Source organism: Mycobacterium sp. MAA66 (assembly GCF_041261665.1).
Classification (GTDB): Bacteria; Actinomycetota; Actinomycetes; order Mycobacteriales; family Mycobacteriaceae; genus Mycobacterium.
The window spans coordinates 334,985-391,776 of sequence record NZ_JBGCCC010000003.1; the positions used below are offsets into that span (position 1 = coordinate 334,985).

The 56,792-nt window shown below is 66.4% G+C and carries 54 protein-coding genes and 1 tRNA gene (2 of these 55 running past the window's edge); 36 read left to right on the forward strand and 19 right to left on the reverse strand.

Annotated elements, in window-relative coordinates:
* Nucleotides 1-219, forward strand: the 3' portion of a protein-coding gene (locus ABIA30_RS13890) for a DUF3887 domain-containing protein (RefSeq protein ID WP_370066175.1). 195 nt of this gene lie to the left of the window's left edge; the window shows 219 of its 414 coding nt (coding positions 196-414); its start codon lies off the left edge, out of view; its stop codon occupies nt 217-219.
* Between the two features lie 4 nt (nt 220-223).
* Here the strand turns inward: ABIA30_RS13890 and ABIA30_RS13895 are convergent, their stop codons facing one another.
* Nucleotides 224-724 (reverse strand): histidine phosphatase family protein, encoded by a 501-nt coding sequence (locus ABIA30_RS13895; RefSeq protein ID WP_370066177.1) that lies wholly within the window; start codon nt 722-724, stop codon nt 224-226.
* Nucleotides 725-830: 106 nt separating this feature from the next.
* Between ABIA30_RS13895 and ABIA30_RS13900 the strand changes: the two genes are divergently transcribed.
* Genes ABIA30_RS13900 through ABIA30_RS13910 form a run of 3 tightly spaced genes read left to right on the forward strand, consistent with a single transcriptional unit; the run spans nt 831 to nt 6,119 of the window.
* Nucleotides 831-1,970, forward strand: coding sequence for an exonuclease SbcCD subunit D (locus ABIA30_RS13900; protein ID WP_370066179.1), 1,140 nt, complete (start codon nt 831-833; stop codon nt 1,968-1,970).
* A complete protein-coding gene (locus tag ABIA30_RS13905) occupies nt 1,967-4,591 on the forward strand; it encodes an AAA family ATPase (protein WP_370066181.1) in 2,625 nt (874 codons plus the stop codon). The genes ABIA30_RS13900 and ABIA30_RS13905 overlap by 4 nt, the downstream gene beginning before the upstream one ends.
* A gap of 22 nt (nt 4,592-4,613) precedes the next feature.
* Nucleotides 4,614-6,119: a GMC family oxidoreductase gene (locus ABIA30_RS13910; protein WP_370066183.1), complete on the forward strand. Its 1,506-nt coding sequence runs from the start codon at nt 4,614-4,616 to the stop codon at nt 6,117-6,119.
* On the opposite strand, the gene ABIA30_RS13915 is transcribed toward ABIA30_RS13910, so the two are convergent.
* Nucleotides 6,116-7,333, reverse strand: coding sequence for an acyl-CoA dehydrogenase family protein (locus tag ABIA30_RS13915; RefSeq protein ID WP_370066185.1), 1,218 nt, complete (start codon nt 7,331-7,333; stop codon nt 6,116-6,118). The genes ABIA30_RS13910 and ABIA30_RS13915 overlap by 4 nt on opposite strands.
* 102 nt (nt 7,334-7,435) lie before the next feature.
* Between ABIA30_RS13915 and ABIA30_RS13920 the strand changes: the two genes are divergently transcribed.
* On the forward strand, nt 7,436-8,692 hold the full coding sequence (locus ABIA30_RS13920; RefSeq protein ID WP_370066187.1) for an alpha/beta fold hydrolase: 1,257 nt from the start codon (nt 7,436-7,438) through the stop codon (nt 8,690-8,692).
* Here ABIA30_RS13920 and ABIA30_RS13925 read toward each other — a convergent pair.
* Genes ABIA30_RS13925 through ABIA30_RS13940 form a run of 4 tightly spaced genes read right to left on the reverse strand, consistent with a single transcriptional unit; the run spans nt 8,682 to nt 14,060 of the window.
* Entirely contained in the window at nt 8,682-10,376 is a 1,695-nt protein-coding gene (locus tag ABIA30_RS13925) for an ABC transporter family substrate-binding protein (protein ID WP_370066189.1), read from the reverse strand. The genes ABIA30_RS13920 and ABIA30_RS13925 overlap by 11 nt on opposite strands.
* The gene (locus tag ABIA30_RS13930; protein ID WP_370066191.1) at nt 10,373-12,196 is read right to left on the reverse strand and encodes a dipeptide ABC transporter ATP-binding protein; all 1,824 of its coding nucleotides are present in this window, start codon (nt 12,194-12,196) and stop codon (nt 10,373-10,375) included. The genes ABIA30_RS13925 and ABIA30_RS13930 overlap by 4 nt, the downstream gene beginning before the upstream one ends.
* Nucleotides 12,193-13,056 carry an ABC transporter permease gene (locus ABIA30_RS13935; protein WP_370066348.1) on the reverse strand — a complete coding sequence of 288 codons (864 nt, stop codon included), beginning with the start codon at nt 13,054-13,056 and terminating at the stop codon, nt 12,193-12,195. The genes ABIA30_RS13930 and ABIA30_RS13935 overlap by 4 nt, the downstream gene beginning before the upstream one ends.
* Before the next feature lie 29 nt (nt 13,057-13,085).
* Nucleotides 13,086-14,060: an ABC transporter permease gene (locus tag ABIA30_RS13940; RefSeq protein WP_370066193.1), complete on the reverse strand. Its 975-nt coding sequence runs from the start codon at nt 14,058-14,060 to the stop codon at nt 13,086-13,088.
* A 175-nt stretch (nt 14,061-14,235) separates the two neighbouring features.
* On the opposite strand from ABIA30_RS13940, the gene ABIA30_RS13945 reads away from it, so the two are divergent.
* Entirely contained in the window at nt 14,236-14,493 is a 258-nt protein-coding gene (locus tag ABIA30_RS13945) for a hypothetical protein (protein ID WP_370066195.1), read from the forward strand.
* Nucleotide 14,494: 1 nt separating this feature from the next.
* Here the strand turns inward: ABIA30_RS13945 and ABIA30_RS13950 are convergent, their stop codons facing one another.
* Entirely contained in the window at nt 14,495-14,995 is a 501-nt protein-coding gene (locus tag ABIA30_RS13950) for a hypothetical protein (protein ID WP_370066197.1), read from the reverse strand.
* A 204-nt stretch (nt 14,996-15,199) separates the two neighbouring features.
* Here ABIA30_RS13950 and ABIA30_RS13955 point away from each other — a divergent pair, with 204 nt between their 5' ends.
* From ABIA30_RS13955 to ABIA30_RS14000, 10 genes are all read left to right on the forward strand, one after another.
* Complete coding sequence (locus ABIA30_RS13955; protein WP_370066350.1) at nt 15,200-15,904, forward strand: response regulator transcription factor; 705 nt, start codon at nt 15,200-15,202, stop codon at nt 15,902-15,904.
* On the forward strand, nt 15,882-17,477 hold the full coding sequence (locus ABIA30_RS13960) for a sensor histidine kinase (RefSeq protein WP_370066199.1): 1,596 nt from the start codon (nt 15,882-15,884) through the stop codon (nt 17,475-17,477). Before ABIA30_RS13955 ends, ABIA30_RS13960 begins: the two co-directional genes overlap by 23 nt.
* 23 nt (nt 17,478-17,500) lie before the next feature.
* Nucleotides 17,501-19,309, forward strand: a complete 1,809-nt coding sequence (locus ABIA30_RS13965; RefSeq protein ID WP_370066201.1) for an ArnT family glycosyltransferase — start codon at nt 17,501-17,503, stop codon at nt 19,307-19,309.
* A 100-nt stretch (nt 19,310-19,409) separates the two neighbouring features.
* Nucleotides 19,410-20,675 carry a glycosyltransferase gene (locus ABIA30_RS13970; RefSeq protein ID WP_370066203.1) on the forward strand — a complete coding sequence of 422 codons (1,266 nt, stop codon included), beginning with the start codon at nt 19,410-19,412 and terminating at the stop codon, nt 20,673-20,675.
* Between the two features lie 110 nt (nt 20,676-20,785).
* Complete coding sequence (locus ABIA30_RS13975; protein WP_370066205.1) at nt 20,786-22,603, forward strand: ArnT family glycosyltransferase; 1,818 nt, start codon at nt 20,786-20,788, stop codon at nt 22,601-22,603.
* A gap of 146 nt (nt 22,604-22,749) precedes the next feature.
* Complete coding sequence (gene cysD / locus ABIA30_RS13980) at nt 22,750-23,679, forward strand: sulfate adenylyltransferase subunit CysD (RefSeq protein WP_370066207.1); 930 nt, start codon at nt 22,750-22,752, stop codon at nt 23,677-23,679.
* 1 nt (nt 23,680) lies between these two features.
* A complete protein-coding gene (gene cysN / locus ABIA30_RS13985) occupies nt 23,681-25,531 on the forward strand; it encodes a sulfate adenylyltransferase subunit CysN (RefSeq protein WP_370066209.1) in 1,851 nt (616 codons plus the stop codon).
* Nucleotides 25,528-26,271 carry a 3'(2'),5'-bisphosphate nucleotidase CysQ gene (locus tag ABIA30_RS13990; RefSeq protein WP_370066211.1) on the forward strand — a complete coding sequence of 248 codons (744 nt, stop codon included), beginning with the start codon at nt 25,528-25,530 and terminating at the stop codon, nt 26,269-26,271. Before cysN ends, ABIA30_RS13990 begins: the two co-directional genes overlap by 4 nt.
* Before the next feature lie 135 nt (nt 26,272-26,406).
* Nucleotides 26,407-26,688 carry a hypothetical protein gene (locus ABIA30_RS13995; protein ID WP_370066213.1) on the forward strand — a complete coding sequence of 94 codons (282 nt, stop codon included), beginning with the start codon at nt 26,407-26,409 and terminating at the stop codon, nt 26,686-26,688.
* A 35-nt stretch (nt 26,689-26,723) separates the two neighbouring features.
* Nucleotides 26,724-26,996, forward strand: a complete 273-nt coding sequence (locus tag ABIA30_RS14000; RefSeq protein ID WP_370066215.1) for a hypothetical protein — start codon at nt 26,724-26,726, stop codon at nt 26,994-26,996.
* Nucleotides 26,997-27,005: 9 nt separating this feature from the next.
* Here ABIA30_RS14000 and ABIA30_RS14005 read toward each other — a convergent pair whose 3' ends face one another.
* Together ABIA30_RS14005 and ABIA30_RS14010 are read right to left on the reverse strand one after the other, a co-directional pair.
* The gene (locus ABIA30_RS14005; RefSeq protein WP_370066217.1) at nt 27,006-28,160 is read right to left on the reverse strand and encodes a hypothetical protein; all 1,155 of its coding nucleotides are present in this window, start codon (nt 28,158-28,160) and stop codon (nt 27,006-27,008) included.
* Entirely contained in the window at nt 28,153-29,088 is a 936-nt protein-coding gene (locus tag ABIA30_RS14010) for a metal-dependent hydrolase (RefSeq protein ID WP_370066219.1), read from the reverse strand. The genes ABIA30_RS14005 and ABIA30_RS14010 overlap by 8 nt, the downstream gene beginning before the upstream one ends.
* Nucleotides 29,089-29,187: 99 nt before the next feature.
* On the opposite strand from ABIA30_RS14010, the gene ABIA30_RS14015 reads away from it, so the two are divergent.
* Both ABIA30_RS14015 and ABIA30_RS14020 read left to right on the forward strand, forming a co-directional pair.
* Entirely contained in the window at nt 29,188-29,820 is a 633-nt protein-coding gene (locus ABIA30_RS14015; protein ID WP_370066221.1) for a TetR/AcrR family transcriptional regulator, read from the forward strand.
* Nucleotides 29,821-29,846: 26 nt separating this feature from the next.
* Nucleotides 29,847-30,320, forward strand: a complete 474-nt coding sequence (locus ABIA30_RS14020) for an RrF2 family transcriptional regulator (RefSeq protein ID WP_370066223.1) — start codon at nt 29,847-29,849, stop codon at nt 30,318-30,320.
* Between the two features lie 15 nt (nt 30,321-30,335).
* Here ABIA30_RS14020 and ABIA30_RS14025 read toward each other — a convergent pair whose 3' ends face one another.
* Nucleotides 30,336-30,956, reverse strand: coding sequence for a TetR/AcrR family transcriptional regulator C-terminal domain-containing protein (locus ABIA30_RS14025; RefSeq protein ID WP_370066225.1), 621 nt, complete (start codon nt 30,954-30,956; stop codon nt 30,336-30,338).
* A 79-nt stretch (nt 30,957-31,035) separates the two neighbouring features.
* On the opposite strand from ABIA30_RS14025, the gene ABIA30_RS14030 reads away from it, so the two are divergent.
* Together ABIA30_RS14030 and ABIA30_RS14035 are read left to right on the forward strand one after the other, a co-directional pair.
* Nucleotides 31,036-31,935 carry an alpha/beta hydrolase gene (locus ABIA30_RS14030; protein WP_370066227.1) on the forward strand — a complete coding sequence of 300 codons (900 nt, stop codon included), beginning with the start codon at nt 31,036-31,038 and terminating at the stop codon, nt 31,933-31,935.
* On the forward strand, nt 31,922-32,575 hold the full coding sequence (locus ABIA30_RS14035) for a maleylpyruvate isomerase family mycothiol-dependent enzyme (protein ID WP_370066229.1): 654 nt from the start codon (nt 31,922-31,924) through the stop codon (nt 32,573-32,575). Before ABIA30_RS14030 ends, ABIA30_RS14035 begins: the two co-directional genes overlap by 14 nt.
* Here ABIA30_RS14035 and ABIA30_RS14040 read toward each other — a convergent pair.
* A complete protein-coding gene (locus ABIA30_RS14040) occupies nt 32,547-32,936 on the reverse strand; it encodes a VOC family protein (protein ID WP_370066231.1) in 390 nt (129 codons plus the stop codon). The genes ABIA30_RS14035 and ABIA30_RS14040 overlap by 29 nt on opposite strands.
* A 68-nt stretch (nt 32,937-33,004) precedes the next feature.
* Between ABIA30_RS14040 and ABIA30_RS14045 the strand changes: the two genes are divergently transcribed.
* Both ABIA30_RS14045 and ABIA30_RS14050 read left to right on the forward strand, forming a co-directional pair.
* On the forward strand, nt 33,005-34,021 hold the full coding sequence (locus tag ABIA30_RS14045; protein ID WP_370066233.1) for a nitronate monooxygenase: 1,017 nt from the start codon (nt 33,005-33,007) through the stop codon (nt 34,019-34,021).
* 25 nt (nt 34,022-34,046) lie between these two features.
* Complete coding sequence (locus tag ABIA30_RS14050; protein WP_370066235.1) at nt 34,047-34,544, forward strand: DUF4232 domain-containing protein; 498 nt, start codon at nt 34,047-34,049, stop codon at nt 34,542-34,544.
* On the opposite strand, the gene ABIA30_RS14055 is transcribed toward ABIA30_RS14050, so the two are convergent.
* From ABIA30_RS14055 to ABIA30_RS14065, 3 genes are read right to left on the reverse strand one after another with little or no spacing between them, the layout of a single operon-like run.
* Nucleotides 34,541-35,419, reverse strand: coding sequence for a hypothetical protein (locus ABIA30_RS14055; protein ID WP_370066237.1), 879 nt, complete (start codon nt 35,417-35,419; stop codon nt 34,541-34,543). The genes ABIA30_RS14050 and ABIA30_RS14055 overlap by 4 nt on opposite strands.
* Nucleotides 35,420-35,439: 20 nt before the next feature.
* Entirely contained in the window at nt 35,440-36,084 is a 645-nt protein-coding gene (locus ABIA30_RS14060; RefSeq protein ID WP_370066239.1) for a response regulator, read from the reverse strand.
* Nucleotides 36,072-37,361 carry a histidine kinase gene (locus tag ABIA30_RS14065; protein WP_370066241.1) on the reverse strand — a complete coding sequence of 430 codons (1,290 nt, stop codon included), beginning with the start codon at nt 37,359-37,361 and terminating at the stop codon, nt 36,072-36,074. The genes ABIA30_RS14060 and ABIA30_RS14065 overlap by 13 nt, the downstream gene beginning before the upstream one ends.
* 138 nt (nt 37,362-37,499) lie before the next feature.
* On the opposite strand from ABIA30_RS14065, the gene ABIA30_RS14070 reads away from it, so the two are divergent.
* On the forward strand, nt 37,500-38,396 hold the full coding sequence (locus ABIA30_RS14070; protein ID WP_370066352.1) for an LLM class flavin-dependent oxidoreductase: 897 nt from the start codon (nt 37,500-37,502) through the stop codon (nt 38,394-38,396).
* Nucleotides 38,393-39,640: an amidohydrolase gene (locus ABIA30_RS14075; protein ID WP_370066243.1), complete on the forward strand. Its 1,248-nt coding sequence runs from the start codon at nt 38,393-38,395 to the stop codon at nt 39,638-39,640. The genes ABIA30_RS14070 and ABIA30_RS14075 overlap by 4 nt, the downstream gene beginning before the upstream one ends.
* A 9-nt stretch (nt 39,641-39,649) precedes the next feature.
* On the opposite strand, the gene ABIA30_RS14080 is transcribed toward ABIA30_RS14075, so the two are convergent.
* Together ABIA30_RS14080 and ABIA30_RS14085 are read right to left on the reverse strand one after the other, a co-directional pair.
* Nucleotides 39,650-40,090 carry a hypothetical protein gene (locus ABIA30_RS14080; protein WP_370066245.1) on the reverse strand — a complete coding sequence of 147 codons (441 nt, stop codon included), beginning with the start codon at nt 40,088-40,090 and terminating at the stop codon, nt 39,650-39,652.
* A 75-nt stretch (nt 40,091-40,165) separates the two neighbouring features.
* Nucleotides 40,166-41,332 carry an AAA family ATPase gene (locus ABIA30_RS14085; RefSeq protein WP_370066247.1) on the reverse strand — a complete coding sequence of 389 codons (1,167 nt, stop codon included), beginning with the start codon at nt 41,330-41,332 and terminating at the stop codon, nt 40,166-40,168.
* Between the two features lie 223 nt (nt 41,333-41,555).
* Here ABIA30_RS14085 and ABIA30_RS14090 point away from each other — a divergent pair, with 223 nt between their 5' ends.
* On the forward strand, nt 41,556-42,200 hold the full coding sequence (locus tag ABIA30_RS14090) for a DUF1942 domain-containing protein (RefSeq protein WP_370066249.1): 645 nt from the start codon (nt 41,556-41,558) through the stop codon (nt 42,198-42,200).
* Nucleotides 42,201-42,225: 25 nt separating this feature from the next.
* On the opposite strand, the gene ABIA30_RS14095 is transcribed toward ABIA30_RS14090, so the two are convergent.
* A complete protein-coding gene (locus ABIA30_RS14095; protein WP_370066354.1) occupies nt 42,226-43,332 on the reverse strand; it encodes an acyltransferase family protein in 1,107 nt (368 codons plus the stop codon).
* A 74-nt stretch (nt 43,333-43,406) separates the two neighbouring features.
* Nucleotides 43,407-43,479 (reverse strand) — tRNA-Arg (locus tag ABIA30_RS14100).
* A gap of 141 nt (nt 43,480-43,620) precedes the next feature.
* On the opposite strand from ABIA30_RS14100, the gene argS reads away from it, so the two are divergent.
* The 6 genes from argS (at nt 43,621) to rho (ending at nt 52,230) form a co-directional block, all read left to right on the forward strand.
* Entirely contained in the window at nt 43,621-45,273 is a 1,653-nt protein-coding gene (gene argS / locus ABIA30_RS14105; RefSeq protein WP_370066251.1) for an arginine--tRNA ligase, read from the forward strand.
* Between the two features lie 23 nt (nt 45,274-45,296).
* Nucleotides 45,297-46,667 carry a diaminopimelate decarboxylase gene (gene lysA / locus ABIA30_RS14110; protein WP_370066356.1) on the forward strand — a complete coding sequence of 457 codons (1,371 nt, stop codon included), beginning with the start codon at nt 45,297-45,299 and terminating at the stop codon, nt 46,665-46,667.
* The gene (locus tag ABIA30_RS14115; protein ID WP_370066253.1) at nt 46,664-47,980 is read left to right on the forward strand and encodes a homoserine dehydrogenase; all 1,317 of its coding nucleotides are present in this window, start codon (nt 46,664-46,666) and stop codon (nt 47,978-47,980) included. Before lysA ends, ABIA30_RS14115 begins: the two co-directional genes overlap by 4 nt.
* Nucleotides 47,977-49,059 (forward strand): threonine synthase, encoded by a 1,083-nt coding sequence (thrC, locus tag ABIA30_RS14120; RefSeq protein ID WP_370066255.1) that lies wholly within the window; start codon nt 47,977-47,979, stop codon nt 49,057-49,059. Before ABIA30_RS14115 ends, thrC begins: the two co-directional genes overlap by 4 nt.
* A gap of 4 nt (nt 49,060-49,063) precedes the next feature.
* Entirely contained in the window at nt 49,064-50,002 is a 939-nt protein-coding gene (gene thrB, locus ABIA30_RS14125) for a homoserine kinase (protein ID WP_370066257.1), read from the forward strand.
* Nucleotides 50,003-50,292: 290 nt separating this feature from the next.
* Nucleotides 50,293-52,230 carry a transcription termination factor Rho gene (gene rho / locus ABIA30_RS14130; RefSeq protein WP_370066259.1) on the forward strand — a complete coding sequence of 646 codons (1,938 nt, stop codon included), beginning with the start codon at nt 50,293-50,295 and terminating at the stop codon, nt 52,228-52,230.
* A 69-nt stretch (nt 52,231-52,299) separates the two neighbouring features.
* Here the strand turns inward: rho and ABIA30_RS14135 are convergent, their stop codons facing one another.
* Entirely contained in the window at nt 52,300-52,890 is a 591-nt protein-coding gene (locus ABIA30_RS14135) for a TetR/AcrR family transcriptional regulator (protein ID WP_370066358.1), read from the reverse strand.
* Between the two features lie 134 nt (nt 52,891-53,024).
* On the opposite strand from ABIA30_RS14135, the gene fadD1 reads away from it, so the two are divergent.
* From fadD1 to prfA, 5 genes are all read left to right on the forward strand, one after another.
* The gene (gene fadD1, locus ABIA30_RS14140) at nt 53,025-54,578 is read left to right on the forward strand and encodes a fatty-acid--CoA ligase FadD1 (protein WP_370066261.1); all 1,554 of its coding nucleotides are present in this window, start codon (nt 53,025-53,027) and stop codon (nt 54,576-54,578) included.
* 69 nt (nt 54,579-54,647) lie between these two features.
* Nucleotides 54,648-55,013 carry a YciI family protein gene (locus ABIA30_RS14145; protein ID WP_370066263.1) on the forward strand — a complete coding sequence of 122 codons (366 nt, stop codon included), beginning with the start codon at nt 54,648-54,650 and terminating at the stop codon, nt 55,011-55,013.
* A 9-nt stretch (nt 55,014-55,022) separates the two neighbouring features.
* Nucleotides 55,023-56,225, forward strand: coding sequence for an RNA polymerase sigma factor (locus ABIA30_RS14150; RefSeq protein WP_370066265.1), 1,203 nt, complete (start codon nt 55,023-55,025; stop codon nt 56,223-56,225).
* Between the two features lie 129 nt (nt 56,226-56,354).
* Entirely contained in the window at nt 56,355-56,591 is a 237-nt protein-coding gene (gene rpmE, locus ABIA30_RS14155) for a 50S ribosomal protein L31 (RefSeq protein WP_370066267.1), read from the forward strand.
* A 90-nt stretch (nt 56,592-56,681) separates the two neighbouring features.
* Nucleotides 56,682-56,792 carry the 5' portion of a peptide chain release factor 1 gene (prfA, locus tag ABIA30_RS14160; RefSeq protein ID WP_370066269.1) on the forward strand. Its footprint extends 969 nt past the window's final position, so only the first 111 of its 1,080 coding nucleotides appear in the window; the start codon lies at nt 56,682-56,684; its stop codon lies off the right edge, out of view.

Here is a 56,792-nt window from a genome sequence, read left to right on the forward strand (position 1 = left end):
ACACCGCAGGCACTCGGGTCAGCGTGGACGACCTACCAGGAAGTGTTCGGTCTGTACCAGTCGCACGATGACCCGCAACAGGTGCCACGCGGGGACCTGACCGTGGTGAGCGTGCCGCTGGACATGGCCAAACAGCCCGGAGAATTCCGGCTGAAGTTTCACGGCGACGGCACCATCGCCGGTCTGTACTTCCTGAAGGCCGGGGTGCCGATTCCCTGATCGGCTACCGAGGCACGTGGAAGGTCTGTAGCGCTGCGCCTCGCAGCTCGAGCCGGTCCCACGGCTGCGTTGTCTGCAACACCGCGAGCGCCGACGTCGGGTACTTGACGACGATCTCCTCGGCGGCGGCCTGACTGCTCCCCGGCCCCGCGAGTCCCAAGGCCAGAGACGACATCACCGGCTCGTGGCCGATCAGCAAGAGCGTGTCGGCCTGACCGCCGAGCTCGTTGATGACGCCGATCGCGATGCCCACTGTGGCGTCATACAGGCGGTCGACGTACGTGACCGGCGCGGTGATCGCGGTCCGCGCCAGCGTTTGGCGGGTCCGGGTGGCCGTCGAACACAGCACTGCGTCCACCGGCGGCTGGGTCGCCCTGATCCAGTCGCCGGCCAGCGCGCCTTCCCGGATGCCGCGCTTGGCCAGTGGCCGTTCATGGTCGGCGACCCCGTCGGGGTAGTCCGACTTGGCGTGCCGCAGCAGGATCAGCGTTCGGGTTCCCGTCACCCGCCCACCGTAGATCCCCGATGTTGTCGGTGTCCGGTTTTACACTCGCCATGCCCGGTTGATCAACACCGGAAACATCGCGAGAAACGAGAAAGGGGACGCCGAGATGCGTTTCGTGCACACCGCCGACTGGCAGCTCGGCATGACCCGGCACTTTCTCAATGGCGAGGCCCAGCCGAGGTATTCGGCCGCACGCCGGGAAGCGGTGGTCCGGCTCGGGGCGATGTGCGCCGAGGTCGGGGCCGAGTTCGTCGTGGTGGCCGGCGACGTGTTCGAGCACAACCAGCTCGATCCGCGCGAGATCAGCCTGTCGCTGGAGGCGCTGCGGGCCATCAAGGTCCCGGTGTTCCTGTTGCCGGGCAACCATGACCCCCTGGACCCGTCCTCCGTGTACACCAGTGCCTTGTTCGCCGCCGAATGCCCCGCCAACGTCGCGGTGCTCGACGGCGTGCACGAACTGCGTAGCGGGGTCCAGATCGTCGGTGCCCCCTGGCGGTCCAAGAACCCCACGACCGACCTCACCGGTGACGCGGTCGCCAAGCTGTCGGCTGACGGGGTGACCCGGATCGTGGTCGGCCACGGCGGCATCGACGCACTCGACCCTGATCCGACCAAGGCTTCCCTGATCCGGCTGGATACCGTTGAGGCCGCGGTGTCCCGCGACGCGGTTCACTATGTGGCATTGGGGGACAAGCACTCTCGCACGGACGTCGGGTCCACCGGACGCATCTGGTACTCGGGCGCGCCGGAGGTCACCAACTACGACGACATCGAACCAGACTCCGGCCATGTGCTGGTGGTGGACATCGATGATGAGGACCGCTCGGTCACGGTGAATGCCCGCCGGGTGGGCCGCTGGCGGTTCGTCACGCTGCGGCGCGCGGTGGACACCGATCGCGACATCGCCGATTTGGATCTGAATCTGGACGGCCTGCCGGACAAGGAACGCACCGTGGTTCGGCTCGCGCTCACCGGCTCGCTGACCATCACCGACAAGGCGGTCCTGGATACCTGCCTGGACCGCTACTCCCGGTTGTTCGCCGCTCTGACAACGTGGGACCGGCACACCGACCTGGCGGTGCTGCCGGCCGACGGCGAGTTCGATGATCTGGGGATCGGTGGGTTCGCCGCCGCCGCGGTCGACGAGCTGGTCGGCACCGCCCGCGCAGACGGGGACGGCGCCGACGATGCCCGGGCTGCGCTGGCTCTGCTGCTGCGGCTGGTGGATCGGGGCAGTGCAGCATGAAACTACATCGGATGGTCCTGACCAACTACCGCGGAATCACTCACCGCGAGATCGACTTTCCCGATCGCGGCGTCGTCGTGGTGGCCGGGGCCAACGAGATCGGCAAGTCCTCGATGATCGAGGCGCTGGATCTGCTGTTGGAGGCCAAGGACAACTCCGCCAAGAAGGACGTCAAGCAGGTCAAGCCCACCCACGCGGATGTCGGCGCCGAAGTCATGGCCGAAATCTCTACTGGTCCTTACCGATTCGAATACTACAAACGGTTTCACAAACGCGCCGAGACTCGGCTGACCGTCCTGGCGCCGCGGCGCGAGCAGTTGACCGGTGGTGAAGCGCATGACCGGGTGCAGGCCATGCTGGCCGAGACCGTCGATACCGAGTTGTGGAAGGCGCAGCGGATTCTGCAGTCCGCGGCCACCATTGCGGTCGACCTGGCCGGCTGTGACGCACTGGCCCGAGCGCTCGACGTCGCGGCCGGGCAGGCCGGAGCCATGGACGGGGCCCTCTCCGGGAACGAGCCGCTGCTGGTCGATCGCATCGACTCGGAATTCAGCACGTACTTCACCGGCACCGGCCGGCCGACCGGTGTGTGGGCAGCAGCCATCAAGGAATTGAAGGCCGCCCAGGCCGAATCGGACGCGTGCGCCAGTGCGGTCGCGGAGGTCGACGACGCGGTGCAGCGGCACGGCGAACTGGCCATCGAATTGGCCACGGCCACTGATCAATTGGCGGAATCCGGTCTGCGATTGACGCGCGCTCGCGCAGCCGCCGGGGCGGTCGATCAGGTACGCGACCAGTTGGGGCAGGCCCGGGTTCAGGCGCAGGCGGCAGCCGCCACGTCGGCCGCGGCTCGGTCGGCCTTGGCCGAACGGCGTCGGTTTCAGGCCGAGGTGGAGCAGAGGTCGGCCGCCATCGGCGATCTGAGCACCGCGGCGACCCGGTCGGCGCAGCAGCACGAGGTGGCCGTGGCGGCCCAACTGGCCGCTGATGGTGCCGTGACCGCGGCACGAACCATGTTGGAAGCCAGTAGAATCCGTGCCGACACCGCGCGTCGTACCGTCGACCAGCTGGCTCGGCGAGCCGAAATTGATCGCCTCTCCGTGCAACTGGATCAGCTCCGGGGCGTGGAATCGGATCTGACGCACGTCCGCGTTCAACTTGGCGCGATCACGGTGACAGCCGCCGCGATGAAGGACATCGAGCGTGCTGAGGTTGCCGTGGACCGCGCCGCAACCGCCGCCGAAATCGCCTCGGCGCGAATCGAATTGGTTGCCGCTGCCGACGTCGAGGTCAGGGTCGCCGGTAGCGAGGTGGCGCTGACCGCCGGCTCACCCTGGTCCGCGGGCATCGGTGGACAGACCGAGATCGAGGTTCCGGGTCTGTTGACCGTGCGGGTCCTGCCCGGCACGCCCGCGGCTGAAACCGGCGCCGCGCTCGTCGCGGCCCGCGACGCACTGGTGGCGCTACTGCAGCCGTTCGGTCTGGCCGATGCGGACACTGCTCGGGAGCACGATGCGCGGCGGCGTGAGCTCGAGTCCCAGCGGGATCGGCTGGACGTCAAATGGCAGACACTGCTGGGTGCCGACTCCGTCGAATCGCTGACTTCCCGGCTGGAGCGGTTGCGGGTGCAAGTGGCCGACGCGGAACCCGTGGACCCTGATCTGGCGCGCGCCGAACTGGAACTCGCTGACGTCGAGCTACGCAGCGCGACAAGCGAATACGAGGACCGTAGGGACGGTGCCGGCGCCGCTGCGGCAGCAGTGGCTGCGGCGCTGACAGCAGCGACTGTGGACCGCGCCGCACTGGATTCGGCGAGCAGTGCGCTCACCGATGCGACTGCCCGGCTCGCCCGGCAGCGCGAGCACGAGGATGACGCGGCGCTCGCGGCGAAGGCTCAGACCCTCAGCGCAGACGCGGTCACCGCGTCTGCGCGGGAGCAGGAACTTGCCGCGACGTTGGCAGCCGCCGAACCGGAATCGGTGGCGGTCGAGCTGGCCGCGGCCAGCGCACACGCCGATCTGCTGACCGCCCGTCACCAGGACGTCGACGGGCGATTGCGGGATGTGACTGCACAATTGAAGGTGTACGGCACCCAGGGGCGGCAGAGTCGACTGGATGCGGCCCTGGCCGAGCTGCGGCACGCCGAGTCCGAACATGCCGGGGTCGGTCGCCGGGCTCGGGCCGCCGAACTGCTGCGCACCGTGATGGGTCGGCACCGGGACCAGGCCCGCCAGCGCTACGTCGAACCGTTCCGCAAGGAAGTGGAACGGTTGGGCCGCATCGTGTTCGGCGAGACCCTCGAGGTGGCAGTCGACAGTGACCTGCGGATCTGCAGCCGCACCGTCGAGGGCCGCACCGTGCCCTACGAGTCGTTGTCCGGAGGTGCCAAGGAGCAACTGGGCATCGTGGCCAGACTGGCCGGTGCGGCGCTGGTCGCCAAGGAAGACAGCGTCCCGGTGATCATCGACGATGCATTGGGTTTCACCGACGCCGGGCGACTGGCCAAGATGGGCGAGGTTTTCGACGCGGTCGGTGGCGATGGCCAGGTGATCGTCCTGACCTGCAGCCCGGACCGGTACGCCAGCGTCGGGGATGCCACGCGAATCGAGCTCATCGCCTGACGGTTCGTGACACACTGCGGCGGTGATCGTTGACTACATCGTGGTGGGGACCGGCTCGGCCGGTTCGGTGTTGGCCAACCGTCTGAGCGCGAACCTCGGCACTCAGGTTGCGGTGCTGGAGGCGGGACTTGCCGACACCAACCAGTTCATCCGCATCCCAGCGGCATTCGCCAAACTGTTTCGTACCGAGTACGACTGGGACTACCTGACCGAGCCGCAGGCCGAACTCGCTGGGCGACAGATCTTCTGGCCACGCGGTAAGACCCTGGGCGGGTCGTCATCAATGAACGCCATGATGTGGGTGCCGGGATTCCCGGCCGACTATGACGAGTGGGGTGAGCTCGCCGGCGAGGACTGGTCGTACGCCGGCGTCGAGAAGTATTTCGACCGCATCGAGGGCGGACCGCTGTCGCTGCAGGCGCAGCGCAGCCCGCGCAGCATCACCGGCGCGTGGCTGCAGGCTGCCGAAGAGTGTGGCCACGACGGATTCGTCGAGACCCGGGTATGCCAGCGGCGCGGGGCACGGTGGAGTACCGCCGATGCGTACTTGCGTCCGGCGTTGCTGCGCAACAACATCCATCTGCGCACCGGGGCGACTGCCACCAAGGTGCTGGTCGAGGACGGCCGCGCCGTCGGGGTGGAATACCAGTGCCACGGCCGCAACCACGTGGTGCGAGCCCGGCGTGAAGTGATTCTGTGCGGCGGGGCGATCAACACGCCGCAGTTGCTCATGCTGTCCGGGATCGGGCCACGCGAGCATCTCGCCGAGCACGGGATCGATGTGGTCTACGACGCTCCCGAGGTGGGCGAGAACCTGCTGGATCATCTGTTGGTGCTACTCGGTTTCGACGCCAACTGCCAAACCCTCACCGATGCCGAGAAGCCGGCCGAGTTGGTGAACTACCTGACCCGGCGCCGCGGGATGCTCACCTCGAATGTGGGTGAGGCATATGGCTTTGTGCGCAGCAATCCGGATCTGGAGCAGCCTGATGTCGAGCTGATCTTCGCGCCGGCTCCGTTCTTCGACGAGGGCATCGGCGAGCCGTACCAGAAGCCGGCCATCGCGATGGGGCCGATCCTGCTCAAGCCGAAGAGCTCCGGCAGCATCCGGTTGGCCTCGGCCGATCCGCTGGCCAAGCCGATCATCGACCCGCGTTACCTGTCCGACCCGGCGGGAGCCGACCGGGCCGCGGTGATGGCTGGACTGCGGATGACCGCAGAGATCGCCAAGGCTCCGGCGTTGCAGGGGCTGCTGGGCGGCGTCGTGCGGCCACTGGGAGCAGGTGAGCTGGACGAACAGGTACTCGAAAAGGCGCTTGCCACCACGTCACACACGCTGTACCACCCGACCACCACCTGCCGGATGGGCAGTGACGAGGCCAGTGTGGTGGACCCGCAACTGCGGGTGCGCGGGGTCGATGGACTGCGGATCGCCGATGCGTCGGTGATGCCGACCATCATCCGCGGCCACACCCACGCCCCGAGTGTGTTGATCGGGGAGAAAGCCGCCGACCTGCTGACCTCCTAGAAATAGGCGTTGGCGGGAATCGCAGTGCCGTGCAACAGATTCTGGCCGATCACCCGCGCCTTGAGGCCCACTGGATTGTGTAACGTGATGGTGCGGATGTTGCGCCAGTGCCGGTCCAGGTTGCGCTGCCGGCTGGCAGCTGAGGCACCGCCGAGCTCCAACAGCCGGGTGGCGGCCTCGGGCGCGACGTCATCGAGATGCACCTTGACCTTGGCCGCGGCCAACTGCGCCGTGGTGGCCAGGGCGGCATCTGGCACGCCGTCCGCCCCGGCTGAATCCAGAGCGGCCCCGATGGCGTCGGCCGCTTCCAGCACGGAGGCCCGGGCGATATACGCGGTAGCCGCGAGCTCACCGAGCTGACGCTGCAGCAGCGGGTCGTCCACCGGGCGCTCGGTGACTGCGTGGCTGAAACTGCGCTGCCGGGAACGCAATAGCTCGATTCCGTCGTCGACGATGTTCTCCAGGATCCCGGCCACCACGGCGTGGATGAACAACTGCAGCGCCGCATATTGCACGGTCGGCTCTGGGGCGGTGTCATAGCCGGTGTCGGTCAGCAGTTCTTCGGGGAGCACCGTCACACTCGTGAACCTGGTGGTGCCGGTGCCGGTCCTGCGCTGGCCGAAGCCGTCCCAGTCGTCGATCAATTCGACCCCGGCCCGGTCGGCCGGGACCACCACGGTGGCCACCGAGTCGTGATCGGTGGTGGCGGTGACGGTCAGATAGTCCGAGAACAGCGTGCCGGTGCTGTAGAACTTCTCGCCGGTGAGCGTGAAGCCTCCGTCGTGGGCGGGCCGCAGCCGGGTGTTGAACACCAGGCTGCCCACCGCCAGCGGGCCTTTCTCGCTGAACGCATTGCCGAAGATCCGGCCGTCGGCCACCTTGTTCAGCCAGGTCACCGACGCCTGGTCGCCGGCTGACCGCAGTCGTTCCTCGACGAACCAGAAATGCGTTCGGAAGATGTGGGCGACAACGGGATCAGCGCGTGCGACGTCGATCACTGCGGAATATAGTTGCGGCACAGTCAGTCCCGCGCCGCCTAGCTCGACAGGCAGGCGGAGTCCGCCGAAACCCGCTCGCTTGAGCTGGGCTACCTGGTCAAATGGGTTCTCGTCGTTGAGGTCTCGGTCTTTTGCGCCGATCCTGATCCGGCCCAGCAGCTCAGCCCATTGAGGTGAGCCGGGATGGACGGTGATCGGCCTCTCCACTGTGGTCATGTCCCAGTTGTACGGACCGGTCGGCGCCCGGGCACGGCTTAGGATCGTCCCGAACCTAAGGTCTCATCTGGCACACAGCTGCCGAGCGCACAATGGTCGCCGATGACCATGAACGCCAAACGCCGTCGAGCGCATGACCGCTTGGCCGCACTGCCCGGTGTGCACAAGGTGCGCCGGGCAGTGCAGTCCGACGGTGCTGACCAGTTCGACCTGTACTACGTGCGCAGCGGTGTTCCGGTCACGCCCGAAGCGCTCCGGCCTCCGCCGCTGGTGATCATCCCGGGTGGCCCGGGCGCGGCGTCGGTCGGTCAGTACCGAAATCTGCGCCGACATGCGGCGGACCATGGCCTGGACGTCATCATGGTCGAACACCGCGGGGTCGGGATGTCGCGTCACGACGACGCCGGTGCGGATCTGCCTGTGGAGGCGCTGACCGTCAATGCCGCGGTCGATGACATCGCGGCGGTCCTCGACGCGGAAAATATTGACCAGGCAGTCATTTACGGCACGTCGTATGGCACCTACCTGGCTGCCGGGGTAGGGGTGCGGCACCCGGACCGGGTGCATGCGATGGTGCTCGATTCACCGCTGCTGTGCGCCGACGACATCGATGCAGTGCGGCGAGCCACCCGTGCGGTGCTCTGGGACGGCACCGAGCCCGACACCGCGCAGCTGGCCGCCACTGTGCGCCGTCTGGTCGCCGACGACAAGCTGACGCCATGGGCCGCGCAGCTGGCCGCCGCGTTGTACGGCCTGGTCGGGCCCGACGCGCTGGCCCATCAGTTGGACCTGCTGGTGGCCGGTCGGGGGCTGTTGTGGAGCGCTATCGGGCATGGCACCCGCATGCTGTTCGAACGCAAGACGCCCTACCGGCACGAGCCCGATCTGGTCGAACACATCGGCTACCGAGAGCTGAACTATGGTGCCACCCCTGACGGTCTGCCGCTGGACCCTGCGGTCGCTTTCCGTGAATCGGCGGCGGGTGAACCAGATTTCGTGGCCGAGCCGTATGACCTGGTGGCCCAGATGCCGAAATTCGACTGGCCCGCAGTGGTGATATCCGGCGGCCGTGACCTCATCACCCCGCCCGCGGTGGCACGCCGGGTCGCCGAGTTGATCCCCCGTGCACAGTTGGTCGAACTGCCGACCGCCGGCCACAGCGTCCTCGATATGCGGGAACGCTGCGCCATCGAGATCGTCGAGGCGGTCTACGCCGGACATATCGATGAATTGCCCAGCCGATCAGGAGAATTGGACCGCAACGTCGATCTGGCTGTGCAGCTGCTGGTCCGTGGGATCGCGACGGCCACCACGGTGGAGGGCTTGTTACCTCCGATCCGGCGCAGTTTTACTGCTTGATGTAGCCGATCCCGGTGTAGTCCAGGTCGGCCAATCCTGCCGCGCCGAAATTGGCCAAAGTGCTTCGCACCGCGACGTTTCCGGGGGACTGTGCCAGCGGTAGGCTGAACGTCTGGTCCCACAGCATGCGGTCGAGTTCGTTGGCCGAGGCGCGGGCCCGCACCGGATCCAGCTCGTTGAGGGTCGCGTCGATCTGTGCGTCGATCTGGGGGGTGCCGATCTTGCCGAAGTTGCTCTCGCCATCGGCGGCGTAGATCTGGGTCAGGCTGCCCAGCGGGAAAGCGTCACCGACCCAACTGAATTCGGCGATGTCGAAATTGCCCGGAATGACGTACTGGCTGAACAGGTCCGCGCCGGATGAAGGCACCAGATCCAGCTTCACGCCGATGTCGGAGAGCGTCTTCTGCGCGATCTGGCCGATCTGCCGGGTGCCCTGCGCGTCGTAGAAGACATCGCGGATCGCCAGCTGCTTACCATCCTTCTCGCGGATCTGCCTGCCGGGCAGGAGTTTCCACCCAAGTGAATCCAGTGCCCGGGAGGCGGCGGCGGGGTCGTATGCCGAGCCGGCGCTGTTGTCCTGGTAGCCGGCCTGTCCCTGCACGTAGATGCGATTGTTCAGCGGTACCGGGTGGGCTACCAGCCCGTGCTCCATGACGTTGACGATGGTCTGTCGGTCGATGCCCTGCGCTATTGCGTGCCGCAGTGCCGGGTCGGCGAGGATCGAACCGGGCGCGCCGTTGAACGTCAAGTGCGACCAACTGACCGATGGCGCACTGCGGATCACGATGCCCTCGGTACGCCGGGCCAGTACCAATTCGTCGACCGACCCCAGACCGGTGGCGTCGATGGCGTTGTTGCGCAGCGCCGGGATTCGGGCCGAGTCGTCGAGCACCAGATAACTGATGCTGTCCAACTTGGGGCGTGCACCCCACCATCTGGGGTTGCGGGTCAAGGTGATTCGCTGCGCGCCGCGGTCGACTTTCGACATCAGGAACGGTCCTGCGGAAGGGCATGGTCCGGTCAATTGACCCTTGTTGAAAGCTTCCGGTGTCGCGGTAGCGCTGGCCGGCAACAGCATTCCGTTGCCGGCGAACATACCGCGCCAGTCAGAGTAGGGTTTGGCGAAGGTGATCACTGCCTGGCGGTCATCGGCACCCCGCGTGACACTGGCCACCCGCTCGCTGCCATTCGGGCTGGCGATGGCGAAATCTTTGTTCTGCCCACTGGTGGCTTTGATCTGAGAGGCGATGTCGACCCAGGTGATCGGGGTGCCGTCGCTCCACACGGCCTTGGGATTGATGGTGTACGTGACCACCTGCGGGCTGGTCTTGGTCAGCTCGACATCGGTGAAGTAGTCGTGGTTGACGGTGGCTGATCCGTCCGGCCCGATGATGAAAGCCCTTGGCAGGGTGGGCTTCAGGATGGCGGAGTTGTCCGCCGTGTTGCCATCGATCTGCAGCGGATTGAAATTGTCCGGGTATGCCGCCAGTGCCAACCGCAGATTGCCGCCGTCGGCGAGGGTGGCCCGGTCGTGCGAGTTGATGTCATTGCTGCTGCCCAGCGTGGCCGGCCCACTCGGGGGTGCCACGTCGGAGCTCGCACATCCGGCCAGCACCAGGACCATCACCGCGACCAGCGATCCCGGCACCGCCGACCGCGACAACGCGCGCCGAAATCTCGTCATCGGGGGCCTCCGGGGACCGCGGCCAGCAGCCGTCTGGTGTACGCATCCTGCGGGTCGGCGAATACCGTTGCGGCATCGCCCTGTTCGACGACAGCGCCCTTGTACATCACGGCCACCGTGTGCGCCAGGTGCCGCACCACGGACAGGTCATGCGACACGAACAGATACGACAACGCGAACTGCTGTTGCAGGTCGAGCAGCAGGTTGACGATGCCGGCCTGGATCGAGACGTCCAACGCCGACACGGGCTCGTCCAGCGCGAGGATCTTGGGCTGCCGGGCCAGGGCACGGGCGATGCCGATCCGCTGCTTCTGGCCGCCGGAGAATTCGGCGGGGTATCGGCCGGCATCTTCCCGGCGCAGGCCGACCACGCCCAACAGTTCGGCGACCCGGTCCTCGATGCGGGCACGCTCAAAACCGCCGGCCTGCAGCGGCTCTGCCAGCACATCGAACACCGGCAGCCGGGGATCGAGGGCGGCCACCGGATCCTGGAATACGACTTGCAGGTCGCCACGCAGCTCTCGGCGCCCGGCGCGGTCCAGGGTGGCCACGTCCTTACCCAGTACTGAGATCGAACCCGATTGCGGGGCAGTCAGATTCAGGATCTGATGCAGGGTGGTGGTCTTCCCCGAGCCGGATTCGCCGACGATACCCAGGGTGCGGCCCTGCCGCAGTTCGAAACTCACCGAGTCGACCGCACGCAGCTCACCGACCTTGCGGCGCAGTACCGTGCCTTGGGTGAGCTTGTAGGTCTTCACCAGGTCGGTGACCGATAACACCACCGTTGAGTCGTCGGCGGTCTGCGTCGGCACGGGATCTGTTGACACGCCATAGATTTCGGGTGCGCTGCGACCGGCCACCTCGGCGGTCCTGATGCAGGCTGCCGCGTGGTCGGGGCCGACTGTCGCCAACGGCGGCTCGACGGACCGGCAATCGTCGATGGCCAACGGGCAGCGCGGAGCGAACGGGCACCCCGGCGGCAACGACGACATCGACGGTGGCGCACCGGGAATCGGCACCAGCCGGGTGCCCTGAGGCGAATCGAGGCGCGGCACCGACCCGAGCAGTCCTGCGGTGTACGGCATGACGCGGTCGGTGGCCAGCCCGGCGACCGGTGCCGTCTCGACCGTGCGCCCGGCGTACATCACCAGAGCCCGATCGGCGAAATCGGCCACCACGCCAAGGTCGTGGGTGATCATCAGCACCCCGGCTCCCGTGACATCGCGCGCGGTGCGCAGCACGTCCAGGATCTGCGCCTGCACGGTGACGTCCAGAGCGGTGGTTGGTTCGTCGCAGATGATCAGATCTGGGTCGTTGGCGATGGCCATCGCGATGACGATGCGTTGGCGTTCACCGCCGGACAACTCATGGGGAAATGCCTTGGCCCGCGTGACCGGAGAGCTGATGCCGACCAGTTCCATGAGTTCGACCGCGCGGTTGCGCGCCGCCGTTCGAGTCAACCGTTGGTGCACGCGCAACGCCTCGGCGATCTGATCGCCGACGGTGTACACCGGCGTCAGTGCCGACATCGGGTCCTGGAACACCGTGCCGATGGTCCGCCCACGGATGTCGGACATGGCGTCGTCGTTCAACCCGACCAGCTCGTCGCCGTGCAACCGCACCGAACCCGTCACTGTGGCATGTGTGGGCAGCAGCCCGACGATGGCCATCGCGGTCGCGGATTTGCCCGCGCCGGATTCGCCGACCAGAGCGACCACCTCGCCGGGATCCAGGTGAAAGTTCATGCCCCGCACTGCCGCAACATCCTCGGCATCGGTCTTGAAATGAACCGTCAGATCACGTACCTGCAGCAGGCTCATCGGCGGGCCCCCGGGTCCAGCGCGTCGCGCAGGCCGTCACCGATCAGGTTGGCGCACAACACGATCAGCACCAGCACCCCCGCGGGCACCAGGAACACCCAACTGAAGGTCTGCACCGAACCGGTGCCGTCGGCGATCAGGGTGCCCAGTGACACGTCGGGTGGCTGCACGCCGAAACCCAGGAAACTGAGCCCGGTTTCGGCCAGGATCGCCAGGCCCACGTTCAAGGTGGTGTCGATGATGAGGATCGAGGCGACGTTCGGCACGATGTGGCGCACGATGATCCGGCTGTTGCTCACACCCATATACCTTGCGGCCGTGACAAATTCGCGTTCCCGTAGGCTCAGGGTCAGGCCGCGCACCATGCGGGAACTGACCATCCAGGAGAAGCCGGCCAGCAATACGATGAGCCAGATGATGGTGTCCTGATGCCGGGTGCGCGGCGTGATGATGGCGATGAGGACGAAACTCGGGATCACCAGCAGTAGGTCGACCAGCCACATCAAGGTCCGGTCCCGCCAGCCACCGAAGTACCCGGCGATCGATCCGACCGTGGCCGCGATGAAGGTGGAGATCACCGCGACACACACGCCGATCAACAGTGATTTCTGCATGCCGCGCAGCGTCTGCGCCAACAGATCCTGGCCTATTGCGTTGGTGCCCAACCAGTGTCCGGCGCTGGGTGGCTGCAACAGCGCGGTGAAATCCATGTCGGTGTAGCTGTACTTGAGCAGCGGCGGCACCGCGTAACAACCGACGAACAGCGCCAGCAACACCACCAGCGACACCACCGCCTGCCGGTTACGTAGGAACCGGCGCGCCACCAGGGTACGACGGGAGGCGAATGCGGGGGCCGTCATGCCCAAGCGGCCAGGGGCTTCGCGCTCGCTCATGACACTCGCACCCGCGGATCCAGCGCCGCATAGATCACGTCCGAGAGCAACCCGGCCAGCAGAATGGTGGCGCCGGAGAATACCGTGAACGCGGCCACGATGTTGGCGTCCTGGTTACTGATGCCCTGCACCATCCATTCGCCCATGCCATGCCAGCCGAAGATCTTCTCGACGAACACCGCACCGGTCACCAGGCCGCTGACACCGTAGGCGAACAGCGTGGCCATCGGGATCAGTGCCGTGCGCAACCCGTGTTTGAACAACGCCCGGCGGCGGGTCAGCCCTTTGGCCCGCGCGGTACGGATGAAGTCCTGGCCCAAGACGTCGAGCATCGCATTGCGCTGATAACGGCTGTAGCCTGCGATCGCCCCCAGGGCCAGGGTCAGCGTTGGCAGGATCAGATGCTGGAGGTGGTCGACGAACACCGGCCAACTGCCTTCGACATACGGTGAGGTCTCCCCGGTGTACTGGAAGAGTTGAACGCCCAGAACCGAATTGGCTCCGAGCGCGGCCAGGATCAACAAGTTGGCGATGACGAATGTCGGTGCGCTGAGCACCAATAGCGACAATCCGGTGATCACTCGATCGGACAACTGGTACTGCCGCACCGCGCCCCACGCACCGACCACCACGCCGATCAGCGCACCCAGCACCGAACCGATCCCGACCAATCGCAGGCTGGCGCCCACCCGGCGCCACAGTTCCTCGGACACCGGTTGGCCACCGACCGTCTTGCCGAAATCGCCGTGTACCGCACCGGCCACCCAGGTGGCGTAACGCTGCGGCAGTGGTTTGTCGAGTCCGAGTTCGGCGGCCTTGGCGTCGATGACCGATTGCGGCGGGCGGGGATTACGTTGCATCAGACTGTCCAGCGGCGCAAACGTCACCGACGTCAGCGCGAAGGTCAGAAATGATGCGAGGGCCAGCAGCACCAGATAGTTCAAGAACCGACGGGCCAGGAAACGTGTCATGGCCCGACCACCTGAAACCGCATGGGCCCCAGGTTAGGAGATGTCGCGGCGAGCGGCCGTGATTGGCGGCGCGTGGCGGTGGCGGAGAACGTTCAGCAGGGATCCAGTGTCCTCACAGATTGCCTGTGTTGACTTAGCTGTAACGTGCCTTGTGGCCCGTCGGAGGGAGTTTGAGATGAGTGGAATCAACGTCAAGTTGGCTGCGGTGATCATCGGTGGCAGTGCCGTGGTTGGCATTGTCGCGCTGTACGCCGGAGTGTCCTCCGGCCCGTCGCAGATCTCCACGGCGAACAGCAGCATCGTCTCGTTCACCCCGCCGCCGAGCACCCCGAGCATTTCGGTCGCGGTACCTGGGATCACCGGTCCGGCCCCGATGTGGGCCGGCGAGGCGCCGAACGCCAACCCGCAGGCCGGCGCGCCCGGCATCGGCTGACCTATCTGCTCGCGTAGCCGATATTGACGACGGTCACGGTCTGCCCGTCGCGAGTGGCGCGGACCGTGACGTACTGATCGACCGAAAACGGCAGCGTGCCCTGTGCCGCGGCAGGCGGAATCACATAAGTCTGGGTAAACCCGTCATCACTGCGTGCGGTGATCGACTGTGGTGAGACCGCGGTGATGGTTCCGGTCTGCACCAGTGTGGTGCGGTAGCCGCCGGCTGGGTCGGGGCTGACGAACTCGCCATGAAGCGAGTGATCGGGCAAGGCGTTCGGCCCCGCGTTGGTCGCCGGCTTTCCGGCCGGGCCACCGGGCGGGGGACCGGGCGGATGCCAGGGTCCGTGGCGGCCGTCCGCCGGCTGGTCGGTGGCCGCGTAGATCGCTGCTCCGCCCACACCGGCGATGGCAGCGGCCACCGCAACGACGGCCGCGGTACGGCGGAACGACGACTTCGGTCTTGCCTCCGGCGTCGTCGTGGACTCGGTTTCGGTGCTCACGGCACCACTGTGACCGGTGAGTATGTGTGTTTGCTGAGCAATGCACGATAACTGGCCATGCGACAAGCCATCGTGACCAAACCGACGCGCATTCATAGGTCTCGCATAGGTTCGCCACAGTACCGCCCCACGAGCGCCGCAGATAATGACAATGTGACAAGTCCAGGTAGTGCGGTCCCCGACAACGAAGCACCTCGCGTCGTCATGCGTCGCGCCGACGGCAAACCGATCAACGTGTTGGTGGTCGACGACGAGCCGGTACTGGCCGAGCTGGTGTCGATGGCCCTGCGTTACGAGGGCTGGGATATCTCCACCGCCGGCGACGGTGCCGCCGCGATCGCGCTGGCCAAGGACAGTCCGCCCGATGTGGTGGTGCTCGATGTCATGCTGCCCGACATGAGCGGCCTGGACGTCCTGCACAAGCTGCGTGAGCAGCAACCTGGCCTGCCGCTGCTGCTGCTGACCGCCAAGGACTCGGTGGAGGATCGGATCGCCGGCCTGACCGCCGGCGGCGACGACTACGTCACCAAGCCGTTCAGCCTCGAAGAAGTGGTGCTGCGGTTGCGTGCGCTGCTCCGGCGCACCGGTGTGGCCAACGAAACCGGCGGGGCCCAGTTGATCGTCGGCGACCTGGTGCTTGATGAGGACAGTCACGAGGTCACCCGCGGCGGTGAGCCGATCACGTTGACCGCCACCGAGTTCGAGTTGCTCCGCTTCATGATGCGCAACTCCAAGCGGGTGTTGAGCAAGGCCCAGATCCTGGACCGGGTGTGGAGCTATGACTTCGGCGGCCGGTCCAACATCGTCGAGCTCTACATCTCGTACCTGCGCAAGAAGATCGACACCGGTCGCGAGCCGATGATCCACACCCTGCGCGGTGCCGGCTATGTCCTCCGGCCCCCGCGCTGAGGCGGCCCGGACCCGCTTCTGGCAGCCGCGCACCTGGTCGCTGCGGGTCCGTCTGCTGGCCACCCAGGTCTTGCTGCTGGCGTTGGTGATCACCGGTATCGGCGTGGCGACCGAGTTTGCGCTGCAACGCTTTTTGCTGCATCAGTTGGACAATCAGGTACTGGAGGCCGGTCGGCGTTCGGCGGCCATCTTCGAACTTCCGCCACTGCCGATGTCACCGCCGTTGATGGGCGGGGTCACCAGGCCGCCGATGAACCAGCATTACCGGCAACGCTTCGACCCCGAAGCCGGTCCGGGCCCGGGCTTCCTCAACGCTCCGGGTCAGGCCGTCGGAACCGTTGGCGCCGTGGTCTATCGCGGACAGATCGATGCAGGCGTGATCACCACCGACGGCGGCCGCGCCGAGTTGACCGGTACCGCCGCCGAACAGTTGTTGAAGGTGCGCTCCGATCACACCGTCCGGACCGTCGAGCTCGATGGGCTGGGCACCTACCGGATCATCGGCCTGCATCCGCGCCACGGCGGCCCACAGACCATCGTCATCGGGCTGCCCACTGCGGTGGTCGATGACACCCTGCTGTGGGTGCTCGGCATCTTCTGTTTGGTGGCGGCGCTGGCGCTGCTCGCTGCGGCGGTGGTCGGTGTCTTGATCATCCGGCGCCAATTGGCGCCCTTGTCAAGGGTTTCCGCGGCGGCGCGGGATGTGGCCAACATGGAACTGGACAAGGGTGAGGTGCAGCTGCCACCCGAGATCGTGCACGTCGACCCGTTGGCCGCACACACCGAGGTGGGGCAGCTCGGCTCGGCGCTGAACCGGATGCTCGACCGGATAGCCGGCGCGCTCGCCGCTCGGCATGCCAGCGAGACCCGCGTCCGTCAGTTCGTCGCCGATGCCAGCCACGAGTTGCGTACCCCATTGGCGGCCATTCGCGGCTATACCGAACTGGCGCAACGCAAACACGACCAATTGCCCGGCGAGGTCGCGCACGCGATGAACCGGGTGGAATCCGAAACCGCCCGTATGACCCGACTCGTCGAGGACATGCTGCTGCTGGCGCGGCTGGACGCCGGCCGCCCGCTGGAAGCTGAGGACGTCGACCTGACCCGACTGGTGGTCGATGCGGTCAGTGACGCGCATGTCGCCGGGCCCGATCATGAATGGGAACTGGAACTGCCCGACGAACCGGTGAACGTCATCGGCGACTCGGCACGGTTGCAGCAGGTTCTGGTCAATCTGTTGGCCAACGCCAGGACCCACACCCCGCCCGGTACCTCGGTGACCACCACGCTGCTGCAGGACGCCGGCGGTGCCACCGTCATCACCGTCGCCGACAACGGCCCGGGCATCCCGAAACACCTTCAGCCAGAAGTGTTCTCGCGATTTGCGCGTGGTGATTCGTCGCGGTCCCGGCAGGCGGGCAGTACCGGTCTGGGGCTGTCGATCGTCGCAGCGGTGGTGAAAGCCCACGGTGGCACCATTGTGGTGGACAGCGAGGCGGGCTCGACCGTGTTCCGGGTCCAGCTCCCGGCCGGCGCACAGTCGAGGCACAGCAGCGCCTCGATTACTGCATAGTCACCTCTGTGAGAATTGGGCGGGTGAGCACCCGTGTACGCGGCCGGGCGGTCGGGGAGTGGCTGAGTCTGGCTGTGCTGCTTGCCCTGACCGCCGTCCTGTACCTCTGGAATCTTTCGGTCAGCGGCTGGGCCAACGGCTTCTACTCGGCGGCCGCACAGGCCGGCGGCGACAACTGGACGGCGATGCTGTTCGGTTCCAGTGACGCCGCCAATGCGATCACCGTGGACAAGACGCCCGCTGCCCTTTGGGTCACCGACATCTCCGTGCGCCTGTTCGGCCTCAACTCGTGGAGCATCCTGGTGCCGCAGGCGCTCGAGGGTGTCGCCGCGGTGGCGTTTTTGTATGCCGCGGTGCGTCGCGCTGCCGGTCCCGGTGCCGCTCTGCTCGCCGGACTGGTGTTCGCGACGACACCGGTGGCCGCACTGATGTTCCGGTTCAACAATCCTGATGCCCTGTTGGTACTGCTGTTGGTGGTCGGGGCCTACTGTGTGCAACGAGCGTGCGAAAAGGATTCCAGCCGTTGGTGGTTGGTGCTGTCGGGGGTGGCCGTAGGCTTCGGCTTCCTGGCCAAGATGCTGCAGGCTTTCCTGGTGCTGCCGGCCTTCGGCGCGGCGTATCTGGTTGCCGCGCAAGGCAGCATGGCCTCCCGGGTGCGCAGGCTGGCCGGAGCGACCGCGGCGATGGTCGTCGCCGGTGGCTGGTATCTGCTGTTGGCTGAATTGTGGCCAGCCGACTCTCGGCCCTATATCGGTGGCTCGCAGCACAATTCGGTCGTCGAACTCGCGCTGGGCTACAACGGCGTGGGCCGGCTGACCGGCGACGAACCGGGCGGCCTGGGCAATATGAACTTCGATGTCGGTTGGGGCAGGCTCCTGGGTTCGGAGATGGGCACCTACGCCGGTTGGCTGCTGCCGGCCGCGCTGATCTGCCTGGTTGCGGGATTGATCATCGTCGGGCGCGCACCCCGCACCGATCCGGTGCGGGCCGCGCTGATCCTGTGGGGCGGTTGGCTGTTGGCCACCGCGGCAGTGTTCAGCTACGCCAACGGCATCGTGCACCCGTACTACACCGTGGCGCTGGCGCCCGCGCTGGGCGCAACCATCGGAATCGGGTCGACGCTGCTGTGGCGGCGCCGGACCGAACTGATCGCCAGGGTGACGATGGCCGGCGCGGTGTTGGTGACGGTGGTGCTGGCAGCGGTACTGCTCGCGCGGGGCACCGATGGGCTGAGTTGGTTGCGGGCGGTGGTCGCAGTGTCCGGCGTCGGTGCCGCGGTTCTGCTGTTGGCGCTCGACCGGCTGCCGATGGCCCGTGCGGTTGCGGCGCTGGCGGTGCTGTCCTGTCTGGCCGCACCGACTGCATTCGCCGTGCAGACTGCGAGCGTCGGGCACACCGGCGCGATGCCGTCGGTCGGGTTGTCGCGCGGTGGTTTTCCGGGTGGCTTCGGTGGTGGGCTGCTCGATTCGCCGACACCTGGCCCAGGCCTGACCGATCTGCTGACCGCCGATGCTGACAAGTACCGGTGGACGGCGGCGGTGATCGGTTCCAACAACGCCGCCGGTTACCAGCTGGCCGCCGAGGCGCCGGTGCTGGCCGTCGGTGGGTTCAACGGCACCGACCCCGCACCCACATTGGCCCAGTTCCAGCAGTATGTGGCCGCTCATCAGATCCACTACTTCATCCGGAGCAGCCTGCTCATGGGGCATGGCTCGGACAGCGGGAGCGACGCGGCACAGCAGATTGCAGCCTGGGTGCGGTCCAATTTCTCGCCGAGCACGGTCGAGAACACCGTGGTCTACGACCTCACTGCTGCGTCGACGCCGCACTGACGGCGCAACTTTGACCTCGTGGTTGCGTGTCAACGGGGGCCGGAAAGACATAGCTTGCCCATAGCTTCGCCCCACCGGGTGCTAAAGGAACGAACCCAAGATGAGTGTCATGACGAACTTGCTTGAGCGCGACACCGATCGCCGCTTCACCACCCGCCCGAATGCTGCGGTCGCGGCTCAGGCCGCCGGCGTCCCGGTGCTCGACGTCGTGGTCCCGGTCTACAACGAGCAGGTTGCGCTGCCCGGTTCGATTCGTCGCCTGCACCGCCACCTGGAGGAGAACTTCCCCTACCCAGTGCAGATCACCATCGCCGACAACGCCAGCATCGACGACACCCCACAGGTTGCCGCCGCGCTGGCCGCCGAACTGGACAATGTCCGCGTGGTGCGTCTGGAGCTCAAGGGTCGCGGACGCGCCCTGCACCAGGTGTGGTCGACCTCCCAGTCCCCGGTGCTGGCCTACATGGACGTCGACCTGTCCACCGACCTGGCTGCCCTCGGCCCGCTGGTGGCGCCGCTGATCTCCGGCCACTCCGACCTGGCTATCGGCACCCGGTTGGCGCGTGACTCCCGCGTCGTACGCGGACCGAAGCGTGAATTCATCTCGCGCTCCTACAACCTCATCCTGCGCGGCGCGCTGTCGGCCAAGTTCTCCGACGCCCAGTGCGGCTTCAAGGCCATCCGCGCCGACGTCGCCCAGGCCCTGCTGCCGCTGGTCGAGGACACCGGCTGGTTCTTTGACACCGAGCTGCTGGTGCTGGCCGAGCGCACCGGCCTGCGTATCCACGAGGTTCCGGTCGACTGGGTCGATGACCCGGACAGCCGGGTGGACATCGTGGCCACTGCCACCGAGGACCTCAAGGGTGTCGGCCGGCTGCTGCGCGGCTTCGCCAACGGTTCCATCCCGGTGCACACCATCGCCGCCCAGCTTGGCTCGTCCACCAAGGCCGCCGCACCGAAGTCGCTGCTGCGCCAGGTGGTCCGGTTCGGCGCCATCGGCGTGGCCTCCACGCTGGCCTACCTGGTGCTGTTCTCCATGATGCAGGCCCCGTTCGGCGCCCAGGTCGCCAACTTCGTGGCCCTGCTGCTCACCGCGATCGCCAACACCGCCGCCAACCGTCGCTTCACCTTCGGGGTCAGCGGCGGCGGCGCCTCCAGCGCGGCCCGGCACCAGTTCGAAGGCCTGATCGTGTTCGGCATCGCGCTGGGGATCACCAGCGGCGCGCTGGGCGGTCTGCACGTGTTCGCCCCGCACGCGCATCACCTGCTGGAGCTTTCGGTGCTGGTTGTCGCAAATCTGGTCGCCACCGCGGTACGTTTCGTGCTGTTGCGCGGCTGGGTGTTTCACCCGCGTCGCGCCAGCTGACGAGCAACCCAAGCCGTTTCGAAGGACAGGAGACCGCAGCGTTGACCCTCACGGAGCCTTCGACCGAAAGACCGCCTCTCCCCGCGGATCTGAAGTCGAGGCTGATCCGGATGGTCACGCTGCGGTTTCTTGGTTGTGAGTCACGGTGGGAGAGCCGAGGGTTGATCGCGCTGCTCCTCGGCACCGCGATGCTCTACCTGTGGGGACTGGGCTCGTCTGGCTGGGCCAACTCCTTCTACGCCGCCGCCGCGCAGGCCGGCACCCAGAACGCGAAAGCGCTGCTGTTCGGTTCGCTCGATGCCGGCAACGCGATCACCGTGGACAAGCCGCCGGCGGCCATGTGGCTGATGGGCCTGTCCGGTCGATTGTTCGGATTCAGCCCGTTCACCATGCTGCTGCCGCAGGCGTTGATGGGGGTGGCCGCCGTCGCGGTGCTGTTCGTCACGGTGCGACGTACCAGCGGGCCGGCTGCCGGACTGCTCGCCGGTCTGGTGCTGGCGCTGACTCCCGTTGCGGCACTGATGTTCCGATTCAACAATCCCGACGCGCTGCTGGTGCTGCTACTCATCACTGCGGCGTACTGCACGGTGCGGGCACTGGAACAAGAAGTCTTTCTGCTGGCCGTGCAGTGGATGGGGCTGACGGGCGTGCTCGTCGGATTCGCCTTCCTGACCAAGATGCTGCAGGCCTTCCTGCCGGTGCCGGCACTGGCCCTGGCGTTCCTGGTGTCCGCGCCGTTCGGGATCGGCCGCCGCGTCGGTGCCCTCGTGATGGCCGGGCTGGCAGTACTGGTGTCGGCGGGCTGGTACATCGCGCTGGTCGGACTGTGGCCGGCCGACGCCCGCCCGTACATCGCCGGGTCGACTGACAACGGCCTGTTGCAATTGGCCCTGGGCTACAACGGAATCGAGCGAATCACGGGATCCGCCGGTGGACCGGGGCGGGAGAACCTGTTCTTCGGCGGCCAGGCCGGCATCACCCGGCTCTTCGGCCCGTCGATGGGCGTCGAGATTTCCTGGCTGCTGCCCGCGGCTTTGATCGGCCTGGTCGTCATGGTGTGGCTGACGCGTGGCGCACCGCGTACCGATCTTTCGCGTTCGGCGGTGTTGCTGTGGGGTGGTTGGCTTTTGGTGACCGGCGCGGTGTTCAGCTTCATGGACGGCACGGTGCACCCGTACTACAACCTCGCGTTGGCACCGGCGGTGGCCGCCTTGGTCGGCATCTCGGTGACCGAGCTGTGGCGCCGTCGGGACGCCCGCGCCGCCCGCGCCGTGCTCGCCACAATGCTTGCGGTGACCGGTGTTTGGGCGTTCGCGTTGTTGTCGAGGACGCCGGACTGGCTGCCGGCATTGCGCTGGATCGTGCTCGCGACGACGGTGCTGACCGCGGTGGTGCTGCTGATCGACGCCCAGCGTCCGGGGCGGTTGTCCGCGGTGCTGGCGGGGGTCGCGGTAGTCGCGGGGTTGGCCGGGTCGTCGTCCTTCGCGATCTACAACGTCGCGCACGGGCACGAGAGCGGGCCCGGGTCGATGTCCGGCCCGCCGCGTCCGGGCGGCATCGGTTGGCCGGGCGGTGGCCCAGGCCACGACAAGCCCAATATCGCGTTGGAGAAGTTGGTGACTACCACCGACAGCCGGTGGGCCGCTGCGGCGGTGGGCTCCTGGCAGGTCAGCGATCTGGAGTTGAGCACCGGAAAATCATTGATGGCGATCGGCGGCTTCGCCGGTGCCGATGATGCGCCGACCCTGGTGCAGTTCCAGCAGTACGTCGGCGATGGCGAGGTCCGATATTTCATCGTCAGTGATCGCAAGCGGCCGTGGGGGCACGACACCGGCAGCGCCGCGGCGATCGGGCAGTGGGTCAGCGAGAACTTCACCAAGCTCGATGTCGACGGCACGACTGTCTACGACCTGCAGGCTCCCCGGTGATTCCGCCGTGCTCAGGGCGCCGGGCGGTGCTGGACTCCCGGTCAACAGGCGGGGTATCGCAACACCGTTGACGCGGGCCGTGCGGTCCCGTAAATTCTGGCTATGGTTCTAATGTTGACCAAATCAACCAACTTTATGAGGAAACGATGACGATCGCTTCTGAAGCCGACCAGCGCGCGGCCAAATACGAGCTGACCCACCTGCGTTCGCTGGAGGCCGAGGCCATCCACATCATCCGTGAGGTCGCCGCCGAATTCGAGCGCCCGGTGCTGCTGTTCTCGGGTGGCAAGGACTCCATCGTCATGCTGTATCTGGCGATCAAGGCCTTCGCTCCGGGGCGCGTGCCGTTCCCCGTGATGCATGTCGACACCGGCCATAACTTCGAAGAGGTGATCGCCACCCGCGACGCCCTGGTGGCCGAGCACAACCTGCGTCTGGTCGTCGCCAGCGTGCAGGAGGACATCGACGCCGGACGTGTGGTCGACAACGGCCCGTCGCGCAACCCACTGCAGACGGTGTCGCTGCTGCGTGGCATCCGCGAGAACAAGTTCGACGCAGCGTTCGGTGGCGCCCGCCGCGACGAGGAGAAGGCCCGCGCCAAGGAGCGGGTGTTCAGCTTCCGCGATGAGTTCGGTCAGTGGGACCCCAAGAACCAGCGCCCCGAGCTGTGGAACCTGTACAACGGTCGGCACCGCAAGGGCGAGCACATCCGCGCCTTCCCGTTGTCCAACTGGACCGAATACGACATCTGGGCCTACATCGGGGCCGAGAAGATCCAGCTGCCGAGCATCTACTACGCGCACCAGCGCGAGGTTTTCGAGCGCGACGGCATGCTGCTCGCGGTGCACGAATACCTGCAGCCGCACGAGGACGAACCGGTGATCACCAAGACCGTGCGATTCCGCACCGTCGGCGATGTCACCTGCACCGGCTGCGTCGAGTCCGAGGCCTCGACAGTCGACGAGGTGATCGCCGAGACCGCGGTATCGCGACTGACCGAGCGCGGTGCCACCCGCGCCGACGACCGGATCTCTGAGGCAGGTATGGAAGACCGCAAGCGGGAAGGCTACTTCTGATATGGCAACGTTGCTTCGCATCGCCACTGCGGGTTCGGTGGACGACGGTAAGTCCACGCTGATCGGCCGGCTGCTCTATGACAGCAAGGCGGTCATGGAGGACCAGCTGGCCGCCGTCGAGCGGACCTCCAAAGAACGCGGAAACGATTACACCGACCTGGCTTTGGTGACCGACGGCCTGCGCGCCGAGCGCGAGCAGGGCATCACCATCGATGTCGCGTACCGCTACTTCGCCACGGCCAAGCGCAAATTCATCATCGCCGACACCCCGGGGCACATCCAGTACACCCGCAACATGGTGACCGGCACGTCCACCGCGCAGCTCGCCATCGTGTTGGTCGATGCTCGCCACGGTCTGCTCGAGCAGTCCCGCCGGCACGCCTTCCTGGCGTCGCTGCTGGGTATCCAGCACGTCGTGCTGGCGGTCAACAAGATGGACCTGATCGATTGGGACCAAAAGCAATTCGAGACGATCCGTGACGATTTTCATGAGTTCGCGGCCCGCCTGGACATCCAGGACGTCACCACCATTCCGTTGTCGGCGCTGGCCGGCGACAACGTGGTGACCAAGTCGGACAAGACGCCGTGGTACGAAGGTCCGGCACTGTTGAGCCACCTCGAAGAGGTGTATATCGCCGGTGACCGCAACCTGATCGACGTTCGATTCCCGGTGCAGTACGTGATCCGGCCGCAGACCCACGAGCACGCGGACCACCGCAGTTACGCGGGCACGATCGCCAGCGGCGTGATGCGTCCGGGTGACGAAATCGTCGTGCTCCCAGCGGGAAAGACCAGCACCATCACCGCGATCGACGGACCCACCGGTCCGCTTGCCGAGGCCTTCGCGCCGATGGCGGTGTCGGTGAGCCTGGCCGATGACATCGACATCTCCCGCGGCGACATGCTGGCCCGGGTACACAACCAACCGCACACCACGCAGGAATTCGACGCCACCGTGTGCTGGATGTCCGACGATGCCGCGCTGGAGCCGGGTCGCGACTACCTCATCAAGCACACCACCCGGACCACGCGGGCTCGGGTGGCGGCGCTCGACTATCGCTTGGACGTCAACACCCTGCACCGTGACAAGAGCGCAACGGCGTTGAAGCTCAACGAACTCGGCCGTGTCACCCTGCGCACCCAGGCCCCGCTGCTGCTTGACGAGTACGCACGCAACGCGGTCACCGGGTCGTTCATCCTGATCGACCCCGACACCAACGGCACGGTGGCCGCCGGCATGGTGCGCGACACCGCCCCCGCCGCAGGTCGGGCCGCGAGCCCAAATGCGGTGCGGCACGCCAACTTGGTCAGCGCGGAGGATCGCCTGTCGAAGGGCAGCACGGTGTGGTTCACCGGGTTGTCCGGCTCGGGCAAGTCGTCGGTGGCGATGCTGGTAGAGCGCAAGCTGCTCGAAATGGGCCGTCCGGCATACGTTCTCGACGGCGACAACCTGCGTCACGGCCTCAACGCCGACCTGGGATTCTCGATGGCCGACCGGGCCGAGAACCTGCGCCGGCTGGCGCACATCGCCACGCTGCTGGCCGATTCTGGCCAGATCGTGCTGGTGCCCGCGATCAGCCCGCTCGAAGAACACCGTGAGTTGGCACGCAAGGTGCACACCGATCACGGCTTCGGCTTCTACGAGGTGTTCATGGACACGCCGCTCGCAGACTGCGAGGCCCGTGACCCCAAGGGGCTGTACGCCAAGGCCCGTGCCGGTGAGATCACCCACTTCACTGGCATCGACAGCCCGTACCAGCGTCCGAAGAACGCTGATCTGCGCCTGACGCCCGACGCCACGCTCGATCAGTTGGCCCAGCAGGTCATCGAGATGCTGGAGGAGCGGCGGTGAACGACCACGACGTCGCCGAGCGCCTCGCGACGCGAGCCGGCGACCTGTTGCTGGACGTCCGCGCCGAGTTCGCCACCGCGGACCCGGCCGAGCGGAAAGCTGCCGGGGACAAGCGATCCCACGAATTCCTGATGACCGAGCTGGCTCGGTTGCGCCCGGACGATGCGGTGCTGTCCGAGGAAGCCACCGAGGAGGAGAAGGCCAACAGCGCGCGGCTGACGTCCGATCGGGTGTGGATCATCGACCCACTCGATGGCACCCGGGAGTTCTCCGAATTGGATCGGGACGACTGGGCGGTGCACGTCGCGCTGTGGCAGGGCGGTGAGTTGGTGGCCGGCGCGGTGGCGCTGCCGGCCCAGAACACCACGTTGCACACCCCGCAGGTGGCTGCGCCCCGTGCGTTCGATGGTGCGCCGCGGGTCGTGGTGTCCCGTACCCGTCCACCGGCTGTGGCGCTGGCGGTGCGTGATGCGCTCGATGGCGTGCTCGTCGAAATGGGTTCGGCGGGAGCCAAAGTCGCCGCCGTGATCCAGGGCCGCGCTGATGTGTACGTCCACGCCGGTGGGCAGTACGAGTGGGACTCTGCCGCTCCGGTGGCGGTGGCCCGGGCTGCGGGACTGCACACCTCACGCATCGACGGGTCGCCGCTGACCTACAACCAGGCCGATCCCAATTTGCCGGACCTGGTGGTGTGCCGCCGGGAACTCGCGGAGCGAGTACTGGCGGTGACTGCGGGGTAGGCCTGCACGAAAGCAACGAAAATGGCTGCGGAGATTGGTGTTTCCGCAGCCATTTCGTCGTCTGGTACCCGTCAGCGGTGAGCCCGAACACGAAAAAGAAGTGTGCGCTGCATTCGTCCGCTAGCTTGGCACCTCATGAGTACAAACCGGACTACCCGTCGATTGATGCTTGCCGCCGGTGCAGCCGCCCTGATCGCCATGGGCACGCTCACCGCCGGATGTGGCAACAACGGTGGGCCATCGCCGTCCACGACCACCACGACGACAACCACCACGGCACCGTCGTCGACCCCGACCCCGACACCGACACCGACACCGACCGAGAAGGACATGAGCCCGAACGGCGGCAACCTGTTCACCCCCGGCGTCAGGGCTCCCGCGGCGCCCACTGAGCCGCCCGGCATCCACCGCCACTAGAACCGCAGTCGCACAACAGGAATGGGGTAGGCATTGTGAGTACCGGCGGAGTCAACCGTCGCCGGATCGCCCTCGCCGGTGGATCCGCGCTGATGGCGTTGAGCACCTTGGTGACCGGATGCGGCACCAGCGGGCAGGGACCGTCCACGACAACTACGACGACGTCGTCGTCTCCCGCCTCAGCGCCGACGCCGACCGAGAAGAGCGTCAGCCCGACCGGGGGCAACCTGTTCACCCCCGGTGTGATTGCGCCTGGCGCACCGACAGTGCCGCCGGGTCAGCATCCGGGCCTCGGCGGCGCCCACTAGCGCGTACGTTCAGCCGGCGGCGGGCACCGGCTCAGAGGTCGCCGATGTGGTCGGTGCCGCGCTGCGTACGGCCACGATGCAGGTCCCGGCGATGGTGAAGCAGAGCAAGGTGTACCAAAGGCTGCCGGTCGGATCGCCGTGCGCCGTGAGCCCGCCGACCGCACCGAAGTAGGCCGGCAGCGCGGACAGCCACAGCACCCCGATGACGGTGAGATACGCCGCGCTGTAGTTCAACAGCAGCGGTGAGGTGATGTAGCGCGGCTCGAGTGCGTTGGGCGTGGTGGTGCGCAGCCGTCGCCATTGATTGACCAGGGCCGGCACGGCGACCGCACACACGATGAGTAATTCCAGCGTGTAGGTCACGCCGCCGGATGTCGAACCATCGGTGACGGCGCCCATCACGGTTGCCGGCAGCGGCAGGATCGCGGTGCCGAGCGACGCGAGGATGCCGGCGACCACGGTGCGCCAGATGACCTGGGCGCCGGTGAAGCGCCGTCCGCGATCGGCATGCTGGCCGACGAAGAATTGCACACACAACGCCAGCGACATCGGCCACAGCGTCGCGAACACCACCACGCTGGGCAGTGGCACCGAGTCGAACATCGGCTGGTTCAGTGAGTTGTGCACCGACCATTCCCACCACCGCAGTTGCGGCCCGAGCTGGTCGAAGACCTCATAGAAGGCGTTGTGGACGAAGCCGACCGCGCAGGCGCCCACCAGAATGCTGTAACGGCGGAAAATCCCTAGGCTGCGGACGATTTCGAAGGCGATGGTGGCCATCAGCGGATAGATGCCCACGATGTAGAGCGGCAATCGGCCCCAGAGGAAGTCCACCGTGAACACGTTGTGCGCGAACATGGTGTCGACGTGCCCGGCGATGCCGAAGGCGCCGGGGAAGTACAACGGCGGTTCGATGATCAACAGGTAGGACACCGCGCCGAACCACAGCGCGATGTTGGTGGCGTCCCCGCGGCGGCGCCACCGGTTGATCGCGTACACGAGCGTCAGTACCGCGCCGATGATCACAGTGAGCTCCAGGACCGGCAGCGTCCAGTTTGCCAGGTGCAGTGGACTGCGAACCTCGATCAACCCGCCGGCCTGCTGACACGAGAAGCCCAGGGAACCGGCCAGTTTGGCGAAGGTCGGCGTACACAGGTCAGGCATCGGTGACTTCCCTCGTCTCAGCGGTGTACCAGTGGGTGACGTCGTAACCGGCGTCGTACCGATCGAACCACTCGGAGGCCAGTGCGGGCAGGTTTTCGTGTGCAGGGTTGTGTCCGGGGATCTGGCTGCGCACGATGCCGGAGAGCGCGGCCACCATTTCGCGCACGGGAAGATGTGCGAACGCCTCGGCGAACGGTCCGTTGTCCTGCACCCGCCCGAACGGCAACCGACGTACCAATGTCTGCTTGGCCCGGTGCATCCGGAAGGTCGACATCGCGTCGACCTTCCGATCCTGCAGCGGCACATGCTCGTTGAAACCCTCGGAGGCCAGTCGGATCATCGCCATCACGTGTTTGAAGATTCTCGGTGCCACCCGCATCCGGTACCAGGGGTCGTCGACGATGTGGTCGTAGATGATCAGTGCCGAACTGCGGTGCTCGACCTCTTCGACGAAGTGCCACAGGAACAGTGATGCGACGCGATCATCGCCTGGGGCGAACAGGGTGTCGTCGTGGTCGAGCATCAATTTGAACGCCGGGGTGAAGGTGGCCTCCAGGTCCGCGGTGTAGGCCAGTCGGTACTTCAGTGGCGTATCGGCGGTCATGTCGTCGAACGACGCGATGACCTTGTCCAGGGTGTCTTTGAGGCCCGGATACGCCTTGATCAGCCCCTTGGCGTGTTGCCGATGCGCCATCGAGTGCTGGCCTTCTTGACGGACGAATGCGTCGGCTTCTTCGGCGACGGCCGGATCGGTGATGTGCGCCATGGCCTCGGGAATCATGCTGCCGATCATCTTCTCGAAGGCAATTGCCAAGAACGACACCGCATTTGCCATCGACGAGAACGCGGGGTTGGTCTCGTTCCAGTCGAACGGGACGGGATGGTCGGCGAACGCGAAGCGCATCTTGCGGATCTGAAGGTCGGTCATGGTCACCTCGAAGTAATCATACAAATGGCCGTAAGTGTGTATGATTACAGCGCGTGGATGCGGATCCGTCAACGGCCCGCCGTGTTACCGTCGCTGCCGATGGCAGGTAAACGTCGCGGCTGGGGTGGGCAGCCGCCAGCCGGTGACGAAGAAGCCGCACAGCGCATCATCGCGGCTGCGGTAGATCTGCTGGCCCGCACCGGAAAAGCGATCAGCATCGCCGACGTCGCCGAATCGCTCGGCGTCATTCGGCAGACGGTGTACCGGTATTTCCCGACCGCCGATGAGCTGATGCGGGCCGCGGCCATCGCGTCGGTGGACGAATTTCTCGACCAGCTCACGGCCGCAGTCCACGGTGTGCACGACCCGGCCGACGCCATGACCGAAGGCGTGCTCTACACGCTCGACGCCGTCGCGCGGACCCCGCACCTGGGCATCCTGATCTCCGCTCCGTACTCCACCGAGCACTCCGGCGACGTCGCCTCCGATGAGGCCAGGGACATCGGTATGCGGATGATCACCCGATTCGACGTCGACTGGGGCGGGTACGGATACGACGACGCCGCACTGCGCGACCTGGTCGAATTCACCCTGCGCATCATGCTGTCCTACTTCGTGGCACCCAACGCCGACCGTCGATCGCCGGAGGAGTTGCGGGCATTCATCCAGCGCTGGCTGGGTGCCGCGATCCTGGCGCAGGGGGCTGCCGGCTCGCGTCGAGCCAAGAGATAGCGGACCGACCTGGCACAATTCGCGCTATGCGGATGTCGGCCAAGGCGGAGTATGCCGTCCGGGCCATGGTCGAGCTGGCCACGGTGGAGGGTGGCGTGCTGGTGAAAACCGAAGACCTGGCCCACGCCCAGGGCATCCCGGCGCAGTTCCTGGTAGACATCCTGACCAATCTGCGGACCGACCGGCTGGTGCGCAGTCATCGCGGCCGCGACGGCGGATATGCACTGGCCCGACCTGCCGCCGAAATCAGCATTGCCGATGTGCTGCGCTGTATCGACGGCCCGTTGGCCAGCGTGCGCGACATCGGTCTGGGCGATCTGCCCTACTCCGGGCCGACGGCAGCATTGACCGACGTATGGCGGGCGCTGCGGGCCAGCATGCGTTCGGTGCTGGAGGAGACCAGCCTGGCCGACGTGGCCGAGGGTCGGCTGCCCAAGCACGTGGCGGTATTGGCCGGCGACTATGTCACCCAGGAAGCCCGCCGCGGTCACTCCTCCTGATGTCCCGCGAACTGGTCAGCGTGCCGAGGCCGCGATCCCAGCGATGAGCATCCGTAGGCCGCGATCGAAATCATCTTCGACGGATACCGTCGCCGCAACCTTCGACAGCGCCGCGACGTGCGGGTAGGCGGATCCGGCGGCTGAGCCGATTCGCGCGGCGGTCTCGCTGGCGTCGCCGGAGAACGGACCGGCCAGTTGGGCCTGCGCCGACCCGGTGACCAGCCCCAATACTGCGTGAAATGCCGACAGTCGGTCGGCGTCGGACAGTCCGGCTCGGTTCAGTGCCTCGACCAGTGCGTCGACAGTCGCAAACCCGGTTGCCGAGGTCATCCGTCGGGTCAGTACCAGCGGGATGGCTGCCGGGTGGGCGCGGACGCCACGCCACATGGCGGACGCGGTGGCGTATACGTCGTCCGCCCAGTCGCCGGTTGTCGGAGGCACTTCGATGCCCGCGGCCACCGCGGCCACCACCAGCTCTTCCAGCCCCTCTTTGCCGGCGACGTAGTTGTACATGGTCATCGGCCCGGTGCCGAGTGTGCTGGCCAGCGTCCGCATGCTCAGCGCGCCTGGGCCCGCCTCATCGACGATTCGCAGTGCAGCCGAAGCGATTTCGTCCGTGGTGAACCGTGCACGCATGAGCAACCCCTTGACAAGTACGTCGTACGTATTGAAGCATAGCCGATACGTACGACGTACCTATGTGAAGGAGCCGATGATGCAGACCATTCCCACCCAAAGGCTTGAGTTCGCCTCGGCCGGCGACCGGTGCGCCGGCTGGCTCACGCTGCCGCCCGATCCCGGCCCGCATCCGGCTGTGGTGTTGACCCATGGTCTCGGTGCCACCCGCGAGATGATGCTGCCGCAGTATGAGCAACACTTCGCCGCGGCCGGCATCGCCACGCTGTCCTTCGATTACCGGCACACCGGATTATCCGAAGGTAAACCACGACAACGCATCTCGATACCGAGGCAATGCCGCGACCTGGTGGCCGCGGTGGATTTCTTGCAACAGAGCCCGGATATCGACGCAACCCGGATCGGCCTGTGGGGCACGAGTCTCGGTGCGATGAACGTGCTGCGGGTCGCGGCAAACCGCACGGACATCGCCGCAGCGGTGGTGCAATGCCCGATTGTGCACGGGCCCGCGGCGGTGCGACGCCTCGGTATTCGGGCACCGCTGCGACTGGTCCCGGCCATGGTCGACGACGCGCTGCGCATCGTGACCGGCCGCGGACGACGCTATGTGCCGATCGTGGGGCCACCGGGCGCGACCGCATTGGTGACGATCCCCGGCGCCGCTGGGGGCTGGTATTCCACCGCGCCCGAGCGAGTGGACTTCGACAACCGGATCGCCGCACTGGACGGCGCGGCGCTGGTCACCAGATCTGCTCTACGACAGGCGGATCGGATAAGTGCGCCGCTACTGGTCTGCGTGTGTGACCGGGAGACCCTGATGGACCCGCGGTACGCCGAGTTGGCGGCACGCCGCGCGCCGCGAGGAACGGCCAGGCACTACGAATCCGACCACTTTGCCATCTACCATCCGCCGTTGCTGAGCGACGTGCTCGCCGGGCAGGTTGCCTTCTTCCGGGAGCACCTCAATGTCGCCGCGTAATACGTTGCGGGCCAACGACCAGCGGTTTGTGACGGCAGTTTCGGAGCTGACGCCGCAGGAATGGGCAATGCCCAGCCTGTGCACCGAATGGCGTAACCACGACGTGCTGGCGCATCTGGTGGTCGGTCTGAGCTATCCGGTAGGCACGTTGCTCGGGACGCTGACGCGCGAGCGGGATTTCGACCTGACCAACGCGGCAGCCGCCCGCGAACTCGCGACGCGCCGTAGCCCGGACCAATTGCTGGCCGACTTCAGCAGGTTCGGCGCCCGACCGGTCGGTATCGGTCGGTACTTTCCGGCCCGGCTGCTGCTGGGTGACCACGTCACCCACGAGTTGGACATCCTGTACGCGATCGGTCGCGAACCTGACATCACGCCGTCGGTGTTGAATGCGGTCCTCGACACCCAGGTGGCGTTCCCGAATCCGTTTGTTCCGGCTTATCGCAACAGCCGGGGGCTACGGCTGGTGGCTGCCGACACCGGCTGGCGGTACGGCGACGGGCCGCTGGTCGAAGGCGGCGCTGCCGAATTGATCTCAGTGCTGGGCAACCGGCGCAGCGCACTGCTCCGGTTGCGAGGCGACGGCGTCGCGCTGTTGGGCTCTCGGGTGATCAGCTCCCCGAGCCGTACGGCCGGGTGATGATCTCCAGGTAGTGCCCACTGGGGTCGGCGAAATACACGCCGCGCCCGCCGTCGTGGTGGTTGATCTCGCCCGGCTTCCGGGCCGCCGGATCGGCCCAATGCTGCACGCCACGCTCACGGATTCGCCCATAGATCGCGGTGAACTCGTCTTCGGAAACCAGAAATGCGTAGTGCTGGGGGCGGATCTGCTCGACATCTTCCATCTGACCGAAGTCCAGGCTGACGCCATGGTTGAGTTCGACGGCCAAAAACGGGCCTGTCGCCGTGGCAGGTGGCAGGCCGAACAGCTCGGTGAAGAACAGGGCCGCGGCCTCGCGGTCGGCGCAGTACACGATGGTGTGGTTGAACGTGATCGCCATACCTCTCGTTTCTACGCCGTCGCGTCACTGCCTGCCAGCGGTGCCTTCACCTGACATGATCTTCAGATATGGCGCGATTCGACCTTCGTGAATTGTCAGTGCCGGTGGTGGTGGCCCCGATGGCCGGTGGTCCGACCACTCCTGAGTTGGCGGCTGCCGGCTCGAATGCCGGGGGCTTGGGATTTCTTGCCGCGGGTTATCTGGCCACCGAGGTGCTGGCCGAGCGGATTTCCGCGGCGCGCCAGTTGAGCACCGGCCCACTCGGGGTGAATCTCTTTGCATCACAGCCGAGTGCAGCTCGTCCGGACGAGATCGACCGCTACACCCGAGAACTTGCCGACGAGGCTGCCCGATATGGCGCGTCACTCGGCGAACCTCGCTTCGACGACGATCACTGGGCCGCCAAACTCGATCTGGTCGCAGACCTCAAACCCGAGGTGGTTTCGTTCACCTTCGGTGCGCCGAGCGCCGACGAATGCGCACGACTGCGCCAGGTGGGGATCACCACGATCGCGACGGTCACCACTGTCGCCGAGGCGCAGCTGGCCGTCGCGGCCGGGGTCGACGGGCTCGCGGTGCAGGGGCCGGCGGCCGGCGGACACCGCGGCACCTACGACTCGACGGCTGCCCCGGCCACCCAGCCCTTGGCCGAATTATTGACCGATGTGCTTGCCGCAGTGCAGGTTCCGGTGGCCGCCGCGGGCGGGCTCGTCACCGCTGACGACGTCGCGCAGATCCTCGACGCCGGCGCCGTTGCCGCGCAACTGGGTACCGCGTTCCTGCTCGCCGACGAAGCCGGCAGCAGCCCGGCCCATCGTGCCGCGCTGACCGACCCAAGGTTCACCGAAACCGTGGTCACCAAAGCTTTCTCCGGACGTTACGCGCGTGGCTTGCGTAACCGCTTCGTCGACGACCACGAGTCGCAGGCGCCGTTCGGCTATCCGCAGGTGAACTACTTGACCGGGCCGGTGCGCGCGGCAGCGGTGCGAGCCGGCGATCCCGACGGTACAAATGTGTGGGCGGGTACGGGTTTTCGCAAGATCCGCACCGGCCCGGCCGCCGACATCATCGCCGCGCTGGTATGAGTCGGCGAACTGCAAAGGAGGCGACGTGCGGGGATATCTAGGTGTGGCAATCGTTTTGGTGGCCGGTGCCATGCCGATCGCCGTCGTCCACGCCGACCCGGTGCCGGTACCGCCCTGCGCGACCGGGCAATTGACGCCGAGCCTGGGCCCGCCCGAGGGGGCGGCCGGGACCATCTTCTATCCGGTGATACTGCAGAACGCCGGTACCGCGGCATGCAGCATGTCGGGATATCCCGCGGTGTCGTTCGTCGCCGGCTCGGACAACCATCCGGTGGGCGTAGCGGCGAATCAAGATCCAGAAGCCCCGGGCACTGTGGTGATCGACCCGGGCCAGTCCACGTCGGCGAATCTGGGCATCGTCAACGCCGGCAATTTCCCGGCGGACTGTAACGCGGTCCCGGTCAGCGGATTGCAGGTCAACCTGCCCAATCAGCCCGATCCGCTGATCATCGGACACGCTGACACCGCCTGTGCCAGTGCGGCGTACCCCACCCTGCACGTCGGCCCGTTCACCGGCGCCTAACGTCGGGTGGTGATGGTCACGCTGCCGTCCTCGGCCCGAGCGGTGACCTGTGCTGCGGCGCGGGCCGCGTCATCGGTTTGCGGCACACGGACTTTCAGGTCATTGCCGGCCTGTGCGCGCACCAGGTAGGGGCCGGCGGGCGGTAGGGCGATTTCGATGTCTGCGTCGCGCCCGGTGACCTGCACGGTTCGTGGCGCGGCGTCGCGGAAGTCCACGGAGATATGGCCGTCATTGGTGTCGGCGGTGAATGCGTCGGTCACCGAGATCGCGTCGCGGGTGCGGATTTCGCCGCTCTGCGTGTGGATCTCGATGCGGCGGGCATCGCCGTCGAGCACTACGGCGCCGTCGGTGTTGCGGACGGTCAACTGACTCAGCTCCGATTGGCTGAACAACAGCCCGGTCCGTTGTTTGGTGGTGACGGAAAGCCGGTGGGCGACATCGGGCGGCAAGGTCACGGTGATTTCACCGGGAGGCCCGAAATTCAGCAGTTGCGACGGCGTCCCGGCGATTGTCAGTCCGATCGCGTTGCCGTCGCGGGCGACGGTCAATGCCCCGGCGTCGGTGCGCGACGTGTTCAGCAGGCGCATCCGGACCTTGGGCTCGCGCAGGTTGCGATCGCTGATGATTCGGATCGCAGTGGGCACCTGGCCCGTGTCGATGGTCAGTGCCTCCATGTTTGCGGGCAATGTTTGGGTGTCGGCTGCGACCCGTAATGAGGCGATACCCCAGGCGATTCCGCCTACGCCGACGACGGCGGACACCGTCACCGCAACGGCGGCGATCACCAGCAGGGTACGGATGGCTGAGCGTCCGCTCGGGGTCAGCGATCGTGGGGCGGGCGCGTCGGTCGGATTGGTGACGAACTCGGAAGTCACGGGAAAGTCCTTTCAGTTCTTCAGGATTCGAGGTAGCGCAGCACAGCCAGGACGCGGCGGTTCTCGCTTTCGTCTGGGACGAGGTTGAGCTTGGTGAAGATGGACGCGATGTGCTTCTCGGCTGAACCCACCGAGATGTGCAGGGTGGCGGCGATGGCCGAGTTCGTCTTGCCCTCGGCCATCAGTCGCAGCACGGTGTGTTCGCGCTCGGTCAGGACGGTCAAGGTGGACCGGCGGTGGGTGCGTACCAGGATTTGTGACACCACCTCGGGATCGAGCACGGTGCCGCCGGCGCCCACGGTGGTAACGGCGTCAAGGAAGGCCGGCACGTCGGCCACCCGGTCCTTGAGCAGGTAGCCGAAGCCTCTGGTGTCGGAGGTGATCAGGTCGGCCGCGTAGCGCTCCTCGACGTAATGCGACAGCACCAGCACCGGCGACTCGGGATTCTGACTGCGCAGCAGGGCCGCGGCGCGGATACCTTCGTCGGTGAATGTGGGCGGCATACGTACGTCCACGATGACCAGGTCGGGCTTGTGCTGATTGACCGCGTGCAGCAGAGCGGTGGCGTCGGCCACCCCGGCTACCACGTCGTGGCCGGCATCGATCAGGATGCGCTCGATGCCTGCGCGCAGCAGGGCCGAATCTTCGGCGATCACAATGCGCATGGCAGCACCGCCGTCACTGTCGTGGTTCCGGTCTGCGGACTGGACACCGCGAAAGTGCCCCGTGCGGCGCGCACCCGCTCACCGAGTCCGCGCAGCCCGGTCGCGTCGTCGCCGTCGCTGCCATGGGCACCGCCGACACCGTCGTCGAACACCGAGATACGCAACTCGTCGGTGGGCTCTTGGTAGCGCACCGTGACCACGGCGCGAGTTGCGTTGGCGTGCTTGGCGATATTGGTCAGTGTTTCGGCGACCACGAAGTACGCGCACGATTCCACCTCGTCGGGCAGCCGCTTGGGCAGCTGCACCTCCAACGTCACCGGCACTCCGGAGGTCTCGGCGCGTTGTACGACCGACGACAGTGCCGCATCCAGGCCGCGGTCGGCCAGGATGGTCGGCGCGATACCGCGCACCACATTGCGCAGCTCCAGCAGTGCCGCTTTGGCGTCACCGTGAGCTTCGGCGATGAGCTTGCGTGCCTCGGGCAGATCCGAGTCCAGCTTGGTTTTCGCCAGTCCGATGGTCATGGCCAGCGATACCAGGCGAGGCTGCACGCTGTCGTGCAGGTCGCGTTCGATGCGATGCCGTTCGGTCTGTGCCGAGGACACGGCACCTTGGCGGGCTTGGGCCAACACGCTGACCTCGCGCTGCAGGGCCTCGGTGGGGGAGGCCAGCAGCAGCCAGCGGTCGATCGCCGCGTCCACCTTGGGGCCGAACGCTAGGATGGCGGCCGCGCCGACCAGGGCGATGACGGCGATCAGCCAGGCCAGCGCGGGTGAGATGAACGACAGCCCGGCCGCGGCATCGCTGTTGCTTATCGCGGTGGCGGTAGCGGGGCCCAGCAGCGCAAGGACCACCAGCACAAATGCCGACCCGACCGCGACGATGTCGAACATCATGCGCAGGTAGCTGTGCGCCAGCGTCTTCCAGAACGCCGAGCTACTGACGTCCAACCACAATTGATGGGCCCAGCCCTGAAAACCGTTGTACGGGGAGATCTTTCGGGCAGGAACTGTGATGCCGAAGCCGAATACCGCCTCGCTGCGGCTCCGTTCGATGCGGTCCGTAGCGCGACCGGCATAGACGAACAGCACCGCTGCCACCACGAAACCGATCACTGACGGAATCGAGCTGACGGCGATGATCAGCAGTGCGAGCGGAATCCAGAACCAGACCGTGCCCACTGCGGCGCCGATGATCATCGATGCGGTCGGCACCGCGCCCAGGTACCGGGTAGCTGGCCGTGTCGGCGATGCGGGGGTTGAAGCTATTGCAACCATGCCTCCAACCTAGGGACCGTCAGCAGCGCAGGACACGGCGTTTTCCCGCGAGTCTTGTGGGGGTAAACCCCCACCGGCTTCGTGGACCCCGAGTTCCGGATATCCGGACGTGCCAGAATCGCTTGTGTGCGAATCGGGATGACGATGCCGGTGATGGAACCCAATCTCGACGCGTCCACGCTGACCGCGTGGGCGCGGGTGATCGACGGCGGGCCGTTCTCCTCGCTGTGCTGGGGCGAGCGCATCGCCTTCGACAACCCGGACTCGCTGACCCTGCTCGGAGCGCTGTCCGCCTGGACCGACCGGGTCCGGTTGGTGACCACGGTGATCGTCCCGCAACTGCATGATCCGGTGATGCTGGCCAAGGCGTTGGCCACCGGTGACATGCTCAGCGGCGGCAGGCTCACCGTCGGGCTCGGTGTGGGCGGCCGGCACGAGGATTACCACGCGGTGGGTGCTGATCCGGAGACCCAGACCATGCGCGGCATGGCCGAACGGGTCGCATTGATGAAGCGGGTATGGGCGGGGGAGCGGCTCACCGACTCGGTGCTGCCGGTCGGCCCGCAGCCGGTACAGGCCGGAGGGCCTCGGTTGATGGTCGGCACCATCGGAACGAAAACCATTCGCAGCGCCGCACATTGGGCCGACGGCGTGGCCGGCACCACGCTGGACCTCAACCTCGAACGGGAGAGTGAGCTGTTCGACGTGGCCCGCGAGTCTTGGGCGGAGGCCGGAAAACCCAAGCCGCACTTGGCCACGTCGTTCTGGTTTGCCCTCGGTGACGGTGATGAACCGCGTGATCAGGTACACCGGCACCTGCGCCGCTACATGAACTGGATTCCCGCCGAGTTCGTCGACGCGATGGCGCCGACCACCGGATGGGCCGGTACCGAGGACGAATTATTGGACGTACTACAGAAATTCGACGACATCGGCGCCGACGAGGTGCACCTGATTCCCACCAGCTCGGATATCGATCAGCTCAGGAGCGTTGCAGATGTGGTCAAGGACTTCAACGGAGAGGCTGCGGTATGACCCGCGTAGATGAGGTGCTGGCCGGATTGCCCGGCGTTCGGACCTGGCAGGAAGACCTGTATCGCGATCTGCATCAGCACCCCGAGCTGTCGAATCACGAACACCGCACCGCAAAACTGGTGTCCGACAAGCTCAATGAGTTCGGCTATCAGGTGCACGACAATATCGGCGGCACCGGCGTCGTCGGCATCCTGCGTAACGGGGATGGTCCCTCGGTACTGATGCGTGCCGACATGGACGCGTTGCCGGTCGCCGAAGCCACCGGGCTGGCGTACGCCAGCACCGTCCGCGGCACCGACGCGGCCGGTAAGGACGTGCCGGTCATGCATGCCTGCGGTCATGACACCCATGTCACCTGTCTGCTCGGTGCCGCCGCATTACTTGCTGCGGGACAAGAACATTGGCGCGGCACCGCGATCGCACTGTTCCAGCCGGCCGAGGAAGTCGGTGGCGGCGCGGCCGGCATGGTCGCCGATGGTCTGGCCGACGTGGTGGGCAAGGTGGACATCGCGCTGGCTCAGCACGTCGGAGCCGCTCCGGCCGGCTTCGTCGGCACCTGCAGCGGGCCGATGCTCGCCGCTGCCGACAGCATCCGCGTCACCGTCTACGGGCGCGGCGGCCACGGGTCGATGCCGCATGCCTGCATCGACCCGGTGGTGCTCGCCGCGATGATCGTCATCCGCCTGCAGACCATCGTCTCGCGTGAGGTCGCGCCCACCGAGACCGTGGTGCTGACCGTCGGCAGCATCCAGTCGGGCACCAAGAGCAACGTGATCGGCGATCACGCGGTGCTGGAACTGAACCTGCGTACCTACGACGAAGCGGTGCGCGCCGCGGTGATCGCCGCCGTCAAGCGCATCGTCGTCGCAGAGTGCCAGGCGTCGGATTCCCCCAAAGAACCGGAATTCGAGTTCTACGACCATTTTCCGGTCACCATCAACGACGCCGCGACGACCGAAAAGGTGCACGGCGCCTTCGTCGCCCACTTCGGCGACCGCGCGCTGACGGTCGGCCCGCTGACCGGCAGCGAGGACTTCGGCGATATCCCCAAAGCACTCGGGGTGCCGTCGACCTACTGGGGTTTCGGCGGCATCGATGCGGACACCTTCGTCAGAGCCGCCGAGGCTGGACGGATCAGCCAGGATATTCCGGTGAACCACTCGCCGGCGTTCGGCCCGGTGATCCAGCCGACGCTCGACACCGGCACCGAGGCGCTGGTGGTGGCGGCGCTGGCTTGGCTGTAGCCTCCGGCGTTACGGCGCTTGCTTTGGCCGGTAAGCGATTTCGAAGAAACAGGTCGCCAGCACGCAAAGCGAGATGGCCTCGATGACCTGGATGATCAACATCGTCCAGGTGGTGTGCGCTACCGCGACGAAGAACTGCATGTTGGGGATGACGACGAACACGCCGCCCCAGATGCCCCACCATGCCGCTTTGGCGAGCCCACGTCCGGGATACAGCCGCAGGAACAGGTAGCAGAGCATGGTCAGCTGCAGGATGTAGGTGGCGAACAGGAACGGAAACAGGCCCATCATCTCTGACAGTGGACGCTGCGGATAGTCGCCCGCGGGGTAGCTGTCACCGAACAGCGCCGGTGCCAATGTCTTGTGGAAGACGACGTCGAGAACGAAGGTCAGGATCGATACGGGTATCGCGACAAGCAGGAATCGCGGCCATTCGACGTTCTTGTTCATGACGTCCCTTCTGTTGTGTCAGAAGGTATTTACCGGTCGACGGCCGCTTTGAGTAACAGGTGTCCCGGCAGCCGGTTATTCCAGATCCGCGTATTCGCGGATGAATGCGCCGAAGCCGGGTGCGGTGAAACGCAGCTTGCCGTGGCCGCTGGGCTCGATGAGCCCTTTGTCCATCAAGGAGCGGCGGACCATGCTGATCGCGGTGGTTCCGACGTCCATGCCCGCGGCGATGTCCTTGCGCTGGATCGCGGTATCGCCGACGGCGGCCATCGCCACCAGCATCTTGGCCTCGGCGGGTGTGGTCTGAACCCAGCGTGACCTGAACATCTGGTCCCGGGACTGTTGGAATGCCGCGTGCGCCTCGTGAAAGTGGGTCAAGGTGAGTGTGCTTCCCGGAGCCGGATAGCCGGCAGCCGACCACATCTTGTCGCCGAATTCCTGGATGAAGTACGGGTAGCCCTGGGTCTGCGCCAACACCGCCTCCAATGCGTCGGGGGCCCAGTCGACGCCGACCTCGCGAGCGGGTTCGGTCAGTGCGTAGCGCGCCGCGTCGGGATCGAGATTGGTGATGGGGATGTACTCGAACCGCTCGCCGAAGCTGACGGCTTTGGCGATCACGTCCTGGGAATGGCTCAGCCCTGCCCCGATGACGATGGCGGGGATGCCGTCGGGCTTGGCCTGCAGGTGTTGCCAGGCGTAGGCCAATGCCTTGAGGCCGACGGCGTCTGCGCTCTGGACCTCGTCGATGAAGATGATCAGGCCGCTGGCGTCATGGTCGAGCACGCCGTTGACCGCGGATTCGATGGCGTCCTGCAGCGCCCGGCCGGTGCCGACCGGGACCGGATCGTCCTCGGTGGCGCCGACTCCGATGGAGACGCCGGCGATGCTGACCTTCAGGGTCTTCAGCGCCGCCTTGAGCGCCGTACCCGTCGCGGATTTCCAATTGCGGGACAGTCGGGCGAATTCGTCGGCGAGCGCGGCGGCCAGTGGCCGCTCGTCGCCTGTCGTCACCCAGATTGTGGCGAAGCGCTGCCGCTCGGCTTCTTGTTGGGCTCGGCGCAGCAGACTGGTCTTGCCGACCCCACGTGGTCCCATGAAGACTCGAATCCGGCCGACCAGGCTACGTTTGTAACCGAGGTAGGCCAGCCGCTCAAGGATGGCCAGCATCTGTGGGTCGCGCCCGGGGAGCGCCTGGGCCAGCGCGCCCGGCGTGTAGGGGCTGGGCTGTGAGGACGTCGGCACAGGTCTTTTATACGTCTTTATAGTTCGAGTCCGTTGGAACTATCTATAAATAGGTATAAGTCTGAGTCGGACCAGGCGACACGTGAGCGCGACCATCTCTATGAACTGGGCGCCGGCGGTGGCACCCAGGGATCCTGATATTGCGGCAAGTTGCATTCGGACAGTGGTGCGGCGAGGTAGCCTCCGCGTTGAACACTGCCTGGGCGTGGGAAGGGGAGTAACGGTGAAGATCAAGCTTGTGGCGCCCGTTGGCATCGTCGCAATCGCGGTCGGCATGGCCGGCGCGACGGCGGGTCCCGCCTCGGCGGCCAACAACATCAAGCCGTTCGGTCAGCAGGAGACGCTGAACGACATCGGCTATACGGTCAAACATCTTGCTCCGAGTTCTGACCCGGTGCCCCACAACGGCCAGCTGTACGCAGCGACAGTGAAAGTCGAAGGGCTCGGAGGCTGGGCCACCCCGGTGATCCCGTTCTTCAATGCCCGAGCAGAGAGCGGGGCGAACTACCGGGTCATCGGCGGGGACGTGGCCGCGGCGCCGCCTGGTGGGACCACTACCGGCAAGCTCTACTTCGACGTCGTCGGCGACGTGCCGAACAGCGTCGTCTACAACGACGGTGTTGAGGACCTCATGGTTTGGGTGCCCGGTGCCCCTGTGGGCGGCGTACCCACAGACACCGACGACACCCCAGACACCGCTGGCGACTCCAGCGAGATCATCACCGCACCGCCTGCCGAGGCAGCTCCAACGGGAGGCAATGACTTTGCCCCTCAAGTCATCGCACCGCCTGCCTTCCAGTTCAACGAAGGGGAGTTGGCCGAACCAGGGTTCAACGACTTTTCCGGTGGCGGCGGTGGGCGTCATTGAGCGTCTAGCCCGTCGTCTCTGACAGTCAGTTGTCGGGTGCGGTGACCCGGTGTAACAGCCAGGCCAGCGGCACCGTCGCGGCCAGGGTCACTGCGCCGAGGCCGATCATCGATCCGGTGAACAGCGGCCATCGCAGCACCAGATTCATCGAGACGGCCATGACGGCCACATGCACCAGGAAGATCTCGTAGGAGATGCCGCCGATCCACACCATCGGTCGGCTGCTCAACAGATCGGACCACCATCCGTGGTCACCCAGCGTCAACGGCGCCAGCACAGATACCGCCACAACGGCGTACAGCACCGTCCTGGCCGGAGCAGCATCACCCAATGGTGACGCGGACGCGAGGTAGGTGAACGCCGCGAGAGTCAGCGGTGCGGCTGGGCGCAGGCGAAAGCCGTTGCACGCCAACGCGGCAAGCGCCATGCCGCTGGCGAATGCGCCGATCTGCGCCGGCAACCACATACCGGCCGAATTTGGCAGCCAGTCGGTATTGCTCACCACCAGCATCCACAGTGGGCCGATCGCGGCCACCGCAGCCACGCCGACCAACACCGGCACGGGCCGCCACCGGCGGCCGCCGATGACGGTCAGCAGGACGTGGGCCAGCAGCGGCAGTACGGCATAAAACGAGACCTCCACGGCCAGGCTCCACATCTGTGACAAGCCGGGATGTAGATAGGTCAGCAGAAAGTTGTCGGTGTAGATCTGAGTGAAGGTGAGGTGGCGGACCAGCCCGGCCCAGGTTTGGCCGGGATTGGGGCCCGGCTGGAACACGGCGTACAGCGCGTAGACACCCAGCACCGTGATCACGTAGGCCGGCACGATGCGCCGAATTCGCTGCCAGGTGTAGCGACGAACCGATGGCGGGGCCGAGCCGGTCGCGGCGGCCCTGACCCATGGGGTGAACAGCAGATAGCCCGACAGGGCGAAGAAGATCGGGACGCCGATCTCCAGTCGGGCATACAGCGCCCCGAGGTAATCGGGTGTCAGCTTGCCGGTTGCGAACGCGGCATGGGTGCCGATCACCAATAGTGCGGCAACGCCACGAAGGCCGGTAAGCGATGACTGTCGCGGGCGCAGGGAGGAGGCAGAGCTAGCGGGGGCGGGCCGGGCGACCGGTGCGCGCACCTGAGGCAAAGGGCCGGTCAGCACTTTGCCGAGATTAGCTAACGACGGTGAGAAGCTGCTGAGAGCAGGAAAAGTGCCCCCGGCAGGATTCGAACCTGCGGCCTTCTGCTCCGGAGGCAGACGCTCTATCCCCTGAGCTACGGGGGCGCTTGAATGCTGGCGGACCAGCAGCGCCGTTGGGCTCCGTCAGAGTAGCGCATCGCAAGCCGCCCGCCCGAATCGAGCATCGGTCCGCGCGCTGAGCACCGATGCCAACTATGACCACCTCAGACAATAGGATGGTGCCCCGTGACCCCTGCCGATCTGGCTGAGCTGCTCAAGACCACCGCCGCCGCGGTCCTGGCCGAACACGACCTGGACGCCTCCGCGCTGCCCGAGACGGTGACCATCGAGCGCCCCCGCAATCCGGAGCACGGCGACTACGCCACCAACCTGGCGCTGCAGTTGGGTAAGAAGGTCGGTGCCAACCCGCGCGAGCTGGCCGGTTGGCTGTCCGAGGCGTTGACCAGTGCCGACGGTATCGCCGGGGCGGATGTCGCCGGACCGGGCTTTGTGAATCTGCGGATCGAGGCATCCGCCCAGAGCGTGGTCGTCGCCAATGTGCTGGCCGCGGGGATCACCTACGGCGACTCCGACGAGCTCAACGGCTGCAACATCAACCTGGAGTTCGTTTCGGCCAACCCCACCGGCCCGATCCACATCGGTGGTACCCGCTGGGCCGCCGTCGGCGATGCGCTGGGGCGCCTGCTGTCCACGCAGCACGCAGCGGTCACCCGCGAGTACTACTTCAACGACCACGGTGGGCAGATCGACCGGTTCGCGCGCTCGCTGGTCGCGGCTGCCAAGGGTGAACCGGCTCCCGAGGACGGCTATGGCGGCGACTACATCAAGGACATCGCTGCCGACGTCGTGGCCAAGCGGCCCGACGCGCTGAGCCTGCCGGCAGATGAGTGCCAGGAAACCTTCCGGGAAATCGGCGTGGATCTGATGTTCGGTCAGATCAAGCAGTCGCTGCATGACTTCGGCACCGACTTCGACGTGTTCACCCACGAAGACTCGATGCACACCTCGGGCCGGGTGGCGCAGGCTATCCAGAGGCTTCGGGATAACGGCGCCATCTACCAGAAGGACGACGCAACCTGGTTGCGTACCACCGACTTTGGTGACGACAAGGACCGCGTCGTGATCAAGAGCGACGGCAACCCGGCCTACATCGCCGGCGACCTGGCGTACTACCTGGACAAGCGCGAGCGCGGCTTCGATCTCTGCATCTACATGCTCGGCGCGGACCATCACGGATACATCGGCCGCCTCAAGGCCGCCGCGGCCGCGCTCGGTGACAGCCCGGATCACGTCGAGGTACTGATCGGCCAGATGGTCAACCTGGTCCGGGACGGCCAGCCGATGCGCATGAGCAAGCGTGCCGGCACCGTGATCACTCTGGAAGACCTGGTCGACGCCATCGGGGTGGACGCCGCCCGGTACGTGCTGATCCGGTCCTCGGTGAACAGCCCGATCGACATCGACTTGGGGTTGTGGGCCAGCGCGTCCAACGAAAACCCGGTCTACTACGTGCAATACGCGCACGCCCGGCTTTCGGCATTGGCGCGCAACGCCGCCGACCTCGGCTTGCAAGCCAGTACCGAGCACCTCGAACTGCTCAGCCATGACCGCGAAGCCACCCTGATGCGCACCCTCGGCGAATTCCCGCGGGTGCTCAAAACCGCTGCGGCGCTTCGGGAACCGCACCGCGTTTGTCGCTACCTCGAGGATTTGGCCGGCGACTACCACCGGTTCTACGACTCCTGCCGGGTGCTGCCGATGGGTGATGAGGAAGCCGGCGATCTGCACGGCGCCCGCCTCGCCCTGTGCGCCGCCACCCGCCAGGTCATCGCCAACGGACTGCAGATCCTCGGCGTCAGCGCTCCGGAGCGGATGTGAGCGCGCAGTCTGCCGGCGCCGCGATGCCGGAAAAGCCGCAGTCTTCCGACGAGATCATGTCGCTGGCCCCGAATGTGTGGCCGCGCAACCTGGTTCGTGGCGCTGACGGAGAGGTCAGCATCGCTGGGGTCGCCGTGACCGAACTGGCGAAGCAATTCGGTACCCCGCTGTTCGTCATCGACGAGGACGACTTCCGGTCCCGCTGCCGCGAGATCGCCGATGCCTTCGGCGGAGGCGAGCACGTGCACTACGCGTCCAAGGCGTTCCTGTGCACCGAGATCGCCCGCTGGGTTGCGCAGGGAGGACTCAGCCTGGATGTCGCGACCGGTGGCGAACTGGCCGTGGCGCTGCATGCCGATTTCCCTGCCGAACGAATCACCGTGCACGGCAACAACAAATCGGTCGCAGAGCTGACCACTGCGGTCAAGGTCGGCGTCGGCCACATCGTGCTGGACTCCGAGATCGAGATCGAGCGCCTGGACGCCATCGCGGGTGCGGCGGGCATCGTCCAGGACGTCCTGGTCCGCGTGACCCCCGGGGTCGAGGCGCACACCCATGAGTTCATCTCCACCGCCCACGAGGACCAGAAGTTCGGACTCTCGCTGGCCAGCGGTGCGGCGATGGACGCGGTGCGCAAGGTCTTCGCCACCGACAATCTGCGCCTGGTCGGGCTGCACTGTCACGTCGGCTCGCAGATCTTCGACGTGGCCGGATTCGAGATTGCCGCACACCGGGTCATCGGACTGCTGCGCGACGTGGTCGCCGAGTTCGGCGTCGAGAAGACCGCGCAGATGTCGGTCATGGATCTTGGTGGGGGACTGGGTATCTCGTACCTGCCCAGCGATGACCCGCCGCCCATGCAGGAACTTGCCGACAAGCTCAAGGCCATCGTCAAGGCCGAGTCCGCCGCTGTCGGCCTGCCCACGCCCAAGCTGGTGGTCGAGCCCGGCCGGGCCATCGCAGGCCCCGGCACCATCACGCTGTACGAGGTCGGCACCATCAAAGACGTGGCTATCAGTGAGACCGCGCAGCGCCGGTACGTCAGCGTGGACGGCGGCATGAGCGACAACATCCGGCCCTCGCTCTACGACGCCGAGTACGACGCCCGGCTGGTGTCCCGAGTCAGTGAAGCGCCACCGACCTTGGCCCGCATCGTCGGGAAGCATTGCGAGACCGGCGACATCATCGTCCGCGACACCTGGGTGTCCGACGACCTTGCGCCCGGTGACCTGCTGGGGGTGGCCGCTACCGGTGCCTACTGCTATTCGATGTCCAGCCGGTACAACCTGCTGACCCGGCCCGCGGTCGTCGCGGTCCGCGGCGGCAGCGCCCGGTTGATCTTGCGGCGGGAAACCGTCGAGGACCTGTTGAGTCTGGAAGTGAGTGGTCAATGAGTGAAAAGCCAATTGGCATAGCAGTTCTCGGACTGGGGAACGTCGGGACCGAGGTGGTCCGGATCATCGAGAACAGTGCCGCCGACCTGGCCGCCCGGATCGGTGCGCCGCTGGAACTGCGCGGGATCGGCGTGCGCAAGGTCTCCGCGGATCGTGGCGTACCCGTCGACCTGCTCACCGACGACATCGACGCCCTGGTGTCGCGCGACGATGTCGACATCGTGGTGGAGTTGATGGGTCCGGTCAAGCCGGCTCGCAAGGCCATCTTGAAGGCCTTGGAGGGTGGCAAGTCCGTCGTCACCGCCAACAAGGCCCTGATGGCGCAGTCCACCGGCGAATTGGCCCAGGCTGCAGAAAAGGCAAGGGTGGACCTGTATTTCGAGGCCGCAGTGGCCGGTGCCATCCCGGTGATCCGCCCGCTGACCCAGTCGCTGGCCGGCGACACCGTGCTGCGCGTGGCCGGCATCGTCAACGGCACCACCAACTACATCCTGTCGGCCATGAACGACACCGGTGCCGACTACGCCGACGCGCTGGCCGAAGCGGGTGCGCTGGGCTACGCCGAAGCCGACCCGACCGCCGACGTCGAGGGCTATGACGCTGCCGCCAAGGCCGCCATCCTGGCGTCGATCGCGTTCCACACCCGGGTCACGGCTGACGACGTGTACCGCGAAGGGATGAGCAAGGTCAGCGCCGCGGACTTCGAGTCGGCCAAGGCGCTGGGTTGCAACATCAAGCTGCTGGCCATCTGTGAACGGCTGTCCGAGGATGGGAAGCAACGGGTTTCGGCTCGGGTGTACCCCGCGCTGGTGCCGCTGGAACACCCGCTGGCCACCGTCAACGGTGCCTTCAACGCGGTGTTCGTCGAGGCGGAGGCCGCCGGCCAGCTGATGTTCTACGGCCGCGGCGCGGGCGGGGCCCCGACCGCGTCTGCGGTGATGGGTGACGTGGTGATGGCCGCTCGCAACCGGGTCCAAGGTGGCCGCGGTCCGCGCGAGTCGAAGTACGCGAAACTGCCGATCGCGCCCATCGGGGACATCGTGACCCGCTACTACGTCAGCATGAACGTCAACGACATCCCCGGTGTGTTGTCCTCTGTCGCAGCCGAATTCGGCAAGCGAGAGGTCAGCATCGCCGAGGTGCGTCAGGAGGGCTTGGTCGACGACGAAGGTCAGCCCGCCGGTGCCCGCATCGTTGTCGTCACGCACCGGGCCACCGACGCCGCGCTGTCGGAAACCGTTGCGGCCCTGGCAGATCACGACGCCGTGCAGAAGATCAACAGCGTGTTGCGCCTGGAAGGGACGAACAAATGACGACTGGGGCGAGTCCAGTGCACAAGCCGTGGCCCGGTCTGATCGAGGCCTACCGGGATCGCTTGCCCGGCACCGAGAACTGGACGCCGATCACCCTGCTGGAGGGCGCCACCCCGCTGATCCACGCCAAGCGATTGAGCGAACAGACCGGCTGCACAGTGCATCTGAAGGTCGAAGGCCTGAACCCGACCGGTTCGTTCAAGGACCGCGGCATGACGATGGCAGTCAGCGACGCCGTGGCCCGCGGTCAGCAGGCCGTGCTGTGTGCGTCGACCGGCAACACCTCGGCGTCGGCGGCGGCCTATGCGGCCCGCGCCGGCATCACCTGCGCGGTGCTGATCCCGCAGGGCAAGATCGCCATGGGCAAGCTGGCGCAGGCAGTCATGCACGGCGCCAAGATCATTCAGGTCGACGGCAACTTCGACGACTGCCTGGAGCTGGCCCGCAAGCTGACCGCCGACTATCCCGCCATCGCGTTGGTCAACTCCGTGAACCCGGTGCGTATCGAGGGACAGAAGACCGCGGCGTTCGAGATCGTCGATGCCCTGGGCACCGCCCCCGACGTGCACTCACTGCCCGTCGGCAACGCCGGCAACATCACCGCATACTGGCGCGGCTACCGCGAGTACCACCGCGACGGCCTGTCCGACCGGTTGCCGCGCATGCTCGGGACCCAGGCTGCCGGCGCCGCACCGCTGGTGCTCGGCGAGCCGGTGAAGAATCCCGAAACCATCGCCACCGCAATCCGGATCGGTTCGCCGGCCTCGTGGAACACCGCCGTCGAAGCCAAGGAGCAGTCCGACGGACGGTTCTTGGCCGCCACCGACGACGAGATTCTGGCCGCGTACCGCCTGGTCGCCAAGGCCGAGGGTGTGTTCGTCGAGCCGGCGTCGGCGGCGAGCATTGCCGGCCTGCTCAAGTCGATCGAGGACGGCTGGGTCAAGCCGGGGTCGACCGTGGTGTGCACAGTGACCGGCAATGGCCTCAAAGATCCCGACAATGCGCTCAAGGGCATGCCCGAGGTCAAGGCCATCCCGGTCGATGCGGCCGCGGTCGTCGAGCAGCTCGGGCTGGTCTGACCCGGTGACCCGTACGCTGCCGGTCGGCCTCACTGCATCGGCTGCTGTCGCGGCCTCGAGTGCGAATCTCGGTCCCGGATTCGACAGTTTGGGTCTGGCACTCAGCCTCTACGACGAAATCGAGGTTGAGACAACCGAATCCGGCCTCAACGTCGATGTGGCGGGGGAGGGCGCCGGGCAGGTGCCGCTGGACGAGTCGCATCTGGTGGTCCGCGCGCTGCGTCGGGGTCTGCACGCTGGCGGGGTGTCGGTCGCTGGTCTGAATGTCAAGTGCCGCAACGTTATTCCGCATTCTCGCGGCCTGGGTTCGTCGGCGGCTGCGGTGGTCGGCGGCTTGGCGGCCGCAAACGGGCTTATTGCACAATCGGGTTCGCCCGAACTGACCAGGGAACAGTTGGTGCAACTGTCCTCAGAATTCGAGGGACACCCGGACAATGCGTCGGCGGCCGTCATGGGCGGCGCGGTGGTGTCCTGGACCGAAGACGGGCCGGACGGCCCGTTGTACGCCGCAGCACCGCTGCAGTTGCACCCCGACATCCACCTGTTCCCGGCCATCCCGCAGGTCCGGTCGTCCACCGCGGAAACCCGCGCTGTGCTGCCCGAACTCGTCCGGCACGCCGACGCCAGCTTCAACGTCAGCCGGGCTGCGCTGCTCGTCGTGGCTCTCACGCAGCGTCCTGACCTGTTGATGGTGGCCACCGAGGATGTGCTGCACCAGCCGCAGCGCGCGTCGGCCATGCCGGCATCGGCGGAATACCTCGCCACGCTGCGGCGTTGTGGAGTGCCGGCAGTGCTTTCCGGGGCCGGGCCCTCGGTGATCGCTTTCAGTGCGGAGCCGGAATTGCCCGCTGAGGTGCTCGAATCCGGCGCCGACAACGGATTTGCCGTCAGCGAGATGACGGTAGGTCAGCCGGTCCGCTGGTGGCCGGGCGCACAATCCTGACGGTGGCTACACGCCGATGTGCGGTAATTCTTGCTTCGCGCTCGGATGCGGGTTATCCTCGCTTTCGTCCAGCAATTGCAGCGTGGATTACCCGCGCCGACACTAGGACGACCAATCTTCTCTTTGATTTAAAACTCGTGGACTGACGGTTCACCGTGAGGCGACATAGCCCGGTGCGCGCTGCCACGGCAGCGAACCAGGGTGTCCGGTAGCTGCCGCCCGACCAGAGCCGTCCGAATGCGACCCAAACCCTCGCGCAATTCGAGTTGCGGGGGACAGAAAGGAAATCCGTGACTGATACGGACCTCTTCACCGGTACTCCTGATGCGCCGGCGACCGAAGCCCCGTCTGGGCGCACCGGATCGCTGACCAGCATGTTGCTTCCGGACTTGCGCGCACTGGCCGGTGAAGTCGGTGTCAAGGCGACGTCCGGCATGCGCAAGAGCGAGTTGATCGCCGCCATCCGTGAGCACCGTGGTGAGAGCAATGGCGCCGGCAAGGCCGAAGCCAAGGCCGCCGAGCCCAAGGCTGAGCCCAAAGCCGCCGAATCGAAGGCTGCCGAGCCCAAAACCGAAGAACCCAAGAGCGAGGCCGCCACTGCGGACAGTGGCGCGGCAGCCGAGCAGCCCCGTCGCGAGCGCCGCGGTGCCTCGCGTCAGGCAGGCACGCCGGCCAATGAAGGCGAGTCCGCCGGTCAGTCCGAGGTCAAGAGCGATGACAAGCCGGCCGCCAAGAGCGAGCAGGGCGAGCAGCGCAACCGCGGCGAAGGCAACCGTGGTGAAGGTAACCGCGAAAGCAACCGTGGTGAAGGTAACCGCGAAAGCAACCGTGGTGAAGGCAACCGCGACAACAACCGCGGTGAAGGTAACCGCGACAACAACCGCGGCGAGGGCAACAACGACAACGCCAACCGCGGCGGGAACAACCGCAATAACAACAGCAACAACAACGACGACGACGATGACGGCGATGGGCGGCAGGGACGCCGCGGTCGTCGATTCCGGGACCGTCGTCGCCGCGGTGAGCGCGTCGGTGGCGAGGGTGGCGGCAACGAGACCGAGCTGCGCGAAGACGACGTCGTCCAGCCGGTTGCCGGCATCCTGGACGTGCTCGACAACTACGCATTCGTCCGGACCTCGGGCTACCTGGCCGGGCCGAACGACGTCTACGTGTCGATGAACATGGTCCGCAAGAACGGTCTGCGCCGCGGCGATGCCGTCACCGGCGCCGTCCGGGTGCCGCGTGAGGGCGAGAGCACCGGCAACAACCCACGCCAGAAGTTCAACCCGCTGGTCCGGCTGGACAGCGTCAACGGCGGTCCGGTCGAGGCGGCCAAGAACCGGCCCGACTTCAACAAGCTCACCCCGCTGTACCCGAACCAGCGCCTGCGCCTGGAGACCACGCCGGACCGGCTGACCACCCGCGTCATCGACCTGATCATGCCGATCGGTAAGGGTCAGCGAGCGCTGATCGTGTCCCCGCCCAAGGCCGGTAAGACCACGATCATGCAGGACATCGCCAACGCGATCACCCGCAACAACCCGGAATGCCACCTGATGGTGGTGCTCGTCGACGAGCGCCCGGAAGAGGTCACCGACATGCAGCGCTCGGTCAAGGGTGAGGTCATCGCCTCGACCTTCGACCGCCCGCCGTCAGACCACACCCAGGCCGCCGAGCTGGCCATCGAGCGGGCCAAGCGCCTGGTCGAGCAGGGCAAGGACGTGGTGGTGCTGCTGGACTCGATCACCCGACTGGGACGTGCGTACAACAACGCCTCACCCGCCTCGGGCCGCATCCTGTCCGGTGGTGTCGACTCCACCGCGCTGTACCCGCCCAAGCGCTTCCTCGGCGCGGCCCGCAACATCGAGAACGGCGGTTCGCTGACCATAATCGCCACCGCGATGGTCGAGACCGGCTCCACCGGTGACACCGTCATCTTCGAGGAGTTCAAGGGCACCGGTAACGCCGAGCTCAAGTTGGACCGCAAGATCTCCGAGCGCCGCGTGTTCCCGGCCGTCGACGTCAACCCGTCCGGTACCCGCAAGGACGAGCTGTTGCTGTCCACCGACGAGTTCGCGGTCGTGCACAAGCTACGTCGCGTGCTCAGTGGTCTGGACCCGCATCAGGCCATCGACCTGCTGATGAGCCAGCTGCGCAAGACCAAGACCAACTACGAGTTCCTGGTGCAGGTCTCCAAGACCACGCCGGGAAACATGGACGGCGACTAACCCCGGTAAAACCGCATTCAGGGCTGCGCACTCGTTCGAGTCGCAGCCCTGAACGCGGTTTCGGGCCAGTTATGGCGCGGTCGTCAGGCCCGGCATGAGGTACCGGCGCACGTGGGTCAGGACCGCCTCGAAGTCATTGACGTCCAATTGCTGACCCGGCACCGTTGCCAGTGAAATGATCACGCGCGCAACCCATTCCGAGGCCTCGTCGATGTTGGTGTCGGCGTGGATCTCACCGGTTTCGCGGGCGGTGACCAGGTAGCGGGACCAGAAATCGGCCAGGTCGGGTACCAACCCTTGGACGCCGGCTCCGGCGCAGGCGCTGAACTCATCGGGTTCCTCGACGCGCAGCTTCATCAGCAGGGCGCCGGGGTCGTCGTAGGCGGTGCGCCCGTGCTGGACGCCGGCCGCAATCTGATGGTCCAGGCCGTCGATCGACTCCAGCATGGCGTGCGCATCGGACCAGTAGGCGTCGTTGAGGCGGACGATCGCGGCGCCCAGCAGCGTCACCTTGTCCGGAAAATGCCGATACAGCCAACCGCGTGACACCCCCGCGGCCTCCGCCACCTCGGAAACCGTGGTGGCGCGAATTCCCTTGGTGCGCATGCACTCTTCAGCCGCGTCGATCAGTCGATCGCGCACGGTCTTGGGGGATTCAATGGTTTCCACCGGGCGCCTCCTCACATCTGTGCTCGGGTGAACGACGATTCTGCCAGTGCGCTGACGCTATCGCGCGACCCCACGATCATGGTAGACACTTTCAGTAATCTGTTCACTGGCGGACGGGAGCCGAGATGGCGGAGACGCTTCAGCAGTTGCTTCGTGAGCGCGCCCAGCAAGACACCGTCGCGGTCAAGTACGGCGAAACGACCTGGACTTGGCGTGAGCACATTGCGCAGGCAGAGGCACAGGCCGCCGCGCTGATCGGACTGGCGGACCCGGACAAGCCGCTGCATGTCGGCACCCTGCTGGGCAACACCCCGGAGATGCTGACCGCGCTGGCCGCCGCGGCGCTCGGAGGTTACGTGCTGTGCGGCATCAACAACACCCGGCGCGGCGACGCCTTGGCCCGCGACATCGCCCGGGTGGAATGCCAGATTGTTCTGGTCGACGAACAGCACCGCGCGTTACTCGACGGACTCGAGCTGCCCGGAGTCGCCGTCGTCGACGTCACCACCGCGGCCTGGCAGTCCCAGGCGCTGACGCCGTACCGCGAGGTGGGCCCGGACGACACCTTCATGATGATCTTCACCTCGGGCACCAGCGGCGAGCCCAAGGCCGTCGAGGTGGCGCACTCCATCGTGCTGTTCTCCGCCGCCGCGTTGGTGCAGCGCTACGACCTGACCGCAAGCGACACCTGTTACCTGTCCATGCCGCTGTTCCATTCCAACGGCGTGTACGCCGGGTGGGGTGTCGCGCTCAGTTCGGGTGCGGCCATGGCGCCGGCGCAGTTCAGCGCGTCCGGGTTCCTGCCGGACATCCGCCGCTACCAAGCCACCTACATGAACTACGTCGGCAAGCCACTGGCCTACATCCTGGCCACTGCCGAACAACCCGACGATCGTGACAATCCACTGCGGGTGGCCTTCGGCAACGAAGCGGCAGACCGCGACATCGACGAGTTCAGCCGGCGGTTCGGCTGCAGCGTCTGGGACGGCTTCGGCTCCACCGAATTGGCCATCATCATCACTCGTACCGAGAACTGCCCTGCGGGCAGCATCGGCCAGGGTTTTCCGGGGGTGGCGATCTACGACCCGCAGACCCTCGCCGAATGCGAGGTGGCCAGGTTCGACGGCACCGGGGCACTGGTCAATGCCGAGGCCGCCACCGGAGAACTGGTCAACACCAATGGCAGTGGGATGTTCCGCGGGTACCACAACGATCGTGGCGCCACCGATGAACGGCTGCGCCACGACATGTACTGGTCGGGGGACCTGGCCTACCGCGACGCTGACGGCTGGATCTACCTGGCCGGCCGCACTGCCGACTGGATGCGGGTGGACGGCGAGAACATCACCGCGGCTCCCATCGAGCGAATCATGTTGCGGCAGAACGTGATCAGCAGGGTCGCCGTCTACCCGGTGCCCGACGAGTTCGTCGGCGACCAGGTGATGGCCGCGATCGTGCTGCGCGACGGGCTCACGTTGACGCCCGCCGAGTTCGCTGAATTTCTGGCACAGCAGCAGGATCTGTCGCCCAAATCGTGGCCGCGCTACGTCTGGCTGGCGGGCGATCTGCCGAGCACCGCGACGAACAAGATTCTCAAGCGTGAACTGGTCGCGCTCGGTACCGACCCGGTCGGCCGGGTGCTCTGGAAGCGCGACGGGACGGCTTACACCCAAATTTGATCTGGCTGTCCCCGGCGTTGTCTCCCGTTCGTCTCAATGCTGTTAGACGATTCCCCCAAGGAGGCAACGATGAAGTACGCAACGCTGATCTACACCAAGCCGGGCAGCCACGACGTGGATCTGACCCCTGAAGAGCACCTCGCGGTGACCGCGGAATACCTGGCCCTGCGCAACGAGCCGCAGTGCATCGGCGGCGGTCATCTGCAGCCGGTCGAGACGGCGACCACGGTCCGCCACGGTCCCGGGCAGGGCTTGATCACCGACGGCCCGTACGCCGACACCAAAGAGGTATTCGCCGGCTACTTCGTGGTCGAAGTCGATGACCTGGACGAAGCCCTGAAGTTCGCGCAGCGGATCCCCGCGGTGCGCCTCGGTGGGGCCGTCGAGGTTCGGCCGCTTTTCGACATGCCGGGAGAGGCACCGGGGCGAGCGTAGCGACGGGGAATGGATCAGCCACTGATCGGCGCTGTTTTCCGGCAGGAGTGGGGCCGGGTACTGGCCGCGCTCGTCGGCTTCCTCGGCGACTTCGACCTCGCCGAGGAAGCCGCGCAGGAGGCGTTCGTCATCGCCGCGCAGCGGTGGCCGCGCGACGGCACTCCCGAGCAACCGGTGGCCTGGTTGGTGCGCACCGGACGCAACCGGGCGATCGACCGGCTGCGTCGTGAGCAGACGCTGCGCACCAAGACCCAACAGCTTCAAGCCCAGACCCGGACCACCATGGACGAGATCGACCTCGATGACAGCACGATCGGCGATGAGCGCCTGGAGCTCATCTTCATGTGTTGTCATCCAGCGTTGGCGCCCGAAGCGCAGGTCGCGCTGACGCTGCGGGCGCTGGGTGGCCTCAGTACAGCCGAGATCGGGCGGGCTTTCCTGATTTCCGAGGACACCATGAAACGTCGGCTGTCCCGGGCGAAGGCCAAGATCAAAGCGACGAACATCCCGTTTGCCCTGCCCGCAGACCGGGTGCTGCCGGATCGGTTGGCGGTAGTGCTGGCGGTGATCTACCTGATCTTCAATCAAGGGTTCGCCGAGCGCGACGAGCTCGCCGCCGAAGCGATCCGGCTGGGGCAGCTGTTGGCCGAATTGATGGCCGACGAGCCCGAGGCGTACGGGCTGTTGGCCCTGATGTTGCTGCACGATTCGCGACGTGCGGCGAGGGTCGTCGATGGGCAGGTGGTCCCACTCGCCGAGCAGGATCGTTCTCGATACGACCAGTCCGAGGTCGACGCCGGGCGGGTCGTGCTCGACCGTGCGCTGTCGTTCCGAAGGCCCGCGGGGCCCTACGTGCTTCAGGCCGCGATTGCCTCGCTGCAGGCTGAACCGGACATCGACTGGCACGAGGTGGTGGCGTTGTACGGGCGCCTCGAAGAGCTAACCGGATCGCCCGTCGTGGCGCTCAACCGGGCGGTGGCCGTCGCCGAGGACGGCGATCCGGTGCGAGCGCTGGAGCTCATCGACTCGCTCGAACTCGGCGACTATCGGTATCTGCCCTCTACCCGGGCCGAATTGCTGCGCCGCCTGGGCCGATTCGGCGAGGCCCGCCGGGAGTTCGCGAGTGCGCTCGCGCTGGCCACGACCGAGCCGGAACGCCGGTTCCTGGTCCGCCGATTGTCCGAATTGCCATCCGATGCCGGCGCGGAATAGCCGCTGGTTTGGCCGCGTTTAGGAGTGGACGGTCCGACCTGGCATAATGGACCGTCGACCCCCCTCGGTTCCGGTTCACGGCTGAGCAATCAGGCGACCCGGCGACCACTGATCACAGAGGACCATGAAATGAAATCGGGTATCCACCCCGCATACGTCGAGACCAACGTGGTCTGCGGTTGCGGTAACAGCTTCACCACTCGCAGCACCAAGGAGAGCGGCCACATCGTGGTCGAGGTGTGCTCGCAGTGCCACCCCTTCTACACGGGCAAGCAGAAGCTTCTCGACACCGGCGGCCGCGTGGCTCGCTTCGAGAAGCGCTACGGCAAGCGCAACGCCGGCGCAAAGGCCGAGTCCGAGAGCTAGCTTCGACGGGCGGCGCCCGATCTGTCGCATTCGCGTCAGGTCCGGGCGCCGTTTTCGTATCCAAAACCCCTCGAGAACGCAGGAGTCCCAGTGGCAGAGACTGACACAGCGCCCCGGATCGAGGCGCTGCTGGCCGAGTACGCCGACCTGGAACGCCAGCTCGCCGACCCTGGCCTGCACGCCGACGCCAACGCCGCCCGT

Bases quoted from the DNA above. Each gene is read 5' to 3' on its own strand.
- thrC (WP_370066255.1), top strand. From the start codon at position 47,977: ATGACGACTGGGGCGAGTCCAGTGCACAAGCCGTGGCCCGGTCTGATC.
- ABIA30_RS13900 (WP_370066179.1), top strand. From the start codon at position 831: ATGCGTTTCGTGCACACCGCCGACTGGCAGCTCGGCATGACCCGGCAC.
- cysD (WP_370066207.1), top strand. From the start codon at position 22,750: ATGACGATCGCTTCTGAAGCCGACCAGCGCGCGGCCAAATACGAGCTG.
- ABIA30_RS14020 (WP_370066223.1), top strand. From the start codon at position 29,847: ATGCGGATGTCGGCCAAGGCGGAGTATGCCGTCCGGGCCATGGTCGAG.
- ABIA30_RS13940 (WP_370066193.1), bottom strand. From the start codon at position 14,060: ATGACACGTTTCCTGGCCCGTCGGTTCTTGAACTATCTGGTGCTGCTG.
- ABIA30_RS14015 (WP_370066221.1), top strand. From the start codon at position 29,188: ATGGCAGGTAAACGTCGCGGCTGGGGTGGGCAGCCGCCAGCCGGTGAC.
- fadD1 (WP_370066261.1), top strand. From the start codon at position 53,025: ATGGCGGAGACGCTTCAGCAGTTGCTTCGTGAGCGCGCCCAGCAAGAC.
- ABIA30_RS14080 (WP_370066245.1), bottom strand. From the start codon at position 40,090: ATGAACAAGAACGTCGAATGGCCGCGATTCCTGCTTGTCGCGATACCC.
- ABIA30_RS13905 (WP_370066181.1), top strand. From the start codon at position 1,967: ATGAAACTACATCGGATGGTCCTGACCAACTACCGCGGAATCACTCAC.
- ABIA30_RS14150 (WP_370066265.1), top strand. From the start codon at position 55,023: ATGGATCAGCCACTGATCGGCGCTGTTTTCCGGCAGGAGTGGGGCCGG.
- ABIA30_RS14010 (WP_370066219.1), bottom strand. From the start codon at position 29,088: ATGACCGACCTTCAGATCCGCAAGATGCGCTTCGCGTTCGCCGACCAT.
- ABIA30_RS13920 (WP_370066187.1), top strand. From the start codon at position 7,436: ATGACCATGAACGCCAAACGCCGTCGAGCGCATGACCGCTTGGCCGCA.
- ABIA30_RS13925 (WP_370066189.1), bottom strand. From the start codon at position 10,376: ATGACGAGATTTCGGCGCGCGTTGTCGCGGTCGGCGGTGCCGGGATCG.
- ABIA30_RS13945 (WP_370066195.1), top strand. From the start codon at position 14,236: ATGAGTGGAATCAACGTCAAGTTGGCTGCGGTGATCATCGGTGGCAGT.
- ABIA30_RS13970 (WP_370066203.1), top strand. From the start codon at position 19,410: ATGAGTGTCATGACGAACTTGCTTGAGCGCGACACCGATCGCCGCTTC.
- ABIA30_RS13995 (WP_370066213.1), top strand. From the start codon at position 26,407: ATGAGTACAAACCGGACTACCCGTCGATTGATGCTTGCCGCCGGTGCA.
- ABIA30_RS14045 (WP_370066233.1), top strand. From the start codon at position 33,005: ATGGCGCGATTCGACCTTCGTGAATTGTCAGTGCCGGTGGTGGTGGCC.
- ABIA30_RS13960 (WP_370066199.1), top strand. From the start codon at position 15,882: ATGTCCTCCGGCCCCCGCGCTGAGGCGGCCCGGACCCGCTTCTGGCAG.
- ABIA30_RS13930 (WP_370066191.1), bottom strand. From the start codon at position 12,196: ATGAGCCTGCTGCAGGTACGTGATCTGACGGTTCATTTCAAGACCGAT.
- ABIA30_RS14025 (WP_370066225.1), bottom strand. From the start codon at position 30,956: ATGCGTGCACGGTTCACCACGGACGAAATCGCTTCGGCTGCACTGCGA.
- ABIA30_RS14115 (WP_370066253.1), top strand. From the start codon at position 46,664: ATGAGTGAAAAGCCAATTGGCATAGCAGTTCTCGGACTGGGGAACGTC.
- ABIA30_RS14065 (WP_370066241.1), bottom strand. From the start codon at position 37,361: ATGGTTGCAATAGCTTCAACCCCCGCATCGCCGACACGGCCAGCTACC.
- ABIA30_RS14040 (WP_370066231.1), bottom strand. From the start codon at position 32,936: ATGGCGATCACGTTCAACCACACCATCGTGTACTGCGCCGACCGCGAG.
- lysA (WP_370066356.1), top strand. From the start codon at position 45,297: ATGCCGGAAAAGCCGCAGTCTTCCGACGAGATCATGTCGCTGGCCCCG.
- ABIA30_RS14060 (WP_370066239.1), bottom strand. From the start codon at position 36,084: ATGCGCATTGTGATCGCCGAAGATTCGGCCCTGCTGCGCGCAGGCATC.
- ABIA30_RS14145 (WP_370066263.1), top strand. From the start codon at position 54,648: ATGAAGTACGCAACGCTGATCTACACCAAGCCGGGCAGCCACGACGTG.
- ABIA30_RS14005 (WP_370066217.1), bottom strand. From the start codon at position 28,160: ATGCCTGACCTGTGTACGCCGACCTTCGCCAAACTGGCCGGTTCCCTG.
- ABIA30_RS14070 (WP_370066352.1), top strand. From the start codon at position 37,500: ATGACGATGCCGGTGATGGAACCCAATCTCGACGCGTCCACGCTGACC.
- cysN (WP_370066209.1), top strand. From the start codon at position 23,681: ATGGCAACGTTGCTTCGCATCGCCACTGCGGGTTCGGTGGACGACGGT.
- ABIA30_RS13935 (WP_370066348.1), bottom strand. From the start codon at position 13,056: ATGACGGCCCCCGCATTCGCCTCCCGTCGTACCCTGGTGGCGCGCCGG.
- ABIA30_RS13975 (WP_370066205.1), top strand. From the start codon at position 20,786: ATGGTCACGCTGCGGTTTCTTGGTTGTGAGTCACGGTGGGAGAGCCGA.
- ABIA30_RS13955 (WP_370066350.1), top strand. From the start codon at position 15,200: ATGCGTCGCGCCGACGGCAAACCGATCAACGTGTTGGTGGTCGACGAC.
- ABIA30_RS14035 (WP_370066229.1), top strand. From the start codon at position 31,922: ATGTCGCCGCGTAATACGTTGCGGGCCAACGACCAGCGGTTTGTGACG.
- rpmE (WP_370066267.1), top strand. From the start codon at position 56,355: ATGAAATCGGGTATCCACCCCGCATACGTCGAGACCAACGTGGTCTGC.
- ABIA30_RS14075 (WP_370066243.1), top strand. From the start codon at position 38,393: ATGACCCGCGTAGATGAGGTGCTGGCCGGATTGCCCGGCGTTCGGACC.
- ABIA30_RS14030 (WP_370066227.1), top strand. From the start codon at position 31,036: ATGCAGACCATTCCCACCCAAAGGCTTGAGTTCGCCTCGGCCGGCGAC.
- ABIA30_RS13915 (WP_370066185.1), bottom strand. From the start codon at position 7,333: ATGACCACAGTGGAGAGGCCGATCACCGTCCATCCCGGCTCACCTCAA.